Source organism: Streptomyces sp. A3M-1-3, from assembly GCF_024213665.1.
Lineage (GTDB): Bacteria > Actinomycetota > Actinomycetes > Streptomycetales > Streptomycetaceae > Streptomyces.
The window spans coordinates 1-56657 of sequence record NZ_JANAVP010000040.1; the positions used below are offsets into that span (position 1 = coordinate 1).

Genomic DNA, 56657 nt, shown 5'->3' on the forward strand with positions numbered 1-56657 from the left:
TCGTCCGTCAGATCTGCACGCGCCACAACACAAGATCATTTCACAGGCGAGATCCACTTTCGCAACAGGCCCTAGGGTTGAGCGGGCTCCGCGGCGGATGCTGCGGAACTGGACCCGTCCGGCTGTCAACCGTCACAGCAGGCAGCCGGACGGGGGCTTATCGGTGGTAGCGCTGCCGCGGGGGCAGCACGGCCCCTTGTCGGGGCACACCCCAAGACGCAACAGGGCGAGTGTTGCCGCGCGATGTTGGCTCGGGTTCACGCTCGCGGCGTGCTCCTGTGAGCTGGTCCCCGGTCATGCGGTGTCCCTCCCATTGGTTGTGTCTCCGCTGGTGGCCCGTCATGGTCGCCCGCGGGGGAGCCACTGCGAACACAACCAGGACGGGGGCTTGTGGGGGCTAGGCGTACGCGGCAGCGTGACGCGTTGGAGTGCAGGCAACGGGAAGTGCACGGCGCGGCGCGGGTCCGGGTCCAGTCCGTCCGCGAGCCGTTCGGCTTGGCTTCGGAGCCATCGGAGCGCGAGCCGGCGGGATGAGACCACGGTTCCGCCGAGATAGACGGTCCTGGTCGCGTCACCGCCAGAAACCTCTGCAAGGTACTGCGTCCCGGTCATGCGGCACGCTCGCCGTTGTCGGGGCGGAGCACGGTCCGAAGTACGTCGGCTGCCACGTCCAGCGCATCCGCGAACGCTTGCAGCTCTGCGGCGCGCTCTGCGTTCCGCCGTTCAATCTCGGCGTCCAGCCCCGCAAGGAACAGCGCGCGGTACTCGGGGTCCGAGTCGATGCGTTGCAGCTCGGCAGACGGCTCGTCGGTTTCGGGCAGGTGCGGTGTGAGTGCCCACATGATCCGGGGGAAGCGCTGCCGCATATGGACTTCCGCGGCCCCCGCCGCGAGGACGAGCCGGACCGGTAAGAGCTTCACGGCTGCCCCCCGCGCTCGGCCTGGTGGCGCTTCGGCGCTTTGGTCGGCATCACAGCAGATCCCCCCGGCTTCGGGCGTTCTGCCGCGAGTTCTCGGCGCTAAGCCGCTCGGCGGGGGTCGGAGTGCGGACGTGCTCGGGCTCGGCTTCCCACTCGGGCCCACCACCGACCGGACGCAGCGACCAGTACGGGCCGGCGAGCCCCCGGAACTCTCCGATGCTGTTCGTACGGGCGGTGTCCACCATGAGCACCCCCACGGCGGGTGTTACCGGCTCTGTCTCCACTTGGCCTTGACCCCTTCCGCGTCGCGCTCGGGCTGTTCGCTCTAGGCAACAGCGTCATCACGCACGGCGGTACTGTTGGGAAGCGCACATGGATTAAGAGCGTTAAGCGCTTAGCGCCACCGTGCATGGGGAGTTGACCGAACCGTGAGCACTAGCGAGCCGAACACGCGCCTAGAGCGGCTGTACCGCGAGACCGGTTGGACACTGCGGCAGTGCGCGCAGGCGGTGAACCGCTTAGCAACCGAGCGGGGCACCCCGACGCAGTACCGTGCGCCGTCCGTACATCAGTGGCTTAGCGGAAGCGTGCCGCGCGACGATGTGCGCCCCCTGATCTTGGAAGCGCTTGCCCGCAAGCTCGGGCGACCCGTCACACCCGACGAAGCGGGCTTCCCGGTTCCCACTGGCGGAACGGAGGCACCGCCACTTAGCACGGTTGACGGGATCATTGATCTTGGAAGGTTGGACATGGACCCTTCCCGCCGAAGCGTGCTTAGTGCTGCCTTGTTCTCCGTTGCCCTGGCTGTGCCTGACTGGCCGGACGTAGTGGGCCGGATGGAAGCTGCCCGGCAAGGAACCCGGACGCGCATAGGCATGTCCGACGTGCACACGGTCACCGCAATGACCGAACAGCTTTCGTCCATGGACGACCAATTCGGGGGCCGTACCGCCCGCCCGCTCGCTGCGACATTCCTTGTGAACACGGTTGCGCCGTTCCTGCGTACTGACGGGCCGGAAGAAGTTCGCAAAGCGATGATGTCCGCGGCATCCGATCTCTGCTATCTAACGGGCTACATGGCCGTAGACGAGAGCTTGCACGGTCTCGCACAGCGCTACTACCTAAAGGCATTGGAGCTTGCCGGGGCTTCGGAAGATCACTTGACGTTCTGCACCACGCTGCGCGGCATGAGTGTGCAAGCCGTCGACCTGAACCAAGGGCCCATGGCCATGCGACTAGCGGATGCCGCAGCGGCTTCATCGCCCCAGGCAGGGCCCCGGATGCGCGCCTTCCTCGCCGGCCAGCAAGCCCATGCCGCTGCGCAGATAGGTGACCGCCGTTCCGCCCTGATGTACTTGCAGGAAGCCGAAATTGCCATGGACCGTGCGGAGTCGCGCGGGAAGGTGTTCGGCTCGTACGACCCTGCATCGCTGAACTACCACACCAGCCAAGTGCGCTTCGAAATGGGCGACATGCACGGCGCTGTTGCCGCCATGCAGGAATCGGACAAGTTGCGATACAGCATCTACCGACGAACCCGAGTCAAGGAACGTGCGATTCTCGCTGAAAGGCAACTCGCTGTTGGTCACCTCGAAGCCGCGTGCCAAACGTGGGGGCTCGCGCTGGACGACTATCCGCTAGTGAACTCGGGGCGCATTGACAAGCGAATGACAGACATGTTCAACCTCATCGGACCACACCTTAAGAATCACGACGCGCAATCGCTGTACGAGCGGGCTAGGGCGACGGTCCGCCCCGAGCTGGTCCCCGCATGACGAAAGCCCCGCCGCACCCCGATGACGGAAGTACGGCGGGGCTGGTGGTCACGCTGCCCGGCGGAAGGGCTCGGGGCGCGCGAGGGGGCCGAAGCTGAGCACGGCGGGGGGTTCCTGGTCGGGCTCGCGGTCTGTGAGCGGCCGCATGTGTGGAGTTCGCAATCCGAACATCCGTGACCGGTTTCTGCCCTTGACGGAGAGTCAGACTCTCGCTGAACATCAGGCACGCACCGCCGCACCAAACAGCCTTGAAGCTTCAGCAGTTCGCACAGCTCCAACGCCCTGTGACACCGCCTGTCGCAGGGCGTCTCGCACGTTCCGTCCTGTCCCCGTACGGAATTCGGAGCCCCCACATGACTCTCTCCGTGTCCAGACGCATGGCCGCAGTCACCGCACTCGCCGTCGCGGGCCTGCTCGCCTCCGCCGCTCCCGCGGCAACAGCGTCACCCGCGGCGGCCGTTGCCGCGCCCGACATACCCATAGCCAACGTCAAGGCCCACCTCAGCCAGCTCCAGACCATCGCCACCAACAACGGCGGCAACCGCGCCCACGGCAGGGCCGGTTACAAGGCCTCCATCGACTACGTGAAGGCCAAGCTGGACGCCGCCGGGTTCACCACGTCGCTGCAGACTTTCACCTCCAGCGGCGCCACCGGCTACAACCTGATCGCCGACTGGCCCGGCGGTGACCCCAACTCGGTCCTGATGGCCGGCGCGCACCTCGACTCGGTGTCCTCGGGGGCCGGGATCAACGACAACGGCTCGGGCTCGGCCGCCGTACTCGAGACCGCGCTCGCCGTCTCCCGCGCGCAGCTCCAGCCGACCAAGCACCTGCGGTTCGGCTGGTGGGGCGCGGAGGAGCTGGGGCTCGTCGGCTCCAAGCACTACGTCAACCAGCTCCCGGCCGCGGAGCGTTCGAAGTTCTCCGGGTATCTGAACTTCGACATGATCGGCTCGCCCAACCCCGGCTACTTCGTCTACGACGACGACCCGGCCATCGAGAAGACCTTCAAGGACTACTTCGCCGGCATCGGCGTCCCCACCGAGATCGAGACCGAGGGCGACGGCCGCTCGGACCACGCTTCCTTCAAGAACGTCGGCATACCGGTCGGCGGCCTCTTCACCGGCGCCAGCCGTACGAAGTCCGCCGCCCAGGCCCAGAAGTGGGGCGGCACCTCCGGTCAGGCGTTCGACCGCTGCTACCACTCGTCGTGCGACACCACGACGAACATCAACGACACCGCGCTCGACCGCAACAGCGACGCGATCGCGCACGCGGTCTGGACGCTGGGCACCGAGACGCCCGTGCCGCCCGGTGACGTGTACGAGAACACCGCCGATGTCGCCATCCCGGACAACGGCGCCGCGGTGACCTCCACCGTCACGGTCGCGGGCCGGACGGGCAATGCGCCCGCCGCGCTGAAGGTCGGGGTGGACATCAAGCACACCTGGCGCGGCGACCTGGTGGTGGACCTGCTGGCCCCGGACGGGACGGCGTACCGGCTGAAGTCCTCCAGCTCCAGCGACTCGGCGGACAACGTGATCGCCACGTACACGGTGAACGCGTCCGCCGAGGCCGCGAACGGCGCGTGGAAGCTGCGCGTCCAGGATGTGGCGGCGCAGGACATCGGCAAGATCGACAGTTGGAAGCTCACCTTCTGAGCCCTGTGAGCCTCTGATCCGACGGGGGTCGCGCGACTGCATGCGCGTGCATATACTGCGCATGCATGCAGTCGCGTGAGGAGACCCCCATGGCCCGCAAGTTCCTGTTCCTGCTCGGCTCCGCCCGCACCGGCGGAAACACCGAAGCGCTCGCCCGCCTCGCCGCCGAGCAACTGCCGCCCGGCACCGAGCAGCGGTGGATCCGGCTCGCCGACCACCCGCTCCCCGACTTCGAGGACCTGCGGCACACGGGCGACGGCAGCTACCCCACTCTCCACGGCAACGCCGCGCTGCTCCTCGACGCGACGCTGGAGGCGACCGACCTGGTGATCGCCTCGCCGCTGTACTGGTACTCCGTGTCGACGAGCACCAAGCGGTACCTGGACCACTGGTCGGGCTGGATGCGAGTCCCCGGCATCGAGTTCAGGCCGCGCATGGCAGGCCGCAATCTCTGGGGCGTGTCCGTCCTCGCGGGCGCCGACCAGTCGGCCGCGGAGCCGCTGGCGGGGACCCTGCGGCAGACGGCCGCGTACATGGACATGAACTGGGGCGGCGTGCTCTTCGGCACCGGCTCCAAGCCGGGCGACCTGCACGCCGACGCGGGGGCGTCGGCCCGCGCCAAGATCTTCTTCAACCAGGACCCGGTGACGGCGCGGGCCTGAGCGCAAGCTGCGACGCTGCCCCGCCGTACCGTCCGTCGGTACGGCGGGGCAGTCGCGTCCGTCCGGCTACTTCGCCTCGTTCGCGGCCTTCACCAGCGCGTCCTTCGTGACCGCGCCGACGTAGACCTTGCCGTCGTCCGTCATCAGGGCGTTGACCAGGCGGGTGGAGAACACCGTGCCGGAGCCGAACTTGCCCGTCACCTTGTCCCCCATGGAGTCCAGGAACCCCTGAGCCTCCGCCGGAAGGTCGCCGTCCGTCCCGGACGGCATGCCCTCACCGCCCGGGGAGCCGATCTCGGCGATCGAGGTCCAGCCCTCGCCGATGACGTTCAGGCCCCCGAAGTCCCCGAAGTCCTCGGAGCCCTCGAAGTTCTCGAACTCCTCCAGGCCCTCCAGCTCCTTGGCGCCCCTCTCCCGCTGCGCCTCGAGCTCGTCCGCCTCCGTCACCTTCGCGCCCTTGGGCGGGGTGAACGTGAACGTGTCCGCGGGCGGCTTGCCGAAGTCGACCGTCGTGAAGCCCGCGTCGATCGCGGCCTTGCCGCCCCCGCTCGGCGTGAGCGTGAACTTCAGCGGGACGCCGTTCTCCGCGTCCACCGCGACCTTGATCGAACCGATCGTCGAGCCGGCCTGCTTCGGCTTGATGACCAGCTGGTACGCGTCTCGGCCGGCCACCTGCGCCGTACCGCCGACGGTCACGGACGTGGTCTCGTCCACGGCCTTGAGCGCTTCGTCGGCCAGCGCCTTCGGCGTGGTGGGCACGCCCTCCGGGAGCTTGTCGTCGTGCTTGTCGTGCTTGTCGTGCTTGTCGTGCTTGCCCTGCTCCTCCGCCGGGGCCTTCGCGTGGAACGCCTCCTTGGACTCGCTGTCGTATCCCCAGACGTCGTCGCCGTTGTGAATGAGGCTGTACTCGGCGCCGTCGCCCAGGACGGCGAGCTTCTGCCGGTCCGGTCCGTCGGCAGCCACGCGCAGCGTGTGCGTACCGGAGGCCAGCTCCATCAGCTTCGCTTCGGGCGCCGCCGACGAGCCGGACGCGTCGTCCGAGCCCCCCAGGCCGGATGCCAGGCCGCCCAGGGAGGGGAGGCCGAGGTCGGTCTTGATCTTCACCGTGCCGGAGAGCTGCTCGGTGTCGGATGCGGCGATCTTCTCGATGAGCTGCTGTGCCGAGATCTTCGGCAGGTCGGGGTCGCCGTTGGAAGCGGCAAGCGCCGGGACGAGCCCGATGGTCGCCGCCGCCACCCCTGCCACCGCGACCGGGACGGCGTAGCGTACCGCCTTGCGGCGGACAGCCGCGGGGCCCGCCGCGGGGCCCGCGCCCTCGTCGGTGCTGGTGATCGGATTGTTCGGTGCCATGGTGTGCCCTACCTCCGTGGTCGGTGCTTCTATCTGACCAAACCGGCCGGGCGATGGCGTCAGACCCCGGGATCAACTCCACGTACTGCTCTGGGATGACAGAAGGCCGCGGTGCCTCCCCCGTCCAGTAGGGGGAGGCACCGCGGACCCTGACGGCGCGTCGGGGGTCAGCGCTGGGTTCAGCGCTGGGTTCGGCGCTGGATGAAGACGTAGTCGGCCTGGTACGGGACGGCCGTGATCGCGCCGGCCTCGCACGTGCCGGCCGGGGCGACGCCGCCGACCGTGTTCAGCCGCAGAATCTCGGTGGTGTGGGCGAACAGCCCGCGCTTCTTGCCGGACTGGGTGGCCTGGAGGTCCAGCTCGGGGATGTTGCCCACGCCGTTCGGCGTCTTGGCGATCAGCTTGCCGGTGACGGCGCTGCGGTCGGGGGCGATCCACTGCGGGGTGCCGGAGTTCGGGGCCACGAAGGAGTGGGCGATGTGGCCGCCGAGCACGGCCCGTACGTCGCGCTGGAGGAAGGCGAGCTTGCCGTCGTCGCCTTTCTTGCACTCGTAGATCTGCTTGCCCTTGACGACGGACGCCTGGAAATGGTCGAGCGCGCCGGCGAAGTCGAACGGGTTGGTCACCTTGTGGAACTGGCCGCGGACGGCCCCGCCCGGGAACTCGGCGGTGTGCAGATTGGCGTAGAAGCCGGTCGGCTCGGCCTTGAAGGCGTCGAGGACGGCCTTGTCCTTGACGTGCACGGTGCCGGTGGCCGTCCGCCACCCGCCCTTGCCGCCCTTGCCGTGCTTGCCGTGCTTGCCGTGCTCGCCGCCCCCGCCCAGCTTCTCGGTGAGGTCGATCTTGACGCCGCCGTTGGTGCCCTTGGCGCCCTGGTGGATGTGCAGGGCCGTGGGCCGGTCCGTACCGCGCCACTTGACGGCGAAGGACACCTGATCGCCCCTGACCTTGATGAACTCCAGGGCCGCGCCGCCCTTGTCCCCGACGGCCGGTCCGCCCTTCACCGGCACCTCGTTGGCACCGTTCAGGCTCGCCGCGAAGTACGCGGCCTCAGTGCTTCCACTGTGAGCGAAGGCAGGCAGGACGCCGAGGGTGACGCCGGCCGCCGCCGCGACGGCGGTGGTGGTCCCGATGGCGAGAGCCTTTCGACGAGAGTTCGCGATGCCGCTCATGATGTGGTTTCTCCCCGTACCCGCGCCAACGCCCACTGCGTCAGCTTCTCGGCATGAGTACGGAACGCATCCAAGGCAGGACTCAAAGCGACTGATGTGACCTGAGTCACATTGCAGAACTGAACGCCAGGACCGGCCCCGCCGTATTCATCGACAGGAAGCAGCGGGCTACCGAATCCCCCATGAGAAGCCTGCACCAGCGAGAGGGATCCGTCGCGAGCAGCGGCCGCGACGGGTCCCTCTCTCATATCCGTGGGAGGTGAGTGACACGTGACTCCCGACGACCCGCATGCCGACAACCCGCATGTGTACGTCGGCGCCTACGTCCTGGGCGTGCTGGACGACGAGGACCTCGCCTGGTTCCCCGCCCATCTCGCCGAATGCGCCCTGTGCGAGGAGCTCGCCGCGGGCCTGTCCCGCGTCGGGCAGATGCTCGCCGACCTGGGACCGACACCCGGCCCGGCGGTCATCCCGCCCGGTGGACCACCGCGTCGCACAGTTCCTCGAGCGCCGACTTCGCATAGCACTCGGGAAGCGGCGCCAAAGTAGCCCGCGCCTCCTCCGCGTACCGGATGGTGTCGCGGCGGACCTGCTCCAGGGCCGGATGGACCCGCAGCCGGCGCAGCACCTCGGCGAGCAGAGCGTCGTCCGCGAGGTCGCCGTCCAGCAGCTCGACCAGCTCCAGGTCGGCCGGGTCGCCGTGCGCGGCGGCCCGCGCCCGCAGGTGCAGGACCGGCAGCGTGGGGATGCCCTCGCGCAGGTCGGTGCCCGGCGTCTTGCCCGACTCGTGCGAGTCGGACGCGATGTCGAGTACGTCGTCGGCGAGCTGGAAGGCGGTGCCGAGCCGCTCGCCGTACTGGGTGAGGATGTTGACGACCGAGTCGTCCGCGCCGGACATCATCGCGCCGAAGCGCCCCGAGACGGCGATCAGCGAGCCGGTCTTGCCGGCGATCACGTCGAGGTAGTGCCCGACGGGGTCGCCGCCCTCGCGCGGGCCGGCCGTCTCCAGGATCTGGCCGGTGACCAGACGTTCGAACGCCTCGGCCTGGATGCGTACGGCCTCCGGCCCGAGGTCGGCCAGGATGTGCGAGGCGCGGGCGAAGAGGAAGTCTCCGGTGAGGACCGCGAGCGAGTTGCCCCAGCGGGCGTTGGCGCTGTCCACCCCGCGGCGCACGTCCGCCTCGTCCATCACGTCGTCGTGGTACAGGGTGGCGAGGTGCGTCAGCTCGACGACCACGGCGGACGGCACGATGCCGGGCGCGTACGGGTCTCCGAACTGGGCCGCGAGCATCACCAGCAGCGGGCGGAACCGCTTGCCACCTGCGCGTACGAGATGCTGTGCGGCTTCCGTGATGAACGGGACCTCGCTCTTGCAGGCATCGAGCAGCCCCTCCTCGACAGCGGCCAGACCGGCCTGGACATCGGTCTCAAGAGCCTGGTCCCGCACGCTCAGTCCGAACGGCCCGACGACGGTCACGAGGGGTACTCCTGTCTGCTGACGATCACATGGATTGTCGACGTGTCGCTGCCATCACTCAAGTCAGCGTATCCGGTCCACTTTCGATCAACGTGAGCGCCTGCCCGTCACCTCACGCGCGCGGTGCGATCAGCCCCGGTATGTTCTTGATCAGCTCATACGATCAGGAGTAGGCCCTTTGCCCGAAGGTGACCACATGCCCAGGATGCCCAGGATCCGCACCGACTTCCCGTACGAGACGACCCACGAGGACGTCCGGATCCCCTTGCCCGACAGCACCAAGCTGTACGCCCGGGTGTGGCGTCCGGCGGTCGACGAGCCCGTACCGGCGCTGCTCGAGTACCTGCCGTACCGGCTGAGCGACTGGACCGCGCCGCGCGACTCGCAGCGGCACCCCTGGTACGCCGGTCACGGCTACGCGTCCGTACGAGTCGACGTGCGCGGGCACGGCAACAGCGAGGGCATCCCGGGTGACGAGTATTCGGCGGTGGAGCTCGCCGACGGCGTCGAGGTGGTCAACTGGCTGGCCGCCCGACCGTGGTGCAACGGCAAGGTCGGCATGTTCGGCATCTCGTGGGGCGGCTTCAACAGCCTCCAGATCGCGGCCCTCGCGCCGGAGCCGCTGAAGGCGATTGTGACCGTCTGCTCGACCGACGACCGGTACGACAACGACGTCCACTACATGGGTGGCTCGGTCCTTGCCGTGGAGATGCACGCCTGGGCGGCCACCATGCTCGCGTTCGTCTCCCGGCCGCCCGACCCCGAGCACGTCGGCGACGCCTGGCGGGAGATGTGGCTGAACCGCCTCGAACAGATCGAGCCCTTCATCCACACCTGGCTCGCCCACCAGACCCGCGACGACTACTGGCGGCACGGCAGCGTCTGCGAGGACTACTCGGCGATCAAGGCGCCGGTACTGGCGGTGGGCGGCTGGCACGATCCGTACCGCGACACGGTCCTGCGCCTGGTCCAGCATCTGCCGGCCGACCGGGTACGGGGACTGATCGGCCCGTGGTCGCACCAGTACCCGGACCGCGGTCTGCCGCCGGGGCCGGCCATCGGCTTCCTCCAGGAGACCCTGCGCTGGTGGGACCACCACCTCAAGGGCGACGAGACAGGCGTGATGTCCGAGCCGCTCCTGCGCTCCTGGATCAGCGAGTCCCATCCGCCCGCCACGACCTACCCGGAGCTGCCGGGCCGCTGGGTCGGCGACGAGGCCTGGCCGTCCCCGCACGTGACCACGGTCCCGTACGCCCTCCAGGGCGCCCCCATGCCGGTGGACTCCCCGCAGCACACCGGCCTCGACTCGGGCCGGTTCTTCCCCTTCGGCAACGACGCCGACCTGCCGCCCGACCAGCGCGACGAGGACGCCCGCTCGGCCTGCTTCGAGTTCCCGGTGCCGCCGGACTCCCGTATCGAGATCCTGGGCCGCCCACGGGTCCGGCTGCGGCTGCGCTGCGACGTCCCGTCCGGCCAGGTGATCGCCCGCCTCTGCGACATCGCGCCGGACGGCTCCTCCACCCTGGTCACGCGCGGCGTACTCAACCTCTCCGCCCGCCAGGGCCGCGACCGGGCGGCGTCCTGGCCGCCGGGCGCGAGCGAGAACGTCGCCTTCGAGCTGAACGGCATCGGCCACGCGTTCCCGCCCGGCCACCGCATCCGCCTCGCGCTGTCCTCCGCGTACTGGCCGTGGATCTGGCCGCAGCCGGAGGCCGGCGGCTGGATCCTGGACCCGTCGGCGAGCGTGCTCGAACTCCCGGTCCGCACCCCGACGACGGACGCGATCACGTTCGAGGAACCCGAACAGGCCGAACCGCTGGGCGTGGTCATCCCGGCGACCCTGGACGAGCAGCGCCCCGAACGGCTGGTCGTACGGGACGTGGCCGGCGGTTCATGGCGCTTGGAGGTCGACCCGCGCTACGGCGGGACGCGAGTCTACCCGGACGGCCTGGAATTCACCGAGGACGCGCTGGAGACGTACACGATCGAGGACCACTCCCCGCTCTCGGCGCGCACCCGCTCGGACTGGAAGATCCGCCTGCACCGCCCCGAGCTCGGCTGGGACACCCGGATCGAGACCCGCTCGGAGATCAGCTGCGACGCGGCCGACTTCATTACCTCGAACGAGGTCGTGTGCCGGGACGGCAACGAGGTCGTGTTCCACCGGACCTGGGAGAAACGCATCCCGCGCACGGCCGGCTGACGCTGCCCGCGTACGGCGGGATCGGGCGGCCCGAGAAGCTCAGTGGAACAGCCGCTCCAGGACGACCGCCACCCCGTCGTCCTCGTTCGACAGCGTGATCTCGTCCGCCACCGCCATGAGCTCCGCGTGCGCATTGGCCATCGCGACCCCGTGGGCCGCCCAGTGGAACATCGGGATGTCGTTCGGCATATCCCCGAAGGCGATCGTGTGACGGCCCGAGAACCCCAACTCCCCTGCCGCCAGCGCCAGTCCGCTCGACTTGTCGATGCCCAGCGGTTGCAGCTCCACTGTGTGCTTGCCCGCCATCGTGACGTTCACCAGGTCCCCGACCACCGCCCGGGCAGCCCGCGTCAGTTCGTCGTCGTCCAGTTCCGGGTGCTGCATCAGCACCTTGTTGATGGGGGCGGACCACAGCTCGTCCCGGCTCGCCACCCGTACGGTCGGCAGATGGCTGTGCCACATCAGGTAGCCCGGACCTATCAGCATCTCGGCGTCGACGCCCTCGCGATTCACCGCCGCGTACACCTCGCCGATCTCGGCCTCGATCTTCGCCAGGGCCAGGTCCGCCAGCTCCCGGTCCATCGGTACGGACGAGACCAGCCGGTCCGCCGCCGCGTCGTACACCTGCGCGCCCTGCCCGCACACCGCCAGCCCGCGGTAGCCGAGCCCGTCCAGCAGGTACCGCACCTGGGGGACCGGGCGGCCGGTGACCACGATGTGCTGGGCGCCGGCCGCGCACGCGGTGGCGAGCGCGGCGCGCGAGCGTTCCGAGACCGTTTCCCCGCCGGATCCGCCGCCCAGCAGGGTGCCGTCCAGGTCAGTGGCGATGAGGGCGTACGCAAGAGTGGGGGTCATGGCGCGGGTCACGGCGACAAGGATGGCACTCCCGCCCCTGGCGGCGCCGACGTAACGTGTCGTCCAACACCGTGCTCACCGGGGGACACCGCCCCCGGCACCCGTGGAAAGGCAAGGCAGCACCCCATGCCCGAGCAGAGCCCGCTCGACATTGCCGAGGGCGACCCCTTCGGCCCGCACAACCTCCCGTACGGCGTCTTCTCCCTGACGGACACCCCGGACGACCGGCCCCGGGTCGGCGTCCGCGTCGGCGGCCATGTGCTGGACGCCGGGGCGGCGGCGGCCGCGCTGGGCTCGCCGTACGGCGCGCTGCTCGCGCAGCCCACGCTCAACCCGCTGCTGGCGGCAGGGCGTACGGCCTGGCGTGACGTCCGCCGCGCACTGACCGCGTGGGTCACCGTGCCCGCGCACCGGCCGGTGATAGAGCCGCTGCTGCACCCGCTCGCCGACGTCACGCTGCACCTGCCGTATGAGGTCGCGGACTATGTCGACTTCTATGCGAGCGAGCACCACGCCACCAACGTCGGCCGCATGTTCCGCCCCGACGGGGACGCCCTGACGCCCAACTGGAAGCACCTGCCGATCGGTTACCACGGGCGGGCCGGCACGGTCGTCGTCTCGGGCACGGATGTCGTCCGCCCCTCGGGCCAGCGCAAGGCGCCCACCGACCCGGCCCCCGTCTTCGGCCCGTCGGTCAAGCTCGACATCGAGGCCGAGGTCGCCTTCGTCGTCGGCGCCCCCTCCGAACTGGGCAGCCCGGTGGCCCTCGCGGACTTCCGCGAGCACGTCTTCGGACTCTCCCTGCTCAACGACTGGTCGGCGCGCGACATCCAGGCGTGGGAGTACGTGCCGCTCGGCCCGTTCCTCGGCAAGTCCTTCGCCACCTCCGTCTCGGCCTGGGTCACCCCGCTGGAGGCCCTGGACGCGGCGCGAGTGGCGCCGCCGGCCCGCGACTTCCCGCTCCTGCCGTACCTCGACGACTCGGCCGAGGAGGAGCCCGGCGGCTTCGACCTGAACATCGAGGTCAGGATCAACGGGCACGTCGTGGCCAACCCGCCCTTCTCGTCCATGTACTGGACAGCCGCCCAGCAGCTGACCCATATGACGGTGAACGGCGCGTCCCTGCGTACGGGAGACCTGTTCGGCTCCGGCACGGTCAGCGGACCCGAGGTCGAGCAGCGCGGCTCCCTGCTGGAGCTGACCTGGAACGGCCGCGACGCGCTGGACCTGCCGGACGGCAAGCGGACGTTCCTGGAGGACGGCGACGAGGTCACGATGACGGCCTGGGCCCCCGGCCCGGACGGCACCAGGGTCGGCCTGGGCGAGGTGACGGGCCGGATCGTCCCATCGGCCTGACCCGCGATACGGACTGGATCCAGGGGCTGTACCGAGGGCGCGCCGGGCGGCCGGGTGCAAGTGGCGCAAACTCTGGCAACCCCATGGCGCGGAAAGCGTCGGTATCGTCCGCGGCGGCGTGCTACCGCTCGACGACGCGATCGGCACCGGCTACCGGGTGTCGCGCAATACCGTCCGCCAGGCCCTGGGCCTGCTGCGCGCCGAGCAGCTGATCGACCGTCTGCCCGGCGTCGGCACGGGTCGGATCATGCTGAGCCCGCGATGCCCTGCCGGCATCGGCGAGTGCGGGCCGCCCTCGCAACCGGTGGCGCCGCCATGCGAGGGCGCCCCGGCGGGCCTAGCGTGGTAGAGGTGTGATGTCCTCGTCTGGATGTCCTCTGTCTGGCAGGAGGCTGCCGTGAGGTACTCGCAGATGCGTTGGCGCAGGGCGTGCGTGGGGCTGGCCGCGGCCGCGATGCTGGGCGTACCGGCGTCCACAGGGACCGCGTACGGCGCACCCGCTTTGCAACCGTCGTTCTCCGCGTCGTCCTCCACCGGTACCGACTTCCCCGAGCTCAGCCCGTCTGTCGCTGCGCGTCTGGACACCGCCATCCGGCAGGTCATGCGCGAGACAGGGGTGCCCGGTGTGATCGTCGGGCTGTCGGCCCCCGGAAAGGGGAGTTACGTCCGGGCCTTCGGCGTCGCCGACAAAGCCACCGGTGCACCCATGAAGCCAGATCTGTACATGCGGATCGGCAGCGTGACCAAGACCTTCACCGTTTCCGCCCTGCTCGAACTCGTCGACCAGGGCAAGGTGGGGCTGGACGATCCCATCGCGAAGTACATCGACGGAGTCCCCAACGGAGACCGGATCACCCTGCGCGACCTCGCGGGCATGCGCAGCGGGCTGTTCAACTACTCCATGGACGAGACTTCTTCAAGGCACTGACCTCCGACCCGAAACGACCCTTCACGCCACAGGAGTTGCTGGACTTCGCCTTCAAGCACCCGGTGCAGTTCCAGCCCGGTGAGGAGTTCGAGTACTGCAACACCAACCTGATCCTGCTGGGGCTGGTGGTGGAGAAGACCGGCGGTATGCCGCTGCACGACTTCATCGAGCGGAACGTCGTGAAACCGGCCGGGCTGCGCCACACCGTCTTCCCGACCGGCGCCGAGTTCCCCAGCCCGCACGCCCACGGCTACACCAAGCAGACCGCCTCCGGCAAGATCGAGGACTCCACGGACTGGAACCGTTCCTAATCAGTGAACAGGAGTGAGTCTTGGACCCACTGCCTGTCACTGCGCGCATCCCGAACGGTTTTGGATGCACTGGTCTCCCGCGTTCTCTGTTGTGTCTCCGTTCGGCGACGTGCATCGTGTGCACGCTCCGTGACGGAGGGGCGGGTTTCCTCGCACTCTCGGGTACCACGTTCGGCCTGGACGGTCCGATGCCCACGACGATCGCTCTGGTCGTCGTGGGGCGGTGCCGTCCGTCGCCGGATCGGGTGCCCGAGGGCGCGTCGTCCGATCGCGATACCAGCGGCATCGTGACGGGACATCTTGCGGCGCGGGGCGGTCAGCGGCTTGCCCCAGTGCTGATCGCCCCACTGGGAGGTATAGGCCGGGTCCACGGCGACGATGGACAAGCCCATCTCGGCGGCCATCGACGCGAGCCGGGCTTTGAGCTTGCCGGTCGGAATGCCGGAGATGAGCTGCCGGAACCGCTTCCTTCGGCCGTGCTTCTCGCGGGTCTTCTCGGCGGTGAAGTCCAGATCCTCAATACCGATCGCGGTCACGCCGCACCGCTTGGCCCAGTGCAGGACCTGGGTGATGGTGTGCCGGATCTGCGCGTCACGGTGAGAGGCGGTGCCGGACAGGTCGTAGAAGAAGCGGCGCGGGTCACCGACAGGGTTGCCGTGGACGTCAAGCCGGTAGGCGGCGAAGTGGTCGGCGTTGGTGTCCACGCCGCTCATGCCCTTGGCGCGGGCCGCCTCCAGCGGGATGGTCTGGACGACGGGCCGTTGCCAGGATGCGGTCAGGTACCAGCGGCCCCGGCCGGTGTCCCGGTGGATTCGGTAGGCCACAGCCCGGTTGGCGTCGATCCGGTCGGCCCACTCCTGGCCCCGGTGCGCGAACGCGATCTTCGAGGCGAGGACGTAACGGCCGTGCTTGGCGTTGGCCAGGTGGGCGAGCGGGGCGGGCAGCTTGATACTGACCTCGCCGTCTGGGGTGACGCGGATCGTCTCGTTCCCGAACCGTTTGCCGGACTCCCCGTCAGCGGCGAGGAACCAGCGCTCAGCCTCCCACCGCGCCCGCCAGTCCGCCTCGGTGAGCTGCGCTCTGGTGAGGTTGTGCCGGGTATTCAGCAGGCGTCGGCCGCCCCGCACGACGTGCACAATGCCCGCTTCCCGCTCGGCGCGGGCCACGCCCAGGCGGTGTTCCAGCGTCGCCAGACGGCGGGACTTGTTAAACCACTCGCCCTTCGACCGGTATCCGCCCGGAGCCCGCTTGGTGCCCTTCTCCCCGATGGGCTGCGACAGGCGGTGCATCAGGGTGCGCACACCGGCCTCAAGCGACTGGATGTGCGCGAGCTGACAACGGCGCGAGAGCGCCCACTGGTCATGGGTGGCCTTCGTGACCGACCCGGCCCAACGGGACGACGAGTCGGCGGTCAGGTTCCGCTTACGCGCCGCCCATGTGTCCGTGGTGTGGTCGTTGCCGTCACGGCATCGTGCTGCCAGGTCGCGGGATGCCAGATTCCCCAGGTGCTCACCGGCCAGCCGCAACACCTTCTCGTCCTCGGGTGTGAGGTGCTTGAGACGGTCGCCTATCGCGACACCGGACGGCCCGAGCGCGACGAACGGCGGGGCGATCTCCCGGAGCTGTTTCTTGCGCTCACTCATCGGCGGCAGCCGCTTCCAGAGCCTTCCGAGCCCGGTTTTTCGCCGAACGCCGCCCGTACAGACGAGCACAGAACGAGGTCAGGACCTCGACCATGTCCCGTACGAGGTCGTCTTCGACTTCGCCGTCGTCCAGGACCACCAGGCGACGGCCGGTCGCGGCCAGCGCAGCCTCGACCAGTTCGACGTTCATACGACCGAGCCGGTCTTTGTGCTCCACCACGACGGTGGTCACAGCCGGGTCAGCCAGCAGACGACGGGCCTTCGTCCGGCCACCGTTCATGCCCGAGGCGATCTCAGATTCGATCCGCACCACCCGGTGACCGGCCTTCGCCGCCCACTCGGACAGCCGGGCCGCCTGACGCTCCAGATCGTCCTTCTGATCATGCGACGAGACGCGGGCGTACAGACCCACACCACCAGTCACGGAAGGTGACGAGTTCGCCTCGATGTTCACCAGGATCGTGCGCGGCCCCACACGCTCCGCAGGGACCGGCAACGTGCCCTCACGGAACCAGCGATACGCGGTATGCGGATGCACACCGTTCGCTTTCGCCCACTCCTTGAGGTTCATGCAGTGATCGTAACACCTACTAACAGGCCCCAATGCACACTAGAGTTGACTCAATCCAGAGCAGTTCCCCACCCCTCCTGGGGCTGGGCGGCCGGGGCGATGATCTCCGACCTGCCGGACCTGCGCAGTTGGGCCCGTACGCTCGCCACCGGCACCCTGCTGACCCCAAAGACGCAGGCACAGCGCCTCAAGACCCGCCCGACGACGATTCCGGGCGCCGGCTACGGGCTCGGCATCTTCAACGTCCAGGGCTGGATCGGCCACAACGGCTCCCTGCCCGGCTACGAGGCCCTGACCATCTATCTCCCCGAATCCCGGGCGACGTTGGCCGTGCTCCTCAACACGGACATCCTGCACGGCCAGACAGAGCCCAGCACCCTCTTCGGCCAGGCGATCACCCGCATCGTGACCCCCGAGCACGTGTTCAACCTGCCGGTCCCGGTGACCCGGCCGACGCCCCGGCCCACCTCCTGATCACGCCGACGGGCCCGGCTCCCCCCGAGGGAGCCGGACCCGGTCGCGTACCGCGGAGAGGCGCTACCGCACAAACACTCCCGCCTGGCTCGCCAGGTCCAGGAAGTACTGCGGGGCCACGCCCAGGACCAGCGTGACCGCCACGCCGATCCCGATCGCCGACATCGTCAGCGGGGACGGGACGGCCACCGTCGGGCCGTCCGCCTTCGGCTCGCTGAAGAACATCAGCACGATCACCCGGATGTAGAAGAACGCGGCGATCGCGGACGAGATCACACCGACCACCACCAGCACCCCCGCACCGCCCTCCGCCGCGGCCTTGAACACCGCGAACTTGCCGGAGAAGCCGGAGGTGAGCGGGATACCGGCGAAGGCCAGCAGGAACACCGCGAAGACCGCCGCGACCAGCGGCGAACGGCGGCCCAGGCCCGCCCACTTGGACAGGTGCGTCGCCTCGCCGCCCGCGTCCCGTACCAGCGTGACGACCGCGAACGCGCCGATCGTCACGAAGGAGTACGCGGCCAGGTAGAAGAGGACCGACGAGATTCCGTCCGGCGTGGTGGCGATGACACCGGCCAGGATGAATCCGGCGTGCGCGATGGACGAGTAGGCCAGCAGCCGCTTCACATCGGTCTGGGTGACCGCGATGACCGCGCCCGCGAGCATCGTGACGATCGCGACGCCCCACATCACCGGCCGCCAGTCCCAGCGCAGGCCGGGCAGTACGACGTACAGCAGGCGGAGCAGCGCCCCGAAGGCCGCGACCTTGGTGGCCGCCGCCATGAAGCCGGTGACCGGGGTCGGGGCGCCCTGGTAGACGTCCGGGGTCCACATGTGGAACGGCACCGCGCCGACCTTGAAGAGCAGGCCGGTCAGGATCATCGCGCCGCCGATGAGCAGCAGCGCGTCGTTGCCCATGGTGCCGGCGAGCGCCGGGTCGATCTGGGTCAGGTTGCCGTCGACGACGTCGGCGATACGGCCGTACGAGACGGAGCCCGCGTAGCCGTACAGCAGCGCGATCCCGAAGAGCAGGAACGCGGAGGAGAACGCGCCGAGCAGGAAGTACTTCACCGCGGCCTCCTGCGACATCAGCCGCTGGCGGCGGGCGACGGCGCACAGGAGGTAGAGCGGGAGGGAGAAGACCTCCAGCGCGATGAACAGGGTCAGCAGGTCGTTCGCCGCGGGGAAGACCAGCATCCCGCCGATGGCGAAGAGGGCGAGCGGGAACACCTCGGTGGTGGTGAACCCCGCCTTGACCGCCGCCTTTTCGCTGTCGCTGCCGGGTACGGACGCGGCCTGCGCGGCGAAGGAGTCGACGCGGTTGCCGTGCGCGACCGGGTCGAGCCGGCGCTCCGCGAAGGTGAACACCGCGACGATCGAGGCCAGCAGGATGGTGCCCTGGAGGAAGAGCGCCGGGCCGTCGACGGCGATCGCTCCCATGGCCGCGATCTGCGCCTTCGACGTGCCGTAGCCACCGGCGGCGAGCCCGACGACCGCCGCGAAGGCCGCGGCGAGGGCGACGACCGTCAGGAACACCTGGACGTAGTACCGGGCCTTGCGCGGTACGACGGCCTCGACGAGTACGCCGATGACCGCGGCGCCGACGACGATCAGCGTCGGGGCGAGCTGCGCGTACTCGATCTGGGGGGTCGGGATCTTCTCGATCGGGTCGACGGCGGCGGCCGTCGCCGTCGTCCACAGGCTGTGGACAGCTGATGCGCTCACGGGGCCGCCTCCACCTCTGGCTTGGGGTCCTTCTGCTGTACGTCGGACATGGTGTGCTCCACCGCCGGGTTGACGATCTCCGTCAGCGGCTTCGGGAAGACGCCCAGGAAGATCAGCAGCGCGATCAGCGGGGTGATCACCACCAGCTCACGGAGCCGGAGGTCGGGCAGTTTCTCCAGCCCCGGTTTCACCGGTCCGGTCATCGTCCGCTGGTAGAGGACGAGGGTGTAGAGCGCGGCCAGCACGATGCCGAGGGTGGCGATGATCCCGATGACCGGGTAGCGGGCGAACGTGCCGACCAGTACCAGGAACTCACTGACGAAGGGCGCGAGCCCCGGCAGCGACAGCGTCGCGAGCCCGCCGACCAGGAACGTGCCGGCGAGGACCGGCGCCACCTTCTGCACCCCGCCGTAGTCGGCGATGAGCCGCGAGCCGCGCCGCGAGATCAGGAAGCCGGCCACCAGCATCAGCGCGGCGGTCGAGATCCCGTGGTTGACCATGTAGAGCGTCGCGCCCGACTGGCCCTGGGACGTCATCGCGAAGATGCCCAGGATGATGAAGCCGAAGTGCGAGATCGAGGCGTAGGCGATCAGCCGCTTGATGTCCCGCTGGCCGACCGCGAGCAGCGCCCCGTAGATGATGCTGATCAGCGCGAGGACCAGGATCACCGGCGTCGCCCACTTGCTGGCCTCCGGGAAGAGCTGGAGGCAGAAGCGGAGCATCGCGAAGGTGCCGACCTTGTCGACGACTGCCGTGATCAGTACGGCGACAGGTGCGGTGGCCTCGCCCATGGCGTTGGGCAGCCAGGTGTGCAGCGGCCACAGCGGCGCCTTCACCGCGAAGGCGAAGAAGAAGCCGAGGAAGAGCAGCCGTTCGGTGTTGGTCGCCATGTCGAGCTGGCCGCTCGCCCGGGCCGCAGCGATCTCCTGGAGGGAGAAGTTCCCGGCGACGACGTACAGCCCGATGACGGCGGCCAGCATGATCAGCCCGCCGGCCAGGTTGTAGAGGAGGAACTTGACGGCGGCGTACGAACGCTGGGCCGCCGCCGTCCCCTCGTCGCCCGCGTGGGCACGGTCCCCGAAGCCGCCGATGAGGAAGTACATCGGGATGAGCATGGCTTCGAAGAAGATGTAGAAGACGAAGACGTCGGTGGCCTCGAAGGAGATGATCACCATCGCCTCGACCAGCAGGATCAGCGCGAAGAAGCCCTGAGTCGGCCGCCAGCGCGACGACTTGCCCGCGGCGGAGCCGCTATTGGACACAGCGAGCGGATCGGCGTCGTGCCAGCCGGCCAGGATGACGAAGGGGATCAGCAGCGCGGTGAGCGCGATCAGCGCGACCGCGATGCCGTCGACGCCGAGCTCGTACCGCACCCCGAAGTCCGCGATCCAGGCGTGCGATTCGGTCAGCTGGTAGCGGTCGCCGCCGGGCTCGAAGCGTACGAGCACGATCGCGGCCAGGACCAGCGTCGCGAGCGAGACCAGCAGCGCCAGCCACTTGGCGGCGGTGCGGCGGGCGGCCGGCACCGCGGCGGTGGCGATCGCGCCGACCGCCGGGAGCACGGCCGTTGCCGTCAGCAGAGGAAAGCCTGCGTTTGCTACTACAGACATATCGATCAGACCGCCCTCATCAGCAGGGTCGCGGCGATGATGATCGCCGTACCGCCGAACATCGTGACCGCGTAACTGCGGGCGTAGCCGTTCTGCAGCTTGCGCAGCCGGCCCGAGGCCCCGCCGACCGTGGCGGCCGTTCCGTTGACGACTCCGTCGACCAGGGAGTGGTCGACGTACACCAGCGAGCGGGTGAGGTGTTCGCCGCCGCGGACCAGGACGATGTGGTTGAAGTCGTCCTGGAGCAGATCGCGCCGGGCGGCGCGGGTGAGCAGCGAGCCGCGCGGGGCGACCACCGGGACGGGCCTGCGCCCGTACTGGAGGTACGCGAGCCCGACGCCGATGACCATCACCGCGACCGTGGCGCTCGTGATGGCGGCAGCGCCGATCGGCGGGTGGCCGTGGTCGAAGTCCGTGACGGGCTTGAGCCAGTTCACGAACGCCTCATTCAGGCTGAAGAGCCCGCCGGCGAACACGGAACCGAAGGCGAGGACGATCATCGGGATGGTCATCGACCTCGGCGACTCGTGCGGATGCGGCATGTCGCCGGGCTTCGCCTCGATGCCGGGCTCGACCCCCGCGGTCGTCTCCGGGTCGGGGGCCGGCTGCCAGCGCTTCTCACCGAAGAAGGTAAGGATCATCACGCGGGTCATGTAGTACGCGGTGATGGCCGCGCCCAGCAGCGTGACGGCGCCGAGGATCCAGCCCTCCGTACCGCCCTTGGCGAAGGCCGCCTCGATGATCTTGTCCTTGGACCAGAAGCCGGACAGGCCCGGGAAGCCGATGATCGCGAGGTAGCCGAGGCCGAACGTCACGAACGTAATCGGCATGTACTTGCGCAGGCCGCCGTACTTCCGCATGTCGACCTCGTCGTTCATGCCGTGCATGACCGATCCGGCGCCGAGGAAGAGCCCGGCCTTGAAGAAGCCGTGCGTGACCAGGTGCATGATCGCGAAGACGTAGCCGATCGGACCGAGGCCGGCGGCCAGGATCATGTAGCCGATCTGCGACATCGTCGAACCGGCCAGAGCCTTCTTGATGTCGTCCTTCGCGCAACCGACGATCGCACCGAAGAGGAGCGTGACCGCGCCGACCACGACGACGGCCAACTGCGCGTCGGGCGAGGCGTTGAAGATCGCGCCGGACCGGGTGATCAGGTACACGCCCGCAGTCACCATCGTCGCGGCGTGGATGAGGGCCGACACCGGAGTCGGGCCCTCCATCGCGTCCCCGAGCCAGGACTGCAGCGGCACCTGGGCCGACTTGCCGCAGGCGGCGAGCAGCAGCAGCAGGCCGATCGCGGTGAGCATGCCCTCCGACGTCTCACCCGTCGACGAGAGCACCGGCCCGAAGGCGAAGGTCCCGAAGGTGGTGAACATCAACATGATCGCGATCGACAGGCCCATGTCGCCGACCCGGTTGACCAGGAAGGCCTTCTTGGCCGCGGTGGCGGCGCTGGGCTTGTGCTGCCAGAAGCCGATGAGCAGGTACGACGCCAGACCGACGCCCTCCCACCCGACGTACAGCAGCAGGTAGTTGTCGGCGACGACGAGCAGCAGCATCGCCGCGAGGAACAGGTTCAGATAGCCGAAGAAGCGGCGGCGGCGCTCGTCGCGCGCCATGTAGCCGATCGAGTAGATGTGGATCAGCGAGCCCACACCGGTGATCAGCAGCACGAAGGTCATCGACAGCTGGTCGAGCTGGAAGGCGACGTCCGCCTGGAAGCCCTCGACCGGAATCCAGCTGAACAGATGCTGGCGCATGGTCCGGGCTTCGGTCTCGTATCCCAGCATGGTGCTGAAGAGCACCGCGCCGATCACGAACGACGCGGCCGCGAGCAGGGTGCCGAGCCAGTGCCCCGTACGGTCGAGACGCCGCCCGCCGCACAGCAGTACCGCCGCTCCGAGCAGTGGCGCTGCGACAAGCAGCGCAATCAGGTTCTCCACTTTTCAGCGACCCCTTACAACTTCATCAGGCTGGCGTCGTCGACCGAGGCCGAGTGGCGGGAACGGAAGAGCGACACGATGATCGCCAGACCGACCACGACCTCCGCGGCGGCGACGACCATCGTGAAGAACGCGATGATCTGACCGTCGAGGTTGCCGTGCATCCGGGAGAAGGCGACGAGCGCGAGGTTGCAGGCGTTGAGCATCAGCTCGATGCACATGAAGACGACGATCGCGTTCCGCCTGATCAGGACCCCGGCCGCACCGATGGTGAACAGCAGCGCGGCGAGATAGAGGTAGTTGACCGGGTTCACTTGGTGACCTCCTCTTCGCGGCCGCCGTTGCGGTCGCCGTCACGGTCCCGGCCGAGCCGGTCCGCCGACTTCTGCTCCAGCGCCTTGAGATCGGCGATCGCCTCGATGGACACATCGCGGATCTGGCCGCGGGCGCGCAGCGTCTGGTTGACGGTGAGCTCCGCCGGGGTGCCGTCCGGCAGCAGGCCGGCGATGTCCACCGCGTTGTGCCGGGCATAAACGCCGGGCGCGGGCAGCGGCGGGAGCTGCTTTCCGGTCCGTACGCGCTTCTCGGCCAGCTCGCGCTGGGTCGCGGCGCGCTCGGTGCGCTCGCGGTGGGTCAGCAGCATCGCGCCGACCGCCGCGGTGATCAGCAGCGCGCCGGTGATCTCGAAGGCGAAGACGTACTTGGTGAAGAGGAGGGCGGCCAGGCCCTCGACGTTTCCTGCGGAGTTGACCCGGCCGAGCCCGTTGAAGGTCGTCAGTGACGCGTTGCCGAGGCCGGCGATCAGCAGGATGCCGAAGCCGAGCCCGCAGGCGGCGGCCAGCCAGCGCTGGCCCTTCAGTGTCTCCTTCAGGGAGTCCGCCGCCGTCACACCGACCAGCATCACGACGAACAGGAAGAGCATCATGATCGCGCCGGTGTAGACGATGATCTGGACGACGCCCAGGAAGTACGCCCCGTTGGCGAGGTAGAAGACCGCCAGGACGATCATGGTCCCGGCGAGGCTCAGCGCGCTGTGCACGGCCTTCTTCATCAGGATCGTGCCAAGCGCGCCGATCACGGCGACCGTGCCCAGCACCCAGAACTGGACGGCCTCACCCGTGGAGGTGGTGGAGGCCGCGGCGGTGGTAGCCGCGGCGGCGAAGGCGCTCATCGTCCGATCACCTTCTCCGACGCCGGCTCGTTCTCACCGAAGTCCGAAGCCCCTTCCTGCGGGGTCTCCCCCTTCGACACGGCGACCTGGCGGACGGTGCCGGGCGCGGCCTCCGTCACCAGGCCCCGGTAGTAGTCCTGCTCGTCCGTGCCGGGGAAGATCGAGTGCGGTGTCTCGACCATGCCCTCCTCCAGCCCGGCGAGCAGCTGCTCCTTCGTGTAGATGAGGGCCTCGCGGCTGCTGTCGGCCAGTTCGAACTCGTTGGTCATCGTCAGCGCCCGGGTGGGGCACGCCTCGATGCACAGCCCGCACAGGATGCAGCGGGCGTAGTTGATCTGGTAGACGCGGCCGTACCGCTCGCCCGGGGAGTAGCGCTCCTCCTCGGTGTTGTCCGCGCCCTCGACGTAGATCGCGTCGGCGGGACAGGCCCAGGCGCACAGCTCGCACCCGATGCACTTCTCGAGTCCGTCCGGATGCCGATTGAGCTGGTGCCGCCCGTGGAACCGCGGCGCCGTGGTCTTCTGCTGCTCCGGGTACTGCTCGGTCAGCCGCTTCTTGAACATGGCCTTGAAGGTCACGCCGAAGCCGGCGACAGGGTTCTGGAAGGGGGTCCGGGGGGTTTCCTCCCGGGAGGACTCACTAGGCACCGTCGGCCTCCTCACCATTGGTTGTCTCGGCCGTACCGACCAGCTGACGTTCCTGCCGAGACCTTCGACGGGGTACGGGCGGCAGGGTCTGGCCGGGCTTCGGCGGTACGGGATAGCCGCCCGCCATGGGGTCGAAGGGCGCCTCGTCCTCGACGGGCGCCGCTTCCTTCTCCCTCTTGTCGCGGAAGATGTCCGCGACGAAGGAGAGCAGCAGGACCGCGACGACCGCGCCTCCGACGTACAGCACGATCTGCTGGAAGTCGTAGTTCTCGTTGCGCAGCGCCCGCACGGTCGCGACCAGCATCAGCCAGACCACCGAGACCGGGATCAGGACCTTCCAGCCCAGCTTCATCAGCTGGTCGTAGCGGACGCGGGGGAGCGTGCCGCGCAGCCAGATGAAGAAGAACAGCAGCAGCTGGACCTTGATGACGAACCAGAGCATCGGCCACCAGCCGTGGTTCGCGCCCTCCCAGAAGGTGCTGATCGGGTAGGGGGCCCGCCAGCCGCCCAGGAAGAGGGTGGCCGAGACCGCGGAGACGGTGACCATGTTGACGTACTCGGCCAGCATGAACATCGCGAACTTGATCGAGCTGTACTCGGTGTTGAAGCCGCCGACCAGGTCGCCCTCGGACTCCGGCATGTCGAAGGGGGCGCGGTTGGTCTCGCCCACCATCGTGACGACGTAGATGATGAAGGAGACCGGCAGCAGGATGATGAACCAGCGGTCCGCCTGCGCCTCGACGATCGCCGACGTCGACATCGACCCGGAGTAGAGGAAGACGGAGGCGAAGGCCGCGCCCATCGCGATCTCGTAACTGATCATCTGGGCGCAGGAGCGGAGGCCGCCGAGCAGCGGGTACGTCGATCCGGACGACCAGCCGGCGAGGACGATGCCGTAGATGCCGACGGAGGCGACCGCGAGGATGTAGAGCATCGCGATCGGCAGGTCGGTGAGCTGCATCGTCGTCCGGTGGCCGAAGATCGAGACCTCGTTGCCGGCCGGGCCGAACGGGATCACGGCGATAGCCATGAAGGCCGGGATGGCGGCGACGATCGGGGCGAGGACGTAGACGACCTTGTCCGCGCGCTTGACGATCACGTCTTCCTTGAGCATCAGCTTGATGCCGTCGGCGAGCGACTGGAGCATGCCCCAGGGACCGTGCCGGTTCGGCCCGATGCGCAGCTGCATCCAGGCGACGACCTTGCGCTCCCAGACGATGGAGAAGAGAACGGTGATCATCAGGAAGGCGAAGCAGAAGACGGCCTTGATGACAACGAGCCACCAGGGGTCGCGGCCGAACATGGAGAGATCCTCGGCCGCGAGGACGCTCCGCTGGGCTTCCGCGATATGGGCGAGGGCGCTCACGCCGGCACCTCCGTTGCGGGGACGGCCAGGGTGGTACCCGGCCGGACGACGGTTCCACTGGGGCTGCGCCCCAGGCCCGGCGCGCGGCGCGGCGCGGCCGCGATCGCGCCTGCGGCGGCGGACGGGGCTGCGGCGGCGGACGCGGCCGCGGGTGCAGCCGCCCCCGGTGCAGCGGCCGCGGTCGCCGGGGCTGCGGCTGCCGGCGCCGGGACAGCGGCCGCCGGGGCCGCCGTCGCCGGTGCAACGGTCTCCGGGGCGGAGCCGGCGGCGGACGCCCACTGCGCCTCGGCGCGCAGCGACACGTGGGTGCGGGAGCAGAGCTCCCGCCGGGCGGTGCCCTCGCGCGGCAGGCTCGCCGCGCAGCGCGCGGTGAGGACGGTCACGACCGCACCTCCCCTGCGATCGTGGCGCGACCGCCGGCGCACCTCCGGTGCGTGCACGACGCGCCCGGCCGGAGCCGCGGCGGTCGCCGCGCCTCGCCTGCGGGAGCGGAGCTGGCTGAGCGGGTAGCTGCTCACGACTGCACCTCCGGTGCGTTCGCGGCCGCGCCGATGCGGACCAGGGCGCCCGGGTGCGCTCCGGTATCGGCGGGCACTCCGTGGCCGGTCGAGTTGAGCGGCAGCCACACCACCCGGTCCGGCATCGGGGTGACCTGGAGGGGCAGTTGGACTGTGCCCGACGGGCCGGTCACCGCGAGCAGGTCGCCGTCCTTGACGCCCGTCTCGGCCGCGGTGGCGGCGGAGAGCCGGGCCACGGCCGCGTGGCGGGTGCCGGCCAGCGCCTCGTCGCCGTCCTGCAGACGGCCCTGATCGAGGAGGAGGCGGTGGCCCGCGAGGACGGCCTCGCCCTCGGCCGGGCGGGGCAGCGGGCGGGCCGACTCGGACGGGTCGCCGGCGTGCTCGCCGGTCCAGTGGCCGAGGCGGTCCAGTTCGGCGTGTACGGCCCTGACGTCCGGCAGCGCGAAGCTCACGTCGAGCGCGTCCGCGAGCATGTGCAGCACCCGGGCGTCCGACGGGGCCGGCGGGCGTGTCATCTGGTCGGGCTTGAGTGCGGCCTCGAACGGCCGCAGCCTGCCCTCCCAGTTGAGGTACGAGCCGGCCTTCTCGGCGACCGCGGCGACCGGGAGGACCACGTCCGCCCGCTCGGTGACCTCGCTCGGCCGCAGTTCCAGGGAGACCAGGAACCCGACCGCGTCGAGGGCCTCGAGCGCCCGCGCCGGGTCCGGCAGGTCCGCGACCTCGACACCCGCGACGAGCAGTGCGCCCAGTTCGCCGGTGGCCGCGGCCTCCAGGATCTGGCCGGTGTCGCGGCCGTACCGGTGCGGGAGTTCCGCGACGCGCCAGGCGGCGGCGACCTCCTCGCGGGCCCGCGGGTCGGTGGCCGGGCGGCCGCCGGGCAGCAGCGACGGGATCGCGCCCGCCTCCACCGCCCCGCGCTCGCCCGCCCGGCGCGGGATCCAGACCAGCTCGGCGCCGGTCGCGGTCGCGGCCCGTACGGCGGCGGTCAGCGCGCCGGGGACGGCGGCCAGCCGCTCGCCGACGACGATGACCGACCCGGCCGCGCGCAGCGCCTGCGCGGCCTGCTGCCCGGCCTCGTCGTCGGCGGTGTTGCCGGCGAGTGCGTCGAGCCACTCGGTCTCGGTGCCGGGCGCGGCGGGAAGCAGCGTGCCGCCCGCCTTCTGCAGACCGCGCGTGACATACGTGGCCAGGGCGAACGTCCGTTGGCCGTACTTGCGCTGGGCCTTGCGCAGCCGCAGGAAGACGCCGGGCGCCTCCTCCTCGGACTCGAATCCGGCGAGCAGGACGGCCGGGGCCTTTTCCAGCGAGGTGTACGTGACACCCGTGCCTCCCCCACTGCCTTCGGCGTGGGAGGTACCCCCAAGGTCCCATCCGCGTCCGGCGACGCGCGAGGCCAGGAAGTCGGCCTCCTCGCTGCTGTGGACGCGGGCCCGGAAGTCGATGTCGTTGGTGTCCAGGGCGACCCTCGCGAACTTGGCGTACGCGTAGGCGTCCTCGACGGTGAGCCGGCCGCCCGCCAGCACACCCGCGCGACCGCGGGCGGCGGAGAGACCGCGCGCGGCCGCCTCCAGCGCCTCGGGCCAGCTCGCCGGCTCCAGGTCGCCATCCGCGTTGCGTACGAGCGGGGTGCTGAGCCGGTCGGGACGCTGCGCGTAACGGAACGCGAAGCGGCCCTTGTCGCAGATCCACTCCTCGTTGACCTCGGGGTCGTCGGCAGCCAGCCGCCGCATGACCTTGCCCCGCCGGTGGTCGGTGCGGGTCGCGCAGCCGCCCGCGCAGTGCTCGCAGACGCTCGGCGACGACACCAGGTCGAAGGGGCGGGAGCGGAACCGGTACGCCGCCGACGTCAGCGCGCCCACCGGGCAGATCTGGATGGTGTTGCCGGAGAAGTACGACTGGAAGGGGTCGCCCTCGCCGGTGCCGACCTGCTGGAGCGCACCGCGCTCGAGCAGCTCGATCATCGGGTCGCCGGCGACCTGGTTGGAGAACCGCGTGCAGCGCGCGCACAGCACGCACCGCTCGCGGTCGAGCAGCACCTGCGTGGAGATGGCCACGGGCTTCTCGTACGTCCGCTTCCGGCCCTCGAAGCGGGACTCCGCGTCGCCGTGCGACATCGCCTGGTTCTGCAGCGGGCACTCGCCGCCCTTGTCGCAGACCGGGCAGTCCAGCGGGTGGTTGATGAGCAGCAGCTCCATCACACCGCGCTGGGCCTTCTCCGCCACCGGCGAGGTGAGCTGGGACTTCACCACCATGCCGTCGGTGCAGGTGATGGTGCAGGACGCCATCGGCTTGCGCTGGCCCTCGACCTCGACGATGCACTGCCGGCAGGCGCCGACCGGGTCGAGGAGCGGGTGGTCGCAGAAGCGCGGGATCTCGATGCCGAGCTGCTCGGCGGCGCGGATGACCAGCGTGCCCTTGGGGACGCTGATCTCGATGCCGTCGATCGTCAGCGAGACGAGGTCCTCGGGCGGGACTGCCGCGCTTGCTCCTCCGGAGGCTGCGGCGCCCGCGGCGGAACCGCCTGAAGAATGCAGCACGGTCATGCGTCCACCTCCAGGTGAGCGGTGTTTGAGCGCGGCGCGTCGCCCGCGCGGCGCCCGGCGGCGAAGCCGCCGTAGGTCACGAGCGTCATGCGGTCACCTCCTGCGGGTTTTTCCCGTCTGCCCACGCAGTGGATTTCGCTGGGTCGAAGGGGCAGCCCCGGCCTGTGATGTGCTGCTCGTACTCCTCGCGGAAGAACTTGAGCGAGGAGAAGATCGGCGAGGCGGCGCCGTCGCCGAGGGCGCAGAAGGACTTGCCGTTGATGTTGTCGGCGATGTCGTTCAGCTTGTCGAGGTCGGACATCTGGCCCTTGCCGGCCTCGATGTCGCGGAGCAACTGGACCAGCCAGTACGTGCCTTCGCGGCAGGGTGTGCACTTGCCGCAGGACTCGTGGGCGTAGAACTCGGTCCACCGGGTGACGGCCCGTACGACGCAGGTGGTCTCGTCGAAGCACTGCAGCGCCTTGGTGCCGAGCATCGACCCGGCGGCGCCCACGCCCTCGTAGTCCAGCGGCACGTCGAGGTGCTCGTCGGTGAACATGGGGGTCGAGGAGCCGCCCGGGGTCCAGAACTTCAGCCGGTGGCCCGGCCGGATACCGCCGCTCATGTCGAGCAGCTGGCGCAGGGTGATGCCGAGCGGGGCCTCGTACTGGCCGGGGTTGGCGACATGGCCGCTCAGCGAGTAGAGCGTGAAGCCCGGGGACTTCTCGCTGCCCATCGACTTGAACCAGTCCTTGCCCCGGCTGAGGATCGCGGGAACGGACGCGATCGACTCGACGTTGTTCACCACAGTGGGGCACGCGTACAGACCCGCGACGGCAGGGAAGGGGGGACGCAGCCGGGGCTGTCCGCGACGGCCTTCGAGCGAGTCGAGCAGCGCGGTCTCTTCACCGCAGATGTACGCGCCCGCGCCCGCGTGCACGGTGAGTTCGAGGTCGAGTCCGCTGCCCAGGATGTTGGTGCCGAGGTAGCCCGCTTCGTATGCCTCGCGGACCGCCTCGTGCAGCCTGCGCAGGACCGGGACGACCTCGCCGCGCAGGTAGATGAACGCGTGCTGCGAGCGGATCGCGTAGCAGGCGATCACGATTCCCTCGATGAGGGAGTGCGGATTGGCGAAGAGAAGGGGGATGTCCTTGCAGGTGCCCGGTTCCGACTCGTCGGCGTTGACGACGAGGTAGTGCGGCTTTCCGTCGCCCTGCGGGATGAACTGCCACTTCATTCCGGTGGGGAAGCCCGCGCCGCCACGTCCGCGCAGACCGGAGTCCTTGACGTAGGCGATCAGGTCGTCGGGTGACATCGCGAGGGCCTTCTTCAGCCCTTCGTACCCGTCGTGGCGCTTGTACGTCTCCAGGGTCCAGCTGTCCGGCGCGTCCCAGAAGGCTGACAGGACGGGTACGAGCAGCTTCTCGGGGCTCGTCTCGCCGCCGGCCTCCGGCTGGGAGGTGCCGCCGTATTCGGTGGACATGGTCATCACTCCCCCTCCTCGGCGTCGCGCGGGTGCACCACACGCGGCAGTGCCTCGCCCTTGGCGAGCCGCAGGCCCGCCAGCGAGGCGGGACCCGCGCCGCCGGACGCCTCGACTGCGCCGGGGCGCTCGTCGGGGAAGCCGGCCAGGATGCGGGCGGTCTCCTTGTACGTGCACAGGGGCGCCCCGCGGGTGGGGGAAACCTGCCGTCCGGCCCGCAGGTCGTCGACGAGCTGCTTCGCGGACTGAGGGGTCTGGTTGTCGAAGAACTCCCAGTTGACCATCACCACGGGGGCGAAGTCGCAGGCCGCGTTGCACTCGATGTGCTCCAGCGTGACCTTGCCGTCGTCGGTGGTCTCGCTGTTGCCGACGCCAAGGTGGTCCTTGAGCTCGTCGAAGATGGCGTCGCCGCCCATCACCGCGCACAGCGTGTTGGTGCAGACGCCCACCTGGTAGTCGCCGGAGGGCTTGCGGCGGTACATCGAGTAGAAGGTGGAGACGGCGGTGACCTCGGCGGTGGTCAGGCCCAGCACCTCGGCGCAGAAGCGGACGCCGGTGCGGGTGACGTACCCCTCCTCCGCCTGCACGAGGTGCAGCAGCGGCAGCAGGGCGGACCGGCTGTCGGGGTAGCGGGCGATCAGCTCCTTCGCGTCCGCTTCGAGCCGGGCGCGTACGTCGGCCGGGTAGTCGGGGGCGGGGAGCTGCGGCATCCCCACGAGCACCTCTTGATTTGCTGGTGTGGCAGTCACCGGTCGACGCCTCCCATCACGGGGTCGATGGACGCGACGGCGACGATGACGTCGGCGAACATGCCGCCCTCGCACATCGCCGCCATGGCCTGCAGATTGGTGAAGGACGGGTCCCGGAAATGGACCCGGTAGGGGCGGGTGCCGCCGTCGGAGACGACATGGACGCCCAGTTCGCCCCTGGGCGACTCGACGGCCTGGTACGCCTGCCCGGCCGGTACCCGGAAGCCCTCGGTCACCAGCTTGAAGTGGTGGATCAGGGCCTCCATGGAGGTGCCCATGATCTTCTTGATGTGGTCGAGCGAGTTGCCGAGCCCGTCCGGGCCGAGCGCGAGCTGCGCGGGCCAGGCGATCTTCTTGTCGGCGACCATCACCGGTCCGGGCTCCAGCCGGTCCAGGCACTGCTCGACGATCCGCAGCGACTGCCGCATCTCTTCGAGCCGGATCAGGAAGCGGCCGTAGGAGTCGCAGGTCTCGGCGGTCGGGACGTCGAAGTCGTACGTCTCGTATCCGCAGTAGGGGTCGGTCTTGCGCAGGTCGTGCGGCAGGCCGGCCGAGCGCAGGATCGGGCCGGTGGCGCCGAGCGCCATACAGCCGGCCAGGTCGAGATAGCCGACGTCCTGCATACGCGCCTTGAAGATCGGGTTGCCGGTGGCGAGCTTGTCGTACTCCGGCAGGTTCTTCTTCATGGTCTTCACGAACTCGCGGATCTGGTCGACCGCGCCCGGCGGCAGGTCCGAGGCGAGTCCGCCGGGCCGGATGTAGGCGTGGTTCATCCGGAGCCCGGTGATCAGTTCGTAGATGTCGAGAATGAGTTCACGATCACGGAAGCCGTAGATCATGATCGTCGTCGCGCCCAGCTCCATCCCGCCGGTGGCGATGCACACCAGGTGGGACGAGATCCGGTTGAGCTCCATCAGCAGGACCCGGAGGACCGTCGCCCGGTCGGGGATCTGGTCCTCGATGCCGAGCAGCTTCTCGACACCGAGGCAGTACGCCGTCTCGTTGAAGAACGGAGTCAGGTAATCCATGCGCGTGACGAACGTGGTGCCCTGCACCCAGTTCCGGTACTCGAGGTTCTTCTCGATGCCGGTGTGCAGGTAGCCGATGCCGCAGCGGGCCTCGGTGACCGTCTCGCCCTCGATCTCCAGGATGAGCCGGAGCACGCCGTGCGTGGACGGGTGCTGCGGTCCCATGTTGACGACGATGCGCTCGTCGTCGGCCCTGGCCGCGGACTGGACGACCTCGTCCCAGTCGCCGCCGGTGACGGTGTAGACGGTGCCCTCGGTGGTGGCCCTAGGGGTTGCGTGGGGAGTGGTCACGAGTACGACCTCCGCTGGTCCGGAGCCGGGATCTGGGCGCCCTTGTACTCGACGGGGATGCCGCCGAGCGGATAGTCCTTGCGCTGCGGGAAGCCCTGCCAGTCGTCCGGCATCATGATCCGGGTGAGGGCCGGGTGCCCGTCGAAGACGATGCCGAAGAAGTCGTACGTCTCCCGCTCGTGCCAGTCGTTGGTCGGATAGACCTCGACGAGGGACGGGATGTGCCGGTCCGCGTCGGGTGCGCCGGCCTCCAGCCGGATCAGCCGGCCGTGGGTGATCGAGCGCAGGTGGTAGACCGCGTGCAGCTCGCGGCCCTTGTCCTCGAGGTAGTGGACGCCGGAGACGCCCGTACAGAGCTCGAAGCGCAGGGCAGGGTCGTCGCGCAGGGTCCGCGCCACCTGGAGCAGGTGCTCCCGCGCGATGTGGAAGGTCAGCTCGCCGCGGTCGACGACGGTCTTCTCGATGGCGTTCTCCGGGACGAGCCCCTGCTCCTCGAGGGCGCCTTCGAGCTCGTCGGCGACCTCGTCGAACCACCCGCCGTAGGGGCGCGCCGTGGCCCCCGGCAGGGTCACGGTCCGGACCAGTCCTCCGTAGCCGGAGGTGTCGCCGCCGTCCCCGGCGCCGAACATGCCCCTGCGTACGCCGATGACCTCACCGGTGTCGTCCCGCTGGGCAGGAACGTTGTTTCCGTTCCGCTGCTCGTCACTCACCGCAGCAGCCCCTTCATCTCAATGGTGGGGAGCGCCTTGAGGGCCGCTTCCTCCGCCTCGCGGGCGGCTTCTTCCTGGTTCACCCCGAGCTTGGAGTTCTGGATCTTGTGATGGAGCTTGAGGATGGCGTCCAGCAGCATCTCGGGGCGGGGCGGGCAGCCGGGCAAATAGATATCGACAGGAACAATGTGATCAACACCCTGCACAATGGCGTAATTGTTGAACATCCCGCCCGATGAGGCGCAAACCCCCATGGAGATAACCCACTTGGGGTCGGGCATCTGGTCATAGACCTGCCGCAGTACCGGCGCCATCTTCTGACTGACCCGCCCGGCCACGATCATCAGGTCCGCCTGGCGCGGAGAGCCCCGGAAGACCTCCATGCCGAAGCGGGCCAGGTCGTAGCGGCCGGCGCCCGTGGTCATCATCTCGATGGCGCAGCACGCGAGGCCGAAGGTCGCGGGGAAGACGGAGGATTTGCGCACCCAGCCCGCGGCCTGCTCGACGGTGGTCAGCAGAAAGCCGCTCGGCAGCTTCTCTTCGAGTCCCATTGGTAAGGCCCCTCAGTCCCATTCCAGGCCGCCGCGCCGCCATACGTACGCGTAGGCAACGAAGACGGTGAGCACGAAGAGCAACATCTCCACGAGCCCGAAAAGCCCCAGGGCGTCGAAGGTGACGGCCCAGGGATAGAGGAAGACGATCTCGATGTCGAAAATGATGAAGAGCATCGCCGTCAGGTAGTACTTGATCGGGAAGCGGCCGCCTCCGGCCGGCGTGGGAGTGGGTTCGATACCGCACTCGTATGCCTCAAGCTTCGCCCGGTTGTACCTCTTTGGGCCGATAAGCGTGGCCATGACCACGGAGAAGATCGCAAACCCTGCCCCGAGGGCGCCGAGCACGAGGATGGGTGCGTAAGCATTCACGCTCCTCGCTCCTTCCAGTCGTCCTTGACCGTTGGACCGCTGCCGGACGGGGTGCCCCGCCCCACGAAGATCGCTCTCATGTGAGGCAGTTCACAAGCCCGACTTGCTGCGCATCCTATGCCTGTCGGTCTGTGATCTGCGACACGGGGTGGAACAAGGGCTTTGTGATCTCCACCACCAGTCGAACGATCATGAAGCCGGATGAGCGGTGATCTTCATACGTGAAGCACTCATCTGATTACCAGTTGTGACATCCGGGCGCGTTACCCCTGGTGGCAGGCGTGCGGCTTACCAAGCGGTGACCCCTGCGAGCAAATTGGCAATGGACGGAATCGGGTGATAAAGCAGCCGGGTCGCACGGTCGGGGGAAGCCGCCGGGACCGAAGTGGACGCCGGCATGCGCGCACGAGCCGGGAGCCCCCCTCCTTCGTGATTATTCTGTGACCTGCACCACACCTGTTTCGCTCCGGTAAAAGCGGGCTTGGCCAACGGTGTGAACGGATGGTAAGCGCCAGGCAATTCGGGCGTATTGCGGATAACCCTTGATCACAGCCCTGTCATGGCCAGTCCGATTCGTCCGTTACGGCGTCAATAAGGCCCGGAGCGCGTCCGATTCGCGCCTTCCGAGGGCAACTGTGGCGCAACCCACGTTTCTTGAAGGGAACCGCAAACCCCTGATAGCCGTTGTCCTCATGTCCCACACCGCTCACATACCCAGCCACCGGAAGCCCCGCCGCAGCGCGTCGAAGCTCGCGCTCCGAGCCGGAGTTGCCGGTGGCGTCCTCAGCACCATCGCGGTGGCCGGTGCTGCCGGGCCGGCGAATGCCGAGCCGGTGACCGAGACCATCGAGATGCCCACCCTGACCTCCGGGCTGTCCTCCGCCGTCGCCAAGTCCGCGGACGCCACCCAGCAGGCCGCGCTCGGCTACGAGCTGCAGGCCCAGGAGGAGACCGCCCGCACCACTGCCGAGGCGGCCGCCAAGAAGTCCAAGGACGAGGCGGAGCGCAAGGCCGAGGCCAAGCGCAAGGCCGAGGAAGCCGCGAAGGAGAAGGCCGCGGAGCGCGCCTCGCGTTCCTCCGCCCGTACGACGCTCAGCGCGGCCTCCAGCGGCTCCTCGAACCCGAGCGGCTCCGTCGGGACCGTCATCGCCTTCCTCAAGGCGCAGCTCGGCGACGCGTACGTCCTCGGCGCCACGGGACCCAACGCCTGGGACTGCTCGAGCCTCGTCCAGGCCGCGTACCGGCAGGTCGGCGTCGACCTCCCGCGCGTCTCGCAGGACCAGTCGGTGGCCGGCACCCCGGTCTCGCTGGACAACCTCCAGGTCGGGGACATCCTCTACTGGGGCGGCGCGGGCTCCGCGTACCACACCGGTGTCTACATCGGCGGCGGCCAGTACCTCGACGCCGCCAACCCCGGCAAGGGCGTCGTGATCCAGGACCTGTCGGGCTACCCGGCGAGCGGCGCGGTCCGCGTCCTCTGACCGCGCGCACACCGCGAAGGGCCGCAGCTCCCCCGCTCGGGGTGGAGCTGCGGCCCCTTCGCCGTTGTTCGGCCGTCCGGGGCTGCACGGCCCACCTCAGGCCTTCGGGGCCACCTTGGTAGTCCCGAGTTAGGCGACGAACAAGGGGCGCTCTGTAGGCGAGCAGCTCGACGCTTCGCAGGCCGATGCCGACAGGGCTCACGCCGACGGTCACGAACAGGATCACGAGACCGAGCAGCACGCGGTCAGGGGTGAGGATCATTCGGCCGCCTCGCTCACCGCGCCTCGGTCGCAGACGAAGAGACCGAGCAGTTCGCCGAGGTCGAAGACGAGCGACCGGGCGGCAGCCTCCGGAATCTCACAAATGGGCGTGTGATTGCTGGCGACCAATCACACGAATCGCGGCTCGTTGACGGCCGCCGCAGGACGGAAAACGGCTCCGACGTTCCTCTCGCGGTTCACGCCGCACCTCTCCCGTTCTCGACGAGCTTGAACCAAACCGTTTTTGATCGCGCCCCGGTCTCGCTCGACCCCCACTCGTCGGCATAGGCGCCAACGAGCCGCAGGCCGCGCCCGTGGCCCTCGCGCGAGTAGCAGTCGGCAGGAACGGGGTTCGGCGGCGTGCAGTCGTCGCGCACTCGGACGATCACGTAGTCGCGGCCGACGGACACCTCGATCACGATGCGTTCCGTACCCGTGTGGAGGTGGGCATTCGTCACCACCTCCGACGTGCACAGGGTCGCGGCGTCGACGAGCTGCGGGTGCTCGGCGGTGCGCAGTACGGACGTCACGAAGTCGCGGGCGATCTTCGACGCGGTCGCGGCGTTCGGTGTGGTCACTCGGTAATTCGCGCCCTGCTCGGGCGGTGCTGCGGAAGGTGCTAAGGCGCTTGTCGTCATGTCCTCGTCTCCCAACGCGGTAGTGCTCGCGTCGCGCCATGCGTGGCGATGGCCGCACCCGGGCGGTACCCCCAACGGGCGTACCAGCGGCTGCACTTCGGTCTTACTGACGTGCGACGCGGTGCTGCCAGGATCATAGGGGGCATACATGCCCCGTGGCAAGAGTGGTCCCTTGGCTCTGGATATGGTGGGTGGACCCGTGGCACGGTTAGGCACGACACTGTGTGCGCAGACAGGGGAAGGTGACATGCCGCCGAGGGACAACCCAACAGCCCGCCAAGCGCGCCTGGGTGGAGAGCTGCGGAAGCTGCGCGAACGTGCGGGCAAGACCGCCCGCGAGGCAGCAGGGCTGATCTCTACCGACCAGGCCAAGATTTCGCATATCGAGGCAGGTCGGATCGGAATCAGCGACGACCGCATCCGCCGACTCTCCGTTTTCTACGCCTGCGACGACGAGTCGCTGATCGAAGCGCTTTGCGCGATAGCGGCCGAGCATCGAGGGCAACACTGGTGGGACAGTTACCGCGGTGTCCTTGCTCCGGGCTTCCTCGACATCGCCGAACTTGAACATCACGCAAGCGGTGGCCTGCGATGCCTGCAACCGGTGACGTTCCCCGGCGTCTTGCAGACCGAGGACTACGCGCGAGCCCTGTTCGCCGGCGTCATCCCGCAGCTACCGGCCGATGAGGTGCAGGCCCGAGTCGAGCACCGGATGAAGCGCCGCGCGATCTTCGACCGTGACGACCCGCCGCGCTTCGAGGCGATCGTGCACGAGGCCGCACTGCGGATGCGTGTCGGCGGCCGGAAGGTAGCCCGGGACCAGCTCGAATACCTGTTGCAGGCGTCCGAGCACGAGTGGCTCACGCTGCGAGTCATCCCCTTCACTTCCGAGGACTTCATCGAAGTCACGCAGACCGTAATGTATGCGGCCGGCATCGTTCCGCAGCTCGACACCGTTCATATCGACACGCCTTTCGGCGGTCGCTTTCTGGACGCAGCCGCAGACCTCGACCGGTACAGAACCCTGCTCGATTTCGCCGAGCAGACCTCGCTCGACCCCGAAGCGTCGCGCAATTTCGTTCACCACGTCGCAAGAGAACTGTGAGAAATTCAGGAATGAGCAGCGAAATCAAGTGGCAGAAGTCGAGCTTTTCCGGGGGCGGCGGGGAACAGTGCCTTCACGTCGCCAAGCGCAACGGCGAGATCCTGCTGTGCGAGAGCGACGACCCGGATAACACCATCACCACGTCACCGGAGAAGCTCGCCGCCTTCATTCAGGGCGTCAAGGCCGGCGAGTTTGATCACTTCGTGAACTGACTCACCGTCGCAGGAGCAACCGTGCCCCCCGTCTGACCTGGGCGGGGGGCACTTGCATATGCCAGTGCGCATGTATGCCCCGTAGCAGCCTTGCCGCCCTGGCTCCTGTAGCGATACCGTCGCCGTGCGTCGCCACAACGTGCCGATCCGTCGGGAAGACCGTGCCCGACGTGGCATAACTCTGCCCAATCTCCCGTCGGTTGAGCAGGGTTCCCCCGAGGTTGCATCCTGCCCGCCCTTGCCCGACACCGGCAGGCGGGGTGCAACCATGGCGCCCCCGGCAGGAGGACATCCGTGCATCTGCTACGCCGACCCCTGACCGCTGAGGGTGCAAGGTTGCTTCCCTCGCGCCTACACCGCCGCCGTTCGTTGGGGGGTCGCGATCGAGCGTGTTCGGTACTGCGGCACCGGGTGCGAGCACCCGGAACGGCTCAAGGCCGTTGAAGTGGTGGACGGTCCACGTGCGGCTATCCGAGCCCTGCGTATCGACATTCGCGGTACGCACATGGCCATGACACCCCGCGAGATCGCGCGCGCCCTTGAGTGGGCGGACGGCAGCGGGTGCCTTCAAACGCTCGCAGTCCTGTATCGCGGAGAAAACAACGGGCTTCACCGTTGTTCTGCACGGCGGCATCCGGGCCGAGTGGGTCGTACGACCTGTCCGATACCTCTCGTTGACACCGACGGAATCCGCAGACTGTGAGCGTCACCCCAAGCACCGGCGAACGGAATTGTGCTTATGAGTACCACGATCATCACGGAACATCCCGCCTGGCACGAGACGCCCGAGGGCGAGCCGGTGCGCCTCGTCGAGCATCAGGGCTCTGTATGGCTCGCGCAGTGGGAGACCGAGCGCGAGCACCTGCTGCTGCGCCCCCTCGACGCCGAGGCCGGCGAGCAGCCCCCGGTCGCCTACACGTCGTCGATCGACCTGCCGACGACGGACAAAGCGACGCCCCTGCTCGATGAGTTGGTGCCTCTCGGCACCGTAGCTCGGCTCACCAATCCGTCGCTGTGGGACGCGATCACGACCGCCCTGCTACGGCAGGTCGTGACCGCCGCGCAGGCCCGGAAGCGTCATCGCGCGTTCTACTCGGCGTACGGCCGTAACTTCGAGACCCCGGTCGGCGCCCTCGCCCTCGCCCCGAGCCCCGAGGCCGTCCTCGGCCTGAGCGACGAGGGGTTCGCCGCCGTCGGCGCCATGTTCAACCGAACCGCCCTGCGCGCCGCCGCCGAGGCGTTCCTCGACCGTGGCGAGCACTGGTCCACCTTCGACGTCGCCGAAAGCCTGATCAAAGAACTCGTCGAGGTACCCCGCATCGGCCCGTGGACCGCAGCAGCAGCAGCGGCCGACTACACGGGGGACCACTCGGTCTACCCGCACGGCGACCTCGCCGTGCGCACCTGGGCCGGCAAGGCCGCGCCCGGCCTCGTACTGCCGAGCTCTGAGAAGCAGTTCGAGGCTCTGTGGCGCCGTTGGGCGCCCGAGCGCACCCGACTGCACGCCCTGACTCTGTTCACTCTCACCTGGGGGAGCCATGACCGCGTTACCGGCCACGGAGGACGTACGCACCGCCCCTGATCTGATCGCCGGCGCCGACCCGCGCCGCGCCCTCGACGCACTGTTCGTCAACGCGCCGCTACGCGACTACGGCCTGCGCCCGCGTACCAACGACTACACCCTGCCGGTTCTCGGCCTCGGGTACATCGCCACGTACGTGCAGGAGGTCGGAGGGTTCAACGTCGGCGTACTGGACGCCGAGGCACACGGCCTCGGCATCGAGGAGACCGCCCGAATCGTCAACGCCGCCCGCCCCCGATGGGTCGGCATGAACCTGCTCGCCCCCACGTACGAGATGTCGGCCCGCATCGCCGCCTGTCTCGACCGCGACATCGCGCTCATGGTCGGCGGACACCACGCCCGCGCCATGCCCGACCGCATCCTCGACGACCCCCGCATGACCAACCTCCGCGCGCTCGTCATCGGCGAGGGCGAGACCCGCGTCGCCGCGCTCCTCGACAACGAGCGCCGCCGCGCCGAGCTGCCTGGCGTGATGTGGCGCGACCGCCTGCTCGGCACACACGCCGCCGGCATCGCCCGAGGCAACACCGCGCAGTGGCTCGGCCCGGACATCGACGCCCTGCCGCTCGTGAACCGGGCCTTCCTGCCGCAAGACCCTTACATCGCCGACGACGGCCGCACCGAGGCGAACATCGTCGGCAGCAGGGGATGCCCGTACGACTGCGGATTCTGCGGCGCCGCCGTCTCGGCGAACCCCGACGTCAAAATCCGCGCCCGCTCCCCCGAGGGCATCGTCGCCGAACTAGATTCCCTGCACTCCGCCTACAACGCAACGGCGTTCCGATTCGTAGACGACCTCTTCCTCGGGGCCAAACGGGTGATCGTGCCGCAGATGGAGGCATTCACCCGGCACCGCATCGGCGAACGGTACATGTGGGACGCCACCGGAAGGATCAACGTGTTCGCCCGCCTCGACGACGACATGCTCACCACGCTCAAGGCGAACGGGCTGCGCGAGGTCGCCCTGGGGATCGAGTCCGGCAGCGACCGTGTGCTCGCCGGCATGGACAAGCGGATCACAGCCGAGATGACCGAGGACGTAACCGACCGCCTGCTCGAACACGGCATCGGCGTGAAGGGGTATTTCATCCTCGGCTACCCCGGTGAGGAGCGGGAAGACCTCGACGCGACCGTGCGCCACATCAACAGCCTGTGGGCCCTAGCCGACCGTCACCGCGCCCGTTTCCGGGCGAGCGTGTTCGAGTTCCGCCCCTACCCTGGCACGCCGATTTGGCAGACGCTCACCGACGCCGGCCACGACCCCGACAAGCTGCTCGCCTACTCGGACGTCGACCTCACCGCGGACGGCGCCGACGAGTCCATGCGGGCCCGCGACGAGTTCAATTTCTCGGTCGGCATCCAGTTCGGCGGCGTCCCCCTGCACAAGCTGCGCGCCACCCTCGCCATACTCACCCGCGAGCAGCACGCCCGGAACCGCATGGGGGTCGTCGCATGACCACACTGCCCGGAGTGTTCATTACCGTCGACGGCCCGAGCGCCGTCGGGAAGTCGACCACCGTCTCAGAGCTCGACCGCCTGCTACGCAACGAGGGCCGAACCATCCACACGACGACCGAGCCCTCGACGAGCGCACTCGGCGAGTTCACCCGCAAGAGCGCCAACTTTCTCAGCGGTCGCGCGCTCGCGTGTCTCGTGGCCGCCAACCGGTACGAGCACATCGACAGCGACCTGCGGCCCCTGCGCGACTCCGGTTTCACGATCGTCTGTGATCGGTACCTCGCGTCGTCCCTCGTGCTGCAACGGCTCGACGGCGTGCCTGAGCAGTTCCTGCTCGAACTGAACGCCGACATCCTGCTGCCCGACCTCGCAGTAATCCTCACCGCCGCCCCGGACACAATCGCCGCCCGCCTCGCCGAGCGCGGCCGACGCCACCGGTTCCACAACGACCCCACCGGGCCCGCCCGCGAGGTCGAGCTCTACACCAAGGCCGCGCAGACCCTGATGACCCTCGGCGTACAGGTGCTCGTGCTCGACTCCACCAAGGCCACCCCTACGGACGTAGCGAAGCGAATCGCCGACGCCGTACCCCCGCCCGGCGGTAGCGTCGACAGCCCCACCAGACCCGACGACCACACGGTGAACCCATGAACGCGACACCCGCAGCCCCCGTGATCGACACGCACGTGATCCTGCGCGACGGCGACAAGATCCTTCTTTCGCAGCGCGGAGGACCGTACGGCTACGGCCGGTGGCACGCCCCCTCGGGCAAGCTCGACAAGGGCGAGCCGCTCACCATCGGCGCGGCACGCGAGCTGCGCGAAGAGACCGGCGTCGAGGTTTCCCCCGAGCGCCTGCGACTCGTGCACGTCGTGCACCACAAGCAGAGCCCCGAGGTCGAGCGCATCGGTCTGTTCTTCGAGGCGACCGAGTGGCAGGGCGAGCCGGTTAACCGCGAGCCCGAGAAGTGCCTCGATCTGCGTTGGTGGTCCGTGCACGAGCTGCCCGACGACATCATCGAGTACCCCGCCGCCGGCCTGCTCGGCTACCTCAACGTCGCCGAGACGCTCACCGAACACGGCTGGTCGTAAATACCTCGGCCACCCGCGGTTCCCCCGCCCGCCGGCGCCCTTCTCCCGAGGCCCGGCGGGCGGAGTCGTGCCTAAGGCGCAATAGCTGTTGCGCCGTAGACAGACATCCGCCGAGGTCAGGAGACCGCAGAGGTGCAGACTTGAATGATCACGAACGTGGGGCCACCTTCGACAGGCCATTGATGATGCGGTCCATCGCGTCGCCGCCCGTCGGGTCGGTGAGGTTCGCGAGCATCTTCAGCGTGAACTTCATCAGCAGCGGGTGGGTCAGGCCGCGCTGGGTAGCGATCTTCATGACCTTCGGGTTGCCGATGAGCTTCACGAAGGCCCGGCCCAGCGTGTAGTAGCCGCCGTAGGTGTCCTTGAGGATCTTGGGGTAGGCGTGCAGCGCCAGTTCCCGCTGGGCCGGGGTCTGCCGGGCGTGCGCCTGGACGATGACGTCGGCCGCGATCTGGCCGGACTCCATGGCGTACGCGATGCCCTCGCCGTTGAACGGGTTGACCAGCCCGCCCGCGTCACCGACCAGCAGCAGGCCCTTGGTGTAGTGCGGCTGGCGGTTGAAGGCCATCGGCAGGGCGGCGCCGCGGATCGGCATCGTCATGTTGTCCGGGGTGTAGCCCCAGTCCTCCGGCATCGAGGCGCACCACGCCTTGAGCACCTCGCGCCAGTCCAGCTCCTTGAACGAGTCGGAGGTGTTGAGGACGCCGAGGCCGACATTGGACGTACCGTCGCCCATGCCGAAGATCCAGCCGTAGCCCGGCAGCAGCCGGTCCTCGCCCGGTCCGCGCCGGTCCCACAGCTCCAGCCAGGACTCCAGGTAGTCGTCGTCGTGGCGGGGGCTGGTGAAGTACGTCCGTACGGCCACGCCCATCGGGCGGTCCTCGCGGCGGTGCAGGCCCATGGCCAGCGACAGCCGGGTGGAGTTGCCGTCGGCGGCGACCACCAGCGGGGCGTGGAAGATGACCGGGGTCTTCTCCTCCCCCATCTTGGCGTGCACGCCGGTGATCCGGCCGGTCCGCTCGTCGACGATCGGCGCGCCCACGTTGCAGCGCTCGTACAGCCGCGCGCCTGCCTTCTGCGCCTGGCGGGCCAGCTGCTCGTCGAAGTCGTCGCGCTTGCGCACCAGTCCGTAGTCCGGGTAGCTCGCGAGGTCCGGCCAGTCGAGCTGCAGCCGGACACCGCCGCCGATGATCCGCAGGCCCTTGTTGCGCAGCCAGCCGGCCTCTTCGGAGATGTCGATGCCCATGGCGACGAGCTGCTTGGTGGCGCGCGGCGTAAGGCCGTCGCCGCAGACCTTCTCGCGCGGGAAGGCGGTCTTCTCCAGCAGGAGGACGTCGAGTCCGGCCTTCGCCAGGTAGTACGCGGTCGTGGAGCCGGCGGGCCCGGCCCCGACGACGATCACATCTGCGGTGTGTTCGGAGAGGGGCTCGGTCACGGCGGGATCTCCCGAAGACTCGATATTGCGTGCCGAACGGCACAGGACAGAGGCAGTCTATGCAGCAGCACTCACCGGTCTCCTGAAGGGCTGCCCTCCATGGCCAAGCCGCTCCCCGTCGTCCAGCTCCGCGTGCCCACCGAGGAGGACGCCCTCGTCTGGCACCGGGTCTTCGACGACCCGTGCGTGATGGAGTTCCACGGCGGCGCCGCTGCCGAACTCTCGGTGTACGAGGAGCTGACCGCCCGGCAGCGGATGCACGACGCCACCCACGGCTTCTGCCTGTGGACGATGACCGACGAGGCGGGCGAGGTCATCGGCTTCACCGGCGCGCAGCCGTGGCCGCATGCGTGGGGCCCGGCGGGCGGGATCGAGATCGGCTGGCGGCTCGGCCGCGCGTACTGGGGGCAGGGGTACGCCACCGCCGCGGCCGAAGCGACGCTGGAGCGGGTACGTGCGGCCGGGGTGAAGGAGGTGGTGGCGATGGTCGACGCCGGCAACGAGCGGTCCATCGCGGTCACCCGGCGGCTCGGTATGGAGCTGGCGGAGACGCTGCACACTCCGGTGTCCAGGAAGAAGTGCTACCGCTTCCGGCTGGAGTTGTAGGAAGCCGCTAGAAAACCGAGAGGCCGGTGAGCGTGGTGAAACGGTCCAGCGCGGCCACACCGGCCACCGAGTTACCCCGCGCGTCCAGGCCGGGGCTCCACACGCACAGCGTGCAGCGCCCCGGCACGACCGCCACGATCCCGCCGCCGACGCCGCTCTTGCCCGGCAGCCCGACCCGGTAGGCGAAGTCGCCGGCCGCGTCGTACGTACCGCAGGTGAGCATCACCGCGTTGATCTGCTTGGCCTCGCTGCGGGTCAGCAGGCGGCTGCCGTCGGCGCGCAGCCCGTGGCGGGCCAGGAAGCGGGCGGCCAGCGCCAGGTCGGCGCAGCTCATCTCGATCGCGCACTGCCAGAAGTAGTGGTCGAGCAGGGTGGGGACGGGGTTGGTGATGTTGCCGTACGAGGCCATGAAGTGGGCCAGGGCGGCATTGCGGTCGCCGTGCGCGGACTCCGACTCGGCGACCTCCGGATCGAAGGCCAGCTCCGGGTTTCCGCTCTCCTCCCGCAGGAACTCCAGGAGTTCACTGCTCGCGTCGCCGGTCAGGGTCTGCAGACGGTCGGTGACGACGAGCGCGCCCGCGTTGATGAACGGGTTGCGGGGGATCCCGTTCTCGTACTCCAGCTGCACCAGCGAGTTGAAGGGGTTGCCGGACGGCTCCCGGCCGACCTGCCGCCAGAGGCTGTCGCCGCCCTGGGCCAGGGCGAGCGCCAGGGTGAACACCTTGGTGATGGACTGGGCGGAGAAGGGGCGCTGCCAGTCCCCCACCCCGTACACCGTGCCGTCCAGATCGGCGAGGGCCATGCCGAAGCGGTGCGGGTCCACGGAGGCGAGGGCCGGGATGTACTCGGCGGGGCGGCCACTGCCGATCCGCGGCGCGACATCCTCGGCGATCCGCTCCAGTACGGCCTGGTAGTCCACGGCGGACCGGCTCAGGCGGCGGGCTTGGTGCCGCGGTGCAGCGCGACGATGCCGCCGGTCAGGTTGCGCCAGGCCACCTTCGTCCAGCCGGCCTGCTTGAGGCGCGACGCCAGCGCCGGCTGGTCGGGCCATTCGCGGATGGACTCGGCGAGGTAGACGTACGCGTCCGGGTTGCTGGACACCGCCCTGGCGACAGGCGGCAGCGCGCGCATCAGGTACTCGGTGTAGACCGTGCGGAGCGGGGCCCAGGTCGGGTGCGAGAACTCGCAGATCACCACCTGGCCACCGGGCTTGGTGACCCGGTACAGCTCGCGCAGCGCCGCGTCGGTGTCCTGCACGTTGCGCAGGCCGAACGAGATCGTCACCGTGTCGAAGACGCTGTCGCGGAAGGGCAGCTTCGTCGCGTCACCGGCGGTCAGCGGCAGATGCGGGTGGCGCTTCTTGCCCTCGCGCAGCATGCCGAGCGAGAAGTCGCACGGGACGACGTACGCGCCGGTGGCGGCGAACGGGAGTGAGGACGTGGCCGTGCCCGCGGCGAGGTCGAGGACCTTCTGCGCCGGGCGGGCGTTCACGGCCTTGGCGACCTCCCTGCGCCACAGCCGGTCCTGGCCGAGCGAGAGGACGTCGTTGGTCAGGTCGTAGTTCGCCGCCACGTCGTCGAACATCGAGGCGACTTCGTGCGGCTGCTTGTTCAGGGATGCGCGGGTCACGCCGCCATTGTGTCCTGCGGCCCGCCGGATACGGCCCGCAGGGTCGTGTCGGCGCGGCCGGCGTCAGCGGCGCAGCGCCTCGGCCTGGCCGCCGCCGGTGGGGGGCGGTGTCATCCTCCGGCAGCGGGCCGGCCTGTCCGCTTCGGTACGCACGCCTCCTTGGCGTAGAGGAGGGCCGGGTCCTTCCGCTCCAGCGCCTCGGCGAGCGCTGGAGTCGGCACGGTCTCGCCCGTCGCGGGATCGGGGTCGGGGTAGGCGGGAAAGCCGTTCTCGCGCATGCAGGCGCTGAACTTCCGCTCGCTCTCCAGGATTTCCTTGTCGACCGGATCAGCCTCCGGATCGGGAAGCTTGTCGAAGCACTTCTGCTGCGCCGCGACCTGGATGTCTGCGACCGTCTTGTCCTTGTCGACCTTTGTCTGGCCGTCGTCCCGGTGGTCCAGGATCACCCCGTGCTTCTCCGGCACGAGTAGTAAGCAAGTTCCTTTTCACTTTGCGGGGGCGACTTCCCCGGCTCGGGTTCGCCCAGCGCCCCGCAGCCGACGAGTGCGGCGATGAGAAGGGCGGGCGCCGCCAGGGAGCGCAGCGGGGCGGACAAGGGCGTGCAGAGGCTCCAGACCGGGTACGAGCGGGCGGGCGTGACGCTATGTGTTCGAACATGCACTCGTCAACTGTTCCCGGGGACAGTAGACGCCCCCCAACGACCCTTGTTTGACTACCTGTTGTGCGATCCGCCAAAGGGTCGGACCTCGAATGCGCGACCGGACCAGGGATGTGAACCATGAGACAGCCGACCACCAGGCAGCGCGTCGCCTCACTCGCCGTCGCCGTATCGGCAATCGGCGGATTCGCTTTCGCGACCGCCGGAACGGCACAGTCGGCCACGCCGCAGAACGGGACGCTGGAATCGTCGGAGTTCGGCCTCTACCACAACTCCGGCAGAGGCGGCTGCGTGCACGACCTGATCTACGACGACAAGACCTTCAGCAACAACCGTTTCAAGGGCAAGAGCACCTGCAACGGCTACGGAGATACCGTGAATGACGCCACGGCTTCCTACTGGAACCGCTCCGTTCTGCAGTATTGCGTGTACACCGACGCCGACTACGAAGGCGCATGGGGCTCCCTGGATCCCGGTTACAGCGGAGACGCCTCCAGGACCTTCAGGAACAAGCTCTCCTCGGCCCACTGGGGCAAGTGCGGCTGACCGGCCCCCGCCCCCCGTACCCCCGTACCCCCGTACGTCCCGAAGGACTCCGATGCCCCCGCCGACCGTCCGCCGCCCCGCCCACCCGACCGTCACGCTCCTCGCCCTTTCCGGCCTCCTGGCCGGTCTCACAGGCTGCGCCGGCGACGGCGGCGGCGGCGGCGGCGCGGGCGACGACGCACGCCGGGAACCGGCCGTGGCGTCCACGCCCACGCTGCTCCGCACCCAGGGGCTCACGTTCCCGCTCGACGCATACGAACGCACCGACGCGGACCGGGATCTGCTCTCCCGGAGCCAGCAGCTGCTCGCCGGCCGGTGCATGGCGCGCTACGGATTCACGTACAGCCCGCCGCCGATGCCCGCGACCGACCGAGGACAGGACGGCTCGCGCCGGTACGGGGTGTCCGATCCGGCGGCCGCTGCCACGTACGGATACGCGTCCCCGGGCAGCGCCCGCGGAGCCGCACGTCCGCCGCAGCAGGCAGCGCTGAGCGCGACCGGAAGGCTGGTGCTGCACGGGCCGGACGATCTGGCGCCGGACAAGCTGCCCAAGAGCCGGCGAGAGGCGGAGACCACGAAGAGCGGCATCAAGGTCAACGGCACCGCGATCCCCGTCGGCGGCTGCCTGCGCGAGTCGTTCCTCAAGCTCTACGCCCCGGCCCCGGACAGTGTCGACACCCTCTTCGTCTTCAGTCTCGTCGCCGAAGCGGAATCGCACGCCCGAGAGGATTCTCGCGTACGTCGCGTTTTCAACCAGTGGTCGCAGTGCATGAAGGAGAGCGGCTATTCGGCCGCGAGTCCGCTGGGCGCGGCCGAGAAACTCGGCTTCCAGAACCAGGAATTGTCCAGTCCTGCCGCCGTCACCGCCGCCAAGACCGATGTCGCCTGCAAGGAGAAGGTGAATCTGGTGGGCGTTGCCTTTGCGGTGGAGTCGGCCTACCAGCGCGGGCTCATCGAGAAGAACGCCGAAACGCTCAAACTCGCCAAGGCGCAGCACGAGGAGCGGCTGCGACTCGCCTCCACCCTTGCCGCCGCACGGAGGTAACTCCATTTTCGGCCAATCCAATTGGTCGGAAAATCTATGAGTGCCCGCCCCGTCGGGTGATTAGGATCGATCGATGATTCTGACCTGGACCGGGGGAACTGATGGATCTGCGCAGCCTTCGCGCACTCATCGCCGAGCGTGAGGATGCCGAAGAACTATGCCGCGGAGCGGACCGCATCAACGACCTCACTGACCAGGAGGCAGCCGTATTCGCCCTTCTGCATACGGCTCCTTCCAACGAGGAAATAGCCAGGGATCTTCACATATCCGAGCGGACCGTCAAGTTCCATATCGCCAATCTGCGGAAGAAACTCGGCGAGGTCTCCAGGCTCCAGCTCTGCCTGTTGGCCGCGCTCACCCAGTTGACGGACCACCCGGAGCATACGGACCACTGAACGGCGAGATCAGCGCGCCCGGTAGACGAGCCGCCCGTCGAGGACGGTGGCCACACAACTGGCGGCGCCCGCGGCCACCAGAGCCGCCTCGTCCGGCACGTCGAAGACCGCGAGGTCGGCGCGAGCGCCGACGGCCAGCGGGGTGTGCACGGAACCCGGCAGGTCGTACCCCTCCACGAACGGATCGAGGTCCGGCCCGCCGAGGAGCATGCCTCCCGGACCGCCGACCGGCGAGACGACGGTCAGCCCCACGCGGGCGACCGCGGTCCGCAGGAGAGGGTCGTCCATCACCGCCAGGGCTGTGGTGCCGTGCCTCAGCATCCGCTGCAGCCCCCGCCGCACACTGCCCGCCAGGCGGGCGGCGTCCAGCTCCAGCGACTCCAGCGCGGCCCCGGACAACGGCAGTTCGCCGAGTTCGCCGGCCTCCCGCGGGTCGGGGTGGTAGCAGCGCTTCAGCAGCCAGGTCCCGTGCCACTGGCGCAGTCCCGGCGTGAGCACGCCGGGCCACCGCCGCACGCGGGCCTGTGGATGCGCCGCCGCCAGCTCCTCGTACGGGCCGATCGCAGCGATCCGGTCGCCGTCGACGAGGACCGCACCCTCCGGCACGGGGGCCGCGCCGACCGGCAGGACCAGCGGCGCGGCATGAATCGTCAGCAAGGCAGCGGTCCGCCTCAGTTCGAGGCGATGAGCTTCAGCTCGGGATGCGCCGTGCCGCCCTCGATCGCCGTGGACGAGATGTGCGAGGCGACGCGCTCGTCGACCGGGTCGTTCGCCGGGTCGTCGTGCACGAGCAGGTGCTCGTACGTCGTCGCGCGCTGCGCCGGCACCCGGCCCGCCTTGCGGATCAGGTCGATGATCTCCAGCCGGTTCGACCGGTGCTTCGCGCCCGCCGACGACACCACGTTCTCCTCCAGCATGATGGAGCCGAGGTCGTCCGCGCCGTAGTGCAGCGACAGCTGGCCGACCTCCTTGCCCGTGGTCAGCCAGGAGCCCTGGATGTGGGCGACGTTGTCGAGGAAGAGGCGCGAGACGGCGATCATGCGCAGGTACTCGAAGAGCGTGGCCTGCGTCTGGCCCTTCAGCTTGTTGTTCTCGGGCTGGTAGGTGTACGGGATGAACGCGCGGAAGCCGCCCGTCCGGTCCTGTACGTCGCGGATCATCCGCAGGTGCTCGATGCGCTCGGCGTTGGTCTCACCCGTACCCATGAGCATGGTCGAGGTGGACTCGACGCCCATCCCGTGCGCGATCTCCATGATCTCCAGCCAGCGCTCGCCGGACTCCTTGAGCGGGGCGATAGCCTGGCGCGGCCGGGCCGGCAGCAGCTCGGCGCCCGCGCCCGCGAACGAGTCGAGACCGGCCGCGTGGATACGGGAGATGGCCTCCTCCACCGACACCGACGAGATCCGGGCCATGTGCTCGACCTCGGACGCGCCGAGGGAGTGGATGACCAGCTGCGGGTACGCCTGCTTGATCGCCGAGAAGTGCTTCTCGTAGTACTCGACGCCGTAGTCCGGGTGGTGGCCGCCCTGGAACATGATCTGCGTACCGCCCAGCTCGACGGTCTCCGCGCAGCGGCGCAGGATGTCGTCGAGGTCGCGGGTCCAGCCCTTGTCCGTGTCCTTCGGCGGGGCGTAGAACGCGCAGAACTTGCAGGCGGTCACACACACGTTGGTGTAGTTGATGTTCCGCTCGATGATGTACGTCGCGATGTGCTCGGTACCGGCGTACCGGCGGCGGCGCACCGCGTCGGCGGCCGCGCCGAGCGCGTGCAGCGGGGCCGAGCGGTAGAGGTCGAGCGCCTCTTCCGGGGTGATCCGGCCACCCTCGGCAGCGCGGTCGAGGACGGACTGCGGGTCGGCCTTCTCGGTCACCGGGGCGTCACCTTTCGGCGGTGGATCAGTGGGTCAGCGGACCGATCCAGCGTACGCCAGCACACCGGCAGCCCTGCGGGCCGGTCGCTACTGGCGCTTCAGGTCGCCCTCCGGGTTGCCGGCGAGTGCGTCGCCGGACTTGTAGTGCAGGGTGCCGTTCGTATTGAGGCTGAACCGCTCCTCGGGCGAACCGTTGGAGCAGATCCCGGGGGCCGGATTGATATTGCCGCTGGTGTCCAGGACGACGGACCGGTCGGTGGCGGACGCCAGCTTCCAGTCGCCGCTGCAGTCGGTCTTCGTACCGAGGAGGTCGATGACGGACCTGTCCCGGCCGACCACGTCGCCGACCTTGCCCTTCTTGACGGTGATCTCGAACGTTGTGCTGACACCGGCGTTCACGGTGACGGTGCCCTTCCAGGTGCCGACCATGCCGTCCGGGACCGTGCTCCGGGACCCCGCGGGCGGACTCTGCTCCGTGTCCGAAGGTGCCGAGGACGAGGACGAGGCCGCCGGGGGCTTCTCCCCTGCCGTGTCGGCGTCCTCCCCGCCGCGCCCCGGCAGCAGGTCCAGTACGAACACGCCGCCCACCGTCACCGCCGCCAGCGCGGCCGCCACCGCCAGGGCCACCGTGCAGCTCAGCTTCCGGCCGCGTCGCTCGCCGTCGCCGGCCCGCACCGAGTTCGCGGTGACCGAGAGCGCGAGCCGGCCGGGCGGCGCGTCCTGCGGCTCGCGCTGCTGCGGTACGGCCTCGCCGTACGACGGGTCGGGCGGCCCGAACGCACCGGCCGAAGCGCCGCCCACCGAAGCGCCGCCGACCGAAGGGCTGCTGAACGGCACCGGCCCGGACCCGCCCGGCGCCGACGCCTGCGGCTCCAGGTCGAGCAGCCGCACCGCCGCCCGGCTCACCTGCTCGACCAGGGGCCCCGGCAGCCAGCCCGTCGCGACCATCGAAGCCGCGCCACCGGGGGCCAGCCGGGAAGCGATCTCGCGCGGGCCGGGCCGGGTGCCGGGGGCCTTGGCGAGGCAGTCGGCGATCAGCTCGCGCAGCTCACCGCGCAAGTGCTCGCCGAACTCCGGCTCCTCGTGCACGACCTTGTAGAGGAGGGTGGCCGAGTTGTCGCCGGGGAAGGGCGGAGTACCGGACGCCGCGTATGCGAGTACCGCGCCCAGGGAGAAGACGTCGGCGGCGCCGGTGACGCCCTTGCCGAGGATCTGCTCGGGGGACATATAGCCCGGCGAGCCGATCGAGACGCCGGTGGAGGTCAGCGATGCGGTGCCGTCCGTGGCCCGCGCGATGCCGAAATCGATGAGCCGGGGCCCGTCGAGCGTGAGCAGCACATTCGACGGCTTCACATCGCGGTGTACGAGTCCCAGCTCGTGCACGGCGGCCAGCGCCTCGGCCAGCCCGGCGCCCAGGGTCCGTACCGCGTGCTCTGGCAGCGGACCGTACTCCCCGATCGCCTGCCCCAGCGGCGGTCCCGCCACATAGCCGGTGGCCACCCATGGCACGGACGCGTCCGGGTCGGCGTCCAGAACCGGCGCCGTCCAGTCGCCGCCGACCTGCCGGGCGGCCTCGACCTCGCGGCGGAACCGGGCCCGGAACTCGTCGTCGGAGGCGAAGTGCGGATGGACCACCTTGACCGCGACGGTACGGCCGCCCGCGCTGCGCCCCAGATAGACCCGGCCCATGCCGCCCGCGCCGAGCCGGCCGAGCAGCCGGTAGGCGCCGATGGTCTGCGGTTCGCCTGCTTCGAGCGGCTGCATGACGTGGTCCTCCCCCTCGGACTCCCCAAGTCCCCCTGCGACTCCCTGCGATCCCCGAGCAGCCTATGCCCCCGGGTGTCGGGGATCACGCGGATCGGGGACGGCTCCGGGCGAACCAAAGCGCCTCATCGGCCCTCTCTCCGGACGAAATTCACCTCACCTCTCTCCTCACCCCCCTCCTCACCTCTCTGCCGGAGCCATGCCATGAAACACCTGCCCGCCGTCCTCACAGCCGCTGCCGTCCTCACCTCGGTCGCCCTGGTCGCCGGTTGCTCCGACGAAGGCGCGCCGGTCAGCTTCGACGGTCGGAGCGCCCCGGCCACCGCCACCACCCGCTCCACGGACAGCGGGAAGAACCAGCTCTCGGAAGCCGAGCGGAAGACGCTGCTGCCGACCGGCCCGAAGGCGGAGTTCACCAAGCAGAACTCCATCGACGACGGCACCGAGATCGGCGTGACCACGCTGCACGGCAAGAAGTCGGGCTTCACCGGCAAGGTGTGGGTGTGGGCCCCCAAGCAGTATTTCGACCCGAAGTACGCGCAGAGCGGTTTCCCCGTACTGATCGCCCTGCCAGGCGGCAACGGCTACCCGAACAACTACTGGATGGGGACCGACCTGGGGCTCCAGAGCAGCATCAGCAAGTGGTCGCGGGAGGGCAGGAGCCTGCCCTTCATCGTCGTGATGCCCGTACTCAACCCGGACGCCGACTACTACTACGACGGCAGCGACATACCCGGGCAGCCGAAGATGGGCACCTGGATGACCGAGGACGTGCCCGACTTCGTCAAGGCGAACTTCCGTACCTTCAAGTCCCGTGACGGCTGGGCGTTCATGGGCTCGTCGTCCGGCGGCTTCGTCGGCCTGAAGTCCGTACTGAAGAAGCCCGAGCAGTTCAAGGCCGTGATCGCGTCCGGCCCGGACACCGTCCCGGACTCGCCGCTGTGGAACGGCCATGAGAAGGAGCGGCAGGCCAACCACCCGGAGAAGCTCGCGCGGGCACTGGCCGCGAAGCCGGGCGGCCCGGACGTATACCTGGCGTTCCAGGCCGGAAGCAGGGAATCCGGGCTTACCAAGGTGAAGAACTTCATCAGGGACTACGGCAAGGGCCCGGTCAAGACCCGCCTCCAGGTCATCCAGGACGGCTCGCACAACGCCAAGACGTATGTGACGGGCATGGGAGACGGGTCCATCAAGTGGATCAGCGACCAGATGCAGGCGCCGATCGCCGCCGAGTGATCAGCGGGTCCCGCCGAGCAGCTCGACCTTCACGTCGGCCGGGAACCCGGTCGTGGGTCCGGTCCGGCGGGCGAATTCGCGTACACCCGCCAGCTGGTCCGGACCGAACCGGAAGTCCAGCGTCGTGAAGTAGCGCTTCAGCAGATCCGCGTCGAAGGTCTCCCAGCGGGCGGCCTGCTCGGCGACCTTGGCGACCTCCTCCAGGGACAGGTCGCGCGAGGCCAGGAACGCCTCGTGCACCTTCTCCACGACGACGGGCTCGCGCGCCAGGTAGTCCTTGCGCGCCGCCCAGACGGCGAAGACGAAGGGCAGCCCCGTCCACTCCTTCCACATCAGCCCGAGATCGTGAACCTCAAGGCCCAGCCGGGGCGCGTCGTGCAGCGAGGCGCGCAGGGCGGCGTCCCCGATCAGCACGGCCGCGTCGGCCTCCTGCATCATCAGCCCGAGGTCGGGCGGGCACGTGTAGTAGTCGGGCTCGACCCCGTACTGCTCGGCGAGGAGCAGCTGCGCCAGCCGTACGGACGTACGAGACGTGGACCCGAGCGCGACCCGGGCACCGTCGAGCCGGCTCAGCGGCACCTGGGAGACGATCACGCAGGACATGACGGGGCCGTCGCAGCCGACCGCGAGGTCGGGGAAGGCGACGAGCTGGTCGGCGTGGCGCAGGAACTCGACCAGGGTGATGGGGGCGATGTCCAGCTCGCCCGCCACCAGTCGCTCGCTGAGCTTCTCAGGGGTGTCCTTCGTCAGCTCGAGATCGAGGAGCGTTCCGGTCCTGGCGAGCCCCCAGTAAAGGGGCAGACAGTTCAGGAACTGGATGTGACCGACACGCGGCCGGCTACGACGGTGGCCGTCGGATGCTGTGTCTTCTTCGGTGTCCACATCGCGAGGCTAGCCCCGGCATCTCCGTCAGCACGTCAGAGGGGTGTCAAACGTCCGGGTGAAGTGATCTTTCCCTCTACCCCTCTGCCGACCCTGCGTGCTAGGCTCATCGCAAGTTGCAGTTTGGTTTCCCTTGCAGTACAGAGCCTGCGGAGCATGTGACCCGCAGGCTTTTGTAGTTTTCAGACTTCTTAGCAGGTTCTGGAGCAGGGCAACCCTTTGGCCCAAGGAGGGCTTATGGCTACCGGAACCGTGAAGTGGTTCAACGCTGAAAAGGGCTTCGGCTTCATCGCCCAGGACGGCGGCGGCCCGGATGTCTTCGTCCACTACTCCGCGATCAACGCGTCTGGCTTCCGCTCCCTCGAGGAGAACCAGACCGTGAACTTCGACGTCACGCAGGGTCCGAAGGGCCCGCAGGCTGAGAACGTCACCCCGGCCTAGTTGCCCGGGCCGACCGGATCGCGGTCGGAGTTAGCAGTACCCAAGGAGCCCTGCTCCCCACCTCGGTGGGGAGCAGGGCTCCTGCCTTTGCCGTTACGGCTGAGGCGTCGGGGTCGGGGTCGGGGTCGGGGTCGGGTCCGCGGGCTTTTCCTTGACCGTCAGGGTGACGTCCAGGGTGACGCCCTCGGGCGTGGTCAGGCGCAGCGTGTACGTGCCCGGCTTTTCGTCCGTGAAGATCTCCGGGAGCACGGCCCTGCCGTCGGCTCCGGTCGCCGCAAGCGTGACCGTGCGGACCGGCTTGCCGTCCTTGTCCTTGAAGTACGGGCCGGCCTCGGCCGGGACCCAGTCGCCCTTCTCGTCCTTGGTGACCATGCTCGCGGTGAGCACCGTGCCCGCCACCGCCTTGCCCTCGGCCGTCGCCAGGATGCCGACCGGTTCGGCGAAGCTCTCGCCCGCGACGGTCTCCAGCGGCGTGTCGCTCGTGCGGGCCAGCGCGTCGGCCACGGGGGCGGGCGCGGGCTTGACCGTGGCGCTGAAGCCGATCGCGGGCAGGGCGCGGGCCGGGATCGTGGCACGTACGGCGAAGGTGCCGGGCCGGTCGCCGGCCGAGAGCACGGGGGCGGTGGCGCGGCCGTCGGCACCGGTGTGGACGACGGCGGTCTTCCGGCCGGAGGGGAAGTGGGCACCGGTGTCGCCGACGATCTCGAACAGCACGGCCTCCCCGGCGGCCGGCTTGCCGTCGCTCTTGCCCGCCCTGACCTGCGGGCGGGTCGCGAACTCGGCGCCCGCCTCGGCGGTCAGCGAGGGACTGCCGACCCGCTCCAGCTTGTTCACGGTGGGAGCGGGCGGCGTGGGCTTGCCGGGCGTACCCGGTGTGCCCGGCGTGCCCGGTGTGCCCGGCGTGCCCGGGTTCGTCGGCTTGCCGGGCTTGTTCGGCGGGGTGGGCTTCGTGGGCGGCGTCGCGGGAGTCGTCGGGGGCGGGGTCGGTACGACCGGGGTGACCGGCGTCTCGGGCACCGGGTTGACGACGGCCGGCGGGTTGGGCACCTCGGCGGCGCCGTCCTGCTGGTACGTACGCATCCAGGTGAGGACCGTGTTGACGTACTCGCGGGAGTGGTTGTAACTGAGGAGCGCCTTGTCCAGGTCCTCGGCCTTGGCCAGGTCCCGGTCACCGGCGCACAGGTACATTCCCGTACCGAGCGCGGCGTCGTAGATGTTGTTCGGGTCCCGCTTGCCGTCGCCGTTGCCGTCCATCTCCCAGTTCGCCCACGTCGACGGGATGAACTGGGTCGGGCCGACCGCCCGGTCGAACTCGGTGTCGGCGTCCCAGCGTCCGTCGTCCGTGTCCTTGATCAGCGCGAACTGCCTGCCGTCCAGACGCGGTCCGCGGATCGGCTTCTCGGTGGAGCCGTCGGCCTTCAGGCCGTAGCCCGACGCGTGTACGGACTCCACCCGGCCGATACCCGCGATCAGCTCCCAGGGCAGATGGCACCCCGGCAGCGCGGCCCCCACCGAAGTCGCCGCCCGCTTGTACGCGTCGAGGGCCGTCCCGGGTATGCCCGCGGCCCCCTCCGGACTTCCGGGCGGGGCGGGTGGGTTGACCACAAGGTCCGGCAACTCCAGCCGCGCGTTGCCACGGTCCTGCGCCTGCGGACTGTCGGGCGTGGGCTCCGACTCCCCAGCACCGGCGGGCGTCGGCGAACTCACGACGGCGGCGGTGGTCAGGGTGGCCGCGAGCGCGGCGGCGCACAGCACTTGGCGGGTTACGTTGATGAGGTGACGGCGAAGAGGCTTCACAGTGCGGCGGTCCCCCTGGGCGTGCGCTGGCTGGTCGGGCCGTGAACGACCTCTGTGTCTATCAGGTCGCGCCGCCCCCGTCTGCACCAGCCCCCACATCTTTTACCGAAGCCCCGGACGGAATCCCTTTTGTCCACCGGGTGTTCACCGACTGCCGGCCGGGTTGAGTTCCAGCTCGGCCCAGACCGTCTTGCCCACCGTGCGGGCGTGCACGCCCCAGGCGGTGGCAAGGGTCTCGACCAGCAGCAGCCCGTGCCCACTCTCGGCCAGTCCGAGAGCGGGGACGGGCTGCCGTGGAGCCGGCTGCCGGTCACCGCGGGTATCGGAGACCTCGATACGGAGAAGTTCGTCGCCGACGACGATCCTCAGCTCGAAGTCCCGGCCGGGTACACGCCCATGGGCGAGTACCGGTAGGCCACTGGCGAGGTTTCCGCTGCGCGGACCCTTTTCCAGTGGCCCCCGGCCCGAACCCGCCGTG

55 protein-coding genes and 2 pseudogenes are annotated in these 56657 nt (G+C 69.2%); 22 read left to right on the top strand and 35 right to left on the bottom strand.

Features of this window, described 5'->3' with window-relative positions:
• Positions 1 to 608: 608 nt before the first annotated feature.
• Both NLX86_RS31015 and NLX86_RS31020 read right to left on the bottom strand, forming a co-directional pair.
• Positions 609 to 920: a hypothetical protein gene (locus NLX86_RS31015; RefSeq protein ID WP_254375145.1), complete on the bottom strand. Its 312-nt coding sequence runs from the start codon at positions 918 to 920 to the stop codon at positions 609 to 611.
• 49 nt (positions 921 to 969) lie between these two features.
• On the bottom strand, positions 970 to 1164 hold the full coding sequence (locus tag NLX86_RS31020) for a hypothetical protein (RefSeq protein ID WP_254375191.1): 195 nt from the start codon (positions 1162 to 1164) through the stop codon (positions 970 to 972).
• 183 nt (positions 1165 to 1347) lie between these two features.
• On the opposite strand from NLX86_RS31020, the gene NLX86_RS31025 reads away from it, so the two are divergent.
• The 3 genes from NLX86_RS31025 to NLX86_RS31035 all read left to right on the top strand — a co-directional run bounded on the left by NLX86_RS31025 (position 1348) and on the right by NLX86_RS31035 (position 5017).
• Entirely contained in the window at positions 1348 to 2694 is a 1347-nt protein-coding gene (locus NLX86_RS31025; RefSeq protein ID WP_254375146.1) for a tetratricopeptide repeat protein, read from the top strand.
• Between the two features lie 353 nt (positions 2695 to 3047).
• On the top strand, positions 3048 to 4355 hold the full coding sequence (locus tag NLX86_RS31030) for a M28 family peptidase (RefSeq protein ID WP_254375147.1): 1308 nt from the start codon (positions 3048 to 3050) through the stop codon (positions 4353 to 4355).
• A gap of 89 nt (positions 4356 to 4444) precedes the next feature.
• Positions 4445 to 5017: a flavodoxin family protein gene (locus NLX86_RS31035; RefSeq protein WP_254375148.1), complete on the top strand. Its 573-nt coding sequence runs from the start codon at positions 4445 to 4447 to the stop codon at positions 5015 to 5017.
• 66 nt (positions 5018 to 5083) lie between these two features.
• Here the strand turns inward: NLX86_RS31035 and NLX86_RS31040 are convergent, their stop codons facing one another.
• Positions 5084 to 6367, bottom strand: coding sequence for a DUF2092 domain-containing protein (locus NLX86_RS31040; RefSeq protein ID WP_254375149.1), 1284 nt, complete (start codon positions 6365 to 6367; stop codon positions 5084 to 5086).
• A gap of 179 nt (positions 6368 to 6546) precedes the next feature.
• A complete protein-coding gene (locus tag NLX86_RS31045; protein ID WP_254375150.1) occupies positions 6547 to 7539 on the bottom strand; it encodes a CHRD domain-containing protein in 993 nt (330 codons plus the stop codon).
• A 306-nt stretch (positions 7540 to 7845) separates the two neighbouring features.
• On the opposite strand from NLX86_RS31045, the gene NLX86_RS35210 reads away from it, so the two are divergent.
• Positions 7846 to 8088, top strand: coding sequence for a zf-HC2 domain-containing protein (locus NLX86_RS35210; RefSeq protein ID WP_374214001.1), 243 nt, complete (start codon positions 7846 to 7848; stop codon positions 8086 to 8088).
• On the opposite strand, the gene NLX86_RS31050 is transcribed toward NLX86_RS35210, so the two are convergent.
• The gene (locus NLX86_RS31050) at positions 8006 to 9016 is read right to left on the bottom strand and encodes a polyprenyl synthetase family protein (RefSeq protein ID WP_254375151.1); all 1011 of its coding nucleotides are present in this window, start codon (positions 9014 to 9016) and stop codon (positions 8006 to 8008) included. The two genes, NLX86_RS35210 and NLX86_RS31050, sit on opposite strands and share 83 nt — an antisense overlap.
• Before the next feature lie 205 nt (positions 9017 to 9221).
• Between NLX86_RS31050 and NLX86_RS31055 the strand changes: the two genes are divergently transcribed.
• Positions 9222 to 11219 carry a CocE/NonD family hydrolase gene (locus tag NLX86_RS31055; protein WP_254375192.1) on the top strand — a complete coding sequence of 666 codons (1998 nt, stop codon included), beginning with the start codon at positions 9222 to 9224 and terminating at the stop codon, positions 11217 to 11219.
• A gap of 39 nt (positions 11220 to 11258) precedes the next feature.
• Here the strand turns inward: NLX86_RS31055 and NLX86_RS31060 are convergent, their stop codons facing one another.
• On the bottom strand, positions 11259 to 12074 hold the full coding sequence (locus tag NLX86_RS31060; RefSeq protein ID WP_254375193.1) for an HAD-IIB family hydrolase: 816 nt from the start codon (positions 12072 to 12074) through the stop codon (positions 11259 to 11261).
• A gap of 126 nt (positions 12075 to 12200) precedes the next feature.
• Here NLX86_RS31060 and fahA point away from each other — a divergent pair, with 126 nt between their 5' ends.
• The 3 genes and pseudogenes from fahA to NLX86_RS31075 all read left to right on the top strand — a co-directional run.
• Positions 12201 to 13430 (top strand): fumarylacetoacetase, encoded by a 1230-nt coding sequence (gene fahA / locus NLX86_RS31065; RefSeq protein WP_254375152.1) that lies wholly within the window; start codon positions 12201 to 12203, stop codon positions 13428 to 13430.
• Between the two features lie 118 nt (positions 13431 to 13548).
• Positions 13549 to 13779, top strand: a complete 231-nt coding sequence (locus NLX86_RS31070; RefSeq protein ID WP_254375153.1) for a GntR family transcriptional regulator — start codon at positions 13549 to 13551, stop codon at positions 13777 to 13779.
• 63 nt (positions 13780 to 13842) lie between these two features.
• Positions 13843 to 14666, top strand: a pseudogene (locus NLX86_RS31075) (serine hydrolase domain-containing protein); the annotation flags it as partial.
• Here NLX86_RS31075 and NLX86_RS31080 read toward each other — a convergent pair.
• Both NLX86_RS31080 and NLX86_RS31085 read right to left on the bottom strand, forming a co-directional pair.
• Positions 14666 to 16312, bottom strand: coding sequence for a transposase (locus tag NLX86_RS31080; protein WP_254375154.1), 1647 nt, complete (start codon positions 16310 to 16312; stop codon positions 14666 to 14668). The pseudogene NLX86_RS31075 and the gene NLX86_RS31080 overlap by 1 nt on opposite strands.
• Positions 16305 to 16883, bottom strand: a complete 579-nt coding sequence (locus NLX86_RS31085; RefSeq protein WP_254375155.1) for an IS607 family transposase — start codon at positions 16881 to 16883, stop codon at positions 16305 to 16307. Before NLX86_RS31085 ends, NLX86_RS31080 begins: the two co-directional genes overlap by 8 nt.
• 69 nt (positions 16884 to 16952) lie before the next feature.
• Between NLX86_RS31085 and NLX86_RS31090 the strand changes: the two are divergent.
• Positions 16953 to 17357: pseudogene (locus NLX86_RS31090) on the top strand (serine hydrolase); the annotation flags it as partial.
• Between the two features lie 63 nt (positions 17358 to 17420).
• Here the strand turns inward: NLX86_RS31090 and nuoN are convergent.
• The 15 genes from nuoN to NLX86_RS31165 all read right to left on the bottom strand — a co-directional run bounded on the left by nuoN (position 17421) and on the right by NLX86_RS31165 (position 34046).
• The gene (gene nuoN / locus NLX86_RS31095; protein ID WP_254375156.1) at positions 17421 to 19082 is read right to left on the bottom strand and encodes an NADH-quinone oxidoreductase subunit NuoN; all 1662 of its coding nucleotides are present in this window, start codon (positions 19080 to 19082) and stop codon (positions 17421 to 17423) included.
• A complete protein-coding gene (locus NLX86_RS31100; RefSeq protein WP_254375157.1) occupies positions 19079 to 20692 on the bottom strand; it encodes an NADH-quinone oxidoreductase subunit M in 1614 nt (537 codons plus the stop codon). Before NLX86_RS31100 ends, nuoN begins: the two co-directional genes overlap by 4 nt.
• Positions 20693 to 20697: 5 nt before the next feature.
• The gene (nuoL, locus tag NLX86_RS31105) at positions 20698 to 22638 is read right to left on the bottom strand and encodes an NADH-quinone oxidoreductase subunit L (RefSeq protein WP_254375158.1); all 1941 of its coding nucleotides are present in this window, start codon (positions 22636 to 22638) and stop codon (positions 20698 to 20700) included.
• A 14-nt stretch (positions 22639 to 22652) separates the two neighbouring features.
• Complete coding sequence (nuoK, locus tag NLX86_RS31110; protein ID WP_093661653.1) at positions 22653 to 22952, bottom strand: NADH-quinone oxidoreductase subunit NuoK; 300 nt, start codon at positions 22950 to 22952, stop codon at positions 22653 to 22655.
• Positions 22949 to 23809, bottom strand: a complete 861-nt coding sequence (locus tag NLX86_RS31115; protein WP_254375159.1) for an NADH-quinone oxidoreductase subunit J — start codon at positions 23807 to 23809, stop codon at positions 22949 to 22951. The genes nuoK and NLX86_RS31115 overlap by 4 nt, the downstream gene beginning before the upstream one ends.
• Positions 23806 to 24474: an NADH-quinone oxidoreductase subunit NuoI gene (nuoI, locus tag NLX86_RS31120; protein WP_254375160.1), complete on the bottom strand. Its 669-nt coding sequence runs from the start codon at positions 24472 to 24474 to the stop codon at positions 23806 to 23808. Before nuoI ends, NLX86_RS31115 begins: the two co-directional genes overlap by 4 nt.
• Positions 24449 to 25759 (bottom strand): NADH-quinone oxidoreductase subunit NuoH, encoded by a 1311-nt coding sequence (nuoH, locus tag NLX86_RS31125; protein WP_254375194.1) that lies wholly within the window; start codon positions 25757 to 25759, stop codon positions 24449 to 24451. Before nuoH ends, nuoI begins: the two co-directional genes overlap by 26 nt.
• 59 nt (positions 25760 to 25818) lie before the next feature.
• On the bottom strand, positions 25819 to 26340 hold the full coding sequence (locus NLX86_RS31130; protein ID WP_254375161.1) for a hypothetical protein: 522 nt from the start codon (positions 26338 to 26340) through the stop codon (positions 25819 to 25821).
• Positions 26337 to 28883: an NADH-quinone oxidoreductase subunit G gene (locus NLX86_RS31135; protein ID WP_254375162.1), complete on the bottom strand. Its 2547-nt coding sequence runs from the start codon at positions 28881 to 28883 to the stop codon at positions 26337 to 26339. Before NLX86_RS31135 ends, NLX86_RS31130 begins: the two co-directional genes overlap by 4 nt.
• An 85-nt stretch (positions 28884 to 28968) precedes the next feature.
• Positions 28969 to 30351: an NADH-quinone oxidoreductase subunit NuoF gene (nuoF, locus tag NLX86_RS31140; protein WP_254375163.1), complete on the bottom strand. Its 1383-nt coding sequence runs from the start codon at positions 30349 to 30351 to the stop codon at positions 28969 to 28971.
• Positions 30351 to 31094: an NADH-quinone oxidoreductase subunit NuoE gene (nuoE, locus tag NLX86_RS31145; protein ID WP_254375164.1), complete on the bottom strand. Its 744-nt coding sequence runs from the start codon at positions 31092 to 31094 to the stop codon at positions 30351 to 30353. Before nuoE ends, nuoF begins: the two co-directional genes overlap by 1 nt.
• Positions 31091 to 32413 carry an NADH-quinone oxidoreductase subunit D gene (locus tag NLX86_RS31150; protein WP_254375165.1) on the bottom strand — a complete coding sequence of 441 codons (1323 nt, stop codon included), beginning with the start codon at positions 32411 to 32413 and terminating at the stop codon, positions 31091 to 31093. The genes nuoE and NLX86_RS31150 overlap by 4 nt, the downstream gene beginning before the upstream one ends.
• Positions 32410 to 33123, bottom strand: coding sequence for an NADH-quinone oxidoreductase subunit C (locus NLX86_RS31155; protein WP_254375166.1), 714 nt, complete (start codon positions 33121 to 33123; stop codon positions 32410 to 32412). The genes NLX86_RS31150 and NLX86_RS31155 overlap by 4 nt, the downstream gene beginning before the upstream one ends.
• A complete protein-coding gene (locus NLX86_RS31160; RefSeq protein ID WP_254375167.1) occupies positions 33120 to 33674 on the bottom strand; it encodes an NADH-quinone oxidoreductase subunit B family protein in 555 nt (184 codons plus the stop codon). The genes NLX86_RS31155 and NLX86_RS31160 overlap by 4 nt, the downstream gene beginning before the upstream one ends.
• 12 nt (positions 33675 to 33686) lie before the next feature.
• Complete coding sequence (locus NLX86_RS31165) at positions 33687 to 34046, bottom strand: NADH-quinone oxidoreductase subunit A (RefSeq protein ID WP_007490928.1); 360 nt, start codon at positions 34044 to 34046, stop codon at positions 33687 to 33689.
• A 692-nt stretch (positions 34047 to 34738) separates the two neighbouring features.
• Here NLX86_RS31165 and NLX86_RS31170 point away from each other — a divergent pair.
• Positions 34739 to 35527 (top strand): C40 family peptidase, encoded by a 789-nt coding sequence (locus tag NLX86_RS31170; protein ID WP_254375168.1) that lies wholly within the window; start codon positions 34739 to 34741, stop codon positions 35525 to 35527.
• 258 nt (positions 35528 to 35785) lie between these two features.
• Here the strand turns inward: NLX86_RS31170 and NLX86_RS34610 are convergent, their stop codons facing one another.
• On the bottom strand, positions 35786 to 35917 hold the full coding sequence (locus NLX86_RS34610) for a hypothetical protein (protein ID WP_302061973.1): 132 nt from the start codon (positions 35915 to 35917) through the stop codon (positions 35786 to 35788).
• A 68-nt stretch (positions 35918 to 35985) separates the two neighbouring features.
• Positions 35986 to 36366 (bottom strand): ATP-binding protein, encoded by a 381-nt coding sequence (locus NLX86_RS31175; RefSeq protein ID WP_254375169.1) that lies wholly within the window; start codon positions 36364 to 36366, stop codon positions 35986 to 35988.
• A 307-nt stretch (positions 36367 to 36673) separates the two neighbouring features.
• Between NLX86_RS31175 and NLX86_RS31180 the strand changes: the two genes are divergently transcribed.
• The 6 genes from NLX86_RS31180 to NLX86_RS31205 all read left to right on the top strand — a co-directional run bounded on the left by NLX86_RS31180 (position 36674) and on the right by NLX86_RS31205 (position 41874).
• A complete protein-coding gene (locus NLX86_RS31180) occupies positions 36674 to 37531 on the top strand; it encodes a helix-turn-helix transcriptional regulator (protein ID WP_254375170.1) in 858 nt (285 codons plus the stop codon).
• 11 nt (positions 37532 to 37542) lie between these two features.
• Positions 37543 to 37743, top strand: a complete 201-nt coding sequence (locus NLX86_RS31185) for a DUF397 domain-containing protein (protein WP_254375171.1) — start codon at positions 37543 to 37545, stop codon at positions 37741 to 37743.
• A 739-nt stretch (positions 37744 to 38482) separates the two neighbouring features.
• On the top strand, positions 38483 to 39325 hold the full coding sequence (locus NLX86_RS31190; RefSeq protein ID WP_254375172.1) for a hypothetical protein: 843 nt from the start codon (positions 38483 to 38485) through the stop codon (positions 39323 to 39325).
• Positions 39282 to 40781, top strand: a complete 1500-nt coding sequence (locus NLX86_RS31195) for a B12-binding domain-containing radical SAM protein (RefSeq protein ID WP_254375173.1) — start codon at positions 39282 to 39284, stop codon at positions 40779 to 40781. The genes NLX86_RS31190 and NLX86_RS31195 overlap by 44 nt, the downstream gene beginning before the upstream one ends.
• On the top strand, positions 40778 to 41434 hold the full coding sequence (tmk, locus tag NLX86_RS31200; RefSeq protein WP_254375174.1) for a dTMP kinase: 657 nt from the start codon (positions 40778 to 40780) through the stop codon (positions 41432 to 41434). Before NLX86_RS31195 ends, tmk begins: the two co-directional genes overlap by 4 nt.
• Positions 41431 to 41874 (top strand): NUDIX domain-containing protein, encoded by a 444-nt coding sequence (locus NLX86_RS31205; protein ID WP_254375175.1) that lies wholly within the window; start codon positions 41431 to 41433, stop codon positions 41872 to 41874. The genes tmk and NLX86_RS31205 overlap by 4 nt, the downstream gene beginning before the upstream one ends.
• A 148-nt stretch (positions 41875 to 42022) precedes the next feature.
• On the opposite strand, the gene NLX86_RS31210 is transcribed toward NLX86_RS31205, so the two are convergent.
• Positions 42023 to 43309, bottom strand: coding sequence for a geranylgeranyl reductase family protein (locus NLX86_RS31210; RefSeq protein WP_254375176.1), 1287 nt, complete (start codon positions 43307 to 43309; stop codon positions 42023 to 42025).
• A 99-nt stretch (positions 43310 to 43408) separates the two neighbouring features.
• Between NLX86_RS31210 and NLX86_RS31215 the strand changes: the two genes are divergently transcribed.
• Positions 43409 to 43915 (top strand): GNAT family N-acetyltransferase, encoded by a 507-nt coding sequence (locus NLX86_RS31215; RefSeq protein WP_254375177.1) that lies wholly within the window; start codon positions 43409 to 43411, stop codon positions 43913 to 43915.
• A 7-nt stretch (positions 43916 to 43922) separates the two neighbouring features.
• Here NLX86_RS31215 and NLX86_RS31220 read toward each other — a convergent pair whose 3' ends face one another.
• The 3 genes from NLX86_RS31220 to NLX86_RS31230 form a co-directional block, all read right to left on the bottom strand.
• Positions 43923 to 44834 (bottom strand): glutaminase, encoded by a 912-nt coding sequence (locus tag NLX86_RS31220; protein ID WP_254375178.1) that lies wholly within the window; start codon positions 44832 to 44834, stop codon positions 43923 to 43925.
• Positions 44835 to 44845: 11 nt separating this feature from the next.
• Positions 44846 to 45544, bottom strand: a complete 699-nt coding sequence (locus tag NLX86_RS31225) for a demethylmenaquinone methyltransferase (RefSeq protein WP_254375179.1) — start codon at positions 45542 to 45544, stop codon at positions 44846 to 44848.
• Between the two features lie 110 nt (positions 45545 to 45654).
• Entirely contained in the window at positions 45655 to 46008 is a 354-nt protein-coding gene (locus NLX86_RS31230) for a hypothetical protein (RefSeq protein ID WP_254375180.1), read from the bottom strand.
• Between the two features lie 314 nt (positions 46009 to 46322).
• Here NLX86_RS31230 and NLX86_RS31235 point away from each other — a divergent pair, with 314 nt between their 5' ends.
• The 3 genes from NLX86_RS31235 to NLX86_RS31245 all read left to right on the top strand — a co-directional run bounded on the left by NLX86_RS31235 (position 46323) and on the right by NLX86_RS31245 (position 48188).
• Positions 46323 to 46748, top strand: a complete 426-nt coding sequence (locus NLX86_RS31235; RefSeq protein ID WP_254375181.1) for a peptidase inhibitor family I36 protein — start codon at positions 46323 to 46325, stop codon at positions 46746 to 46748.
• 52 nt (positions 46749 to 46800) lie between these two features.
• A complete protein-coding gene (locus NLX86_RS31240) occupies positions 46801 to 47793 on the top strand; it encodes a hypothetical protein (RefSeq protein ID WP_254375182.1) in 993 nt (330 codons plus the stop codon).
• 101 nt (positions 47794 to 47894) lie between these two features.
• A complete protein-coding gene (locus tag NLX86_RS31245; protein WP_254375183.1) occupies positions 47895 to 48188 on the top strand; it encodes a LuxR C-terminal-related transcriptional regulator in 294 nt (97 codons plus the stop codon).
• A gap of 9 nt (positions 48189 to 48197) precedes the next feature.
• Here NLX86_RS31245 and NLX86_RS31250 read toward each other — a convergent pair whose 3' ends face one another.
• The 3 genes from NLX86_RS31250 to NLX86_RS31260 all read right to left on the bottom strand — a co-directional run bounded on the left by NLX86_RS31250 (position 48198) and on the right by NLX86_RS31260 (position 51823).
• Positions 48198 to 48845, bottom strand: coding sequence for a hypothetical protein (locus NLX86_RS31250; RefSeq protein WP_254375184.1), 648 nt, complete (start codon positions 48843 to 48845; stop codon positions 48198 to 48200).
• Positions 48846 to 48859: 14 nt separating this feature from the next.
• Positions 48860 to 50059: a cyclic dehypoxanthinyl futalosine synthase gene (mqnC, locus tag NLX86_RS31255; protein WP_254375185.1), complete on the bottom strand. Its 1200-nt coding sequence runs from the start codon at positions 50057 to 50059 to the stop codon at positions 48860 to 48862.
• 87 nt (positions 50060 to 50146) lie between these two features.
• A complete protein-coding gene (locus NLX86_RS31260) occupies positions 50147 to 51823 on the bottom strand; it encodes a serine/threonine-protein kinase (protein ID WP_254375186.1) in 1677 nt (558 codons plus the stop codon).
• Positions 51824 to 52027: 204 nt separating this feature from the next.
• Here NLX86_RS31260 and NLX86_RS31265 point away from each other — a divergent pair, with 204 nt between their 5' ends.
• Positions 52028 to 53059, top strand: a complete 1032-nt coding sequence (locus tag NLX86_RS31265) for an esterase family protein (RefSeq protein WP_254375187.1) — start codon at positions 52028 to 52030, stop codon at positions 53057 to 53059.
• On the opposite strand, the gene NLX86_RS31270 is transcribed toward NLX86_RS31265, so the two are convergent.
• Positions 53060 to 53941, bottom strand: coding sequence for a menaquinone biosynthesis protein (locus NLX86_RS31270; RefSeq protein ID WP_254375188.1), 882 nt, complete (start codon positions 53939 to 53941; stop codon positions 53060 to 53062). It abuts the gene before it with no gap.
• 237 nt (positions 53942 to 54178) lie between these two features.
• Here NLX86_RS31270 and NLX86_RS31275 point away from each other — a divergent pair, with 237 nt between their 5' ends.
• Positions 54179 to 54382: a cold-shock protein gene (locus NLX86_RS31275; RefSeq protein ID WP_030012116.1), complete on the top strand. Its 204-nt coding sequence runs from the start codon at positions 54179 to 54181 to the stop codon at positions 54380 to 54382.
• Between the two features lie 93 nt (positions 54383 to 54475).
• Here NLX86_RS31275 and NLX86_RS31280 read toward each other — a convergent pair whose 3' ends face one another.
• Positions 54476 to 56179 carry a lytic transglycosylase domain-containing protein gene (locus NLX86_RS31280; protein ID WP_254375189.1) on the bottom strand — a complete coding sequence of 568 codons (1704 nt, stop codon included), beginning with the start codon at positions 56177 to 56179 and terminating at the stop codon, positions 54476 to 54478.
• A gap of 144 nt (positions 56180 to 56323) precedes the next feature.
• Positions 56324 to 56657, bottom strand: a 334-nt coding sequence (locus NLX86_RS31285; protein ID WP_254375190.1) for an ATP-binding protein, incomplete at its 5' end; no start/stop codon positions are given.

Coding starts and splice junctions, on each gene's coding strand:
- NLX86_RS31160 (WP_254375167.1), bottom strand. CDS start 33,674: ATGGGACTCGAAGAGAAGCTGCCGAGCGGCTTTCTGCTGACCACCGTC.
- fahA (WP_254375152.1), top strand. CDS start 12,201: ATGCCCGAGCAGAGCCCGCTCGACATTGCCGAGGGCGACCCCTTCGGC.
- NLX86_RS31195 (WP_254375173.1), top strand. CDS start 39,282: ATGACCGCGTTACCGGCCACGGAGGACGTACGCACCGCCCCTGATCTG.
- NLX86_RS31205 (WP_254375175.1), top strand. CDS start 41,431: ATGAACGCGACACCCGCAGCCCCCGTGATCGACACGCACGTGATCCTG.
- NLX86_RS31260 (WP_254375186.1), bottom strand. CDS start 51,823: ATGCAGCCGCTCGAAGCAGGCGAACCGCAGACCATCGGCGCCTACCGG.
- tmk (WP_254375174.1), top strand. CDS start 40,778: ATGACCACACTGCCCGGAGTGTTCATTACCGTCGACGGCCCGAGCGCC.
- nuoH (WP_254375194.1), bottom strand. CDS start 25,759: ATGTTCGGCCGCGACCCCTGGTGGCTCGTTGTCATCAAGGCCGTCTTC.
- NLX86_RS31035 (WP_254375148.1), top strand. CDS start 4,445: ATGGCCCGCAAGTTCCTGTTCCTGCTCGGCTCCGCCCGCACCGGCGGA.
- NLX86_RS31115 (WP_254375159.1), bottom strand. CDS start 23,809: ATGAGCGCCTTCGCCGCCGCGGCTACCACCGCCGCGGCCTCCACCACC.
- NLX86_RS31060 (WP_254375193.1), bottom strand. CDS start 12,074: ATGACCCCCACTCTTGCGTACGCCCTCATCGCCACTGACCTGGACGGC.
- NLX86_RS31235 (WP_254375181.1), top strand. CDS start 46,323: ATGAGACAGCCGACCACCAGGCAGCGCGTCGCCTCACTCGCCGTCGCC.
- NLX86_RS31240 (WP_254375182.1), top strand. CDS start 46,801: ATGCCCCCGCCGACCGTCCGCCGCCCCGCCCACCCGACCGTCACGCTC.
- NLX86_RS31170 (WP_254375168.1), top strand. CDS start 34,739: ATGTCCCACACCGCTCACATACCCAGCCACCGGAAGCCCCGCCGCAGC.
- NLX86_RS31265 (WP_254375187.1), top strand. CDS start 52,028: ATGAAACACCTGCCCGCCGTCCTCACAGCCGCTGCCGTCCTCACCTCG.
- NLX86_RS31215 (WP_254375177.1), top strand. CDS start 43,409: ATGGCCAAGCCGCTCCCCGTCGTCCAGCTCCGCGTGCCCACCGAGGAG.
- nuoF (WP_254375163.1), bottom strand. CDS start 30,351: ATGACCATGTCCACCGAATACGGCGGCACCTCCCAGCCGGAGGCCGGC.
- NLX86_RS31055 (WP_254375192.1), top strand. CDS start 9,222: ATGCCCAGGATCCGCACCGACTTCCCGTACGAGACGACCCACGAGGAC.
- NLX86_RS31040 (WP_254375149.1), bottom strand. CDS start 6,367: ATGGCACCGAACAATCCGATCACCAGCACCGACGAGGGCGCGGGCCCC.
- NLX86_RS31275 (WP_030012116.1), top strand. CDS start 54,179: ATGGCTACCGGAACCGTGAAGTGGTTCAACGCTGAAAAGGGCTTCGGC.
- NLX86_RS31080 (WP_254375154.1), bottom strand. CDS start 16,312: ATGAGTGAGCGCAAGAAACAGCTCCGGGAGATCGCCCCGCCGTTCGTC.
- NLX86_RS31190 (WP_254375172.1), top strand. CDS start 38,483: ATGAGTACCACGATCATCACGGAACATCCCGCCTGGCACGAGACGCCC.
- NLX86_RS31185 (WP_254375171.1), top strand. CDS start 37,543: ATGAGCAGCGAAATCAAGTGGCAGAAGTCGAGCTTTTCCGGGGGCGGC.
- NLX86_RS31245 (WP_254375183.1), top strand. CDS start 47,895: ATGGATCTGCGCAGCCTTCGCGCACTCATCGCCGAGCGTGAGGATGCC.
- NLX86_RS31100 (WP_254375157.1), bottom strand. CDS start 20,692: ATGTCTGTAGTAGCAAACGCAGGCTTTCCTCTGCTGACGGCAACGGCC.
- NLX86_RS31085 (WP_254375155.1), bottom strand. CDS start 16,883: ATGAACCTCAAGGAGTGGGCGAAAGCGAACGGTGTGCATCCGCATACC.
- NLX86_RS31045 (WP_254375150.1), bottom strand. CDS start 7,539: ATGAGCGGCATCGCGAACTCTCGTCGAAAGGCTCTCGCCATCGGGACC.
- nuoI (WP_254375160.1), bottom strand. CDS start 24,474: ATGGTGAGGAGGCCGACGGTGCCTAGTGAGTCCTCCCGGGAGGAAACC.
- NLX86_RS31020 (WP_254375191.1), bottom strand. CDS start 1,164: ATGGTGGACACCGCCCGTACGAACAGCATCGGAGAGTTCCGGGGGCTC.
- NLX86_RS31030 (WP_254375147.1), top strand. CDS start 3,048: ATGACTCTCTCCGTGTCCAGACGCATGGCCGCAGTCACCGCACTCGCC.
- NLX86_RS31180 (WP_254375170.1), top strand. CDS start 36,674: ATGCCGCCGAGGGACAACCCAACAGCCCGCCAAGCGCGCCTGGGTGGA.
- NLX86_RS31135 (WP_254375162.1), bottom strand. CDS start 28,883: ATGACCGTGCTGCATTCTTCAGGCGGTTCCGCCGCGGGCGCCGCAGCC.